The sequence below is a fragment of the Actinomadura miaoliensis genome (assembly GCF_039536785.1).
In the GTDB taxonomy this organism is placed as follows: domain Bacteria; phylum Actinomycetota; class Actinomycetes; order Streptosporangiales; family Streptosporangiaceae; genus Spirillospora; species Spirillospora miaoliensis.
This window is the reverse complement of sequence record NZ_BAAAZG010000055.1, coordinates 1-57,671: the sequence shown is the minus strand read 5'-3', so window position 1 is coordinate 57,671 and position 57,671 is coordinate 1. Positions and strand designations below refer to the sequence as shown.

The window sequence follows — 57,671 nt, the reverse complement described above, 5'->3', positions numbered from 1 at the left end:
CGCCCGAAACCGGTGCCGGTCGCTGTGGTCGTCCTCGATCAGCACGTCGGCGTTCTCGTCTGCCGCGCGCCACACGTCCAGGGCGGCCGCGGCCTGGCGGCCGAACCTGGCGTACCTGCCCGTCAACGACAGGCAGGCGCCGACGCGCAATCGGGCCATGGCCACCCCATGCCCGCCCGGGCCGTCGCGATTCGCCGGGGGCGGCTCAGCCGGTCCAGCGCTCGCCGGTCAGGCGTTCGTAGACCTCGACGTAGCGGGCGCGGGTCGCGTCGACGATCTCCTGGGGGATCTCCGGGCCGGGGGGCGTGCGGTCCCAGTCGAGCGTGCTGCTCCAGTCGCGGACGAACTGCTTGTCCAGGGAGTGCTGCGCGCGGCCGGGCCGCCACTCGTCGGCGGGCCAGAAGCGGGAGGAGTCGGGCGTGAGCACCTCGTCGGCGAGGACGAGGGTGCCGTCGGGGGCGCGGCCGAACTCCAGCTTGGTGTCGGCGATGACGATGCCGCGCCCGGCGGCCAGCTCCGCGCCGCGCCGGTAGACCTCCAGGGTGGTCTCCCGCAGCCGCGCGGCGGTGTCGGCGCCGATCTCCGCCACCACGTCGGCGTAGGTGATGAACTCGTCGTGCCCCTCGGTGGCCTTGGTGGTCGGGGTGAAGATCGGCTCGGGCAGCTTCGACGCCTCGACCAGGCCGGACGGCAGCGCCACCCCCGAGACGGTGCCGCTCTTCTCGTACTCCTTCAGGCCGAGGCCCGCCAGGTAGCCGCGGGCGATCCACTCCACGGGCAGCATGGTCAGGCGGCGGCAGCGGATCGCCCGGCCCCGCCACTCGTCCGGTACGTCCGTCGCCGAGATGACGTGGTTGGGGACGACGTCGGCGAGCCGCTCGAACCACCACAGCGACAGCCGGGTGAGGATCTTGCCCTTGTCGGGGATCGGGGTGGGCAGCACCACGTCGTAGACGCTCACCCGGTCGGAGGCGACCAGGATCAGGTCGTCGCCGTCGGCGTAGACGTCCCGGACCTTGCCGGAGTGGATCAGTTCCATGGTGTTCCTCAGCCCTCGCGTGTCCATCGGCCGGCCGGCGGCCACGACCGCAATGTACTCGCCGTGCCCGGCCGCCTCCCGTCCGGGGACCACCCTGCGGCTTACCGCGGCTTAACGCCCCGGCGGCCATGCTCGGGGCATGCGGGTGTTGGTCGTGGAGGACGAGCGGTTGCTGGCCGACACGATCGCCGAGGGGCTGCGGGAGCAGGCGCTGGCGGTCGACGTGGCCTATGACGGGGACGCCGCGCTGGAGCGCGCCTCCCACACCGCCTACGACGTGGTCGTGCTGGACCGGGATCTGCCCGTCGTGCACGGCGACGAGGTGTGCCGCATGCTGGTGGACCGGTCCTACGGGGGGCGGATCCTGATGCTGACCGCCGCCGGGGACGTCGGGCAGCGGGTGGACGGGCTGGCGCTCGGCGCCGACGACTACCTGCCCAAGCCGTTCGTGTTCGAGGAGCTGCTGGCGCGGGTGCGGGCGCTGTCGCGCCGGGCGGTGCGGCCCGTGCCGCCGGTGCTGGAGCGGGCGGGCATCCGGCTGGACCCGTACCGCCACGAGGTGACCCGGGACGGGCGGCCGCTGCGGCTCACCAAGAAGGAGTTCACGGTGCTGGAGGAGCTGCTGCGGGCGGAGGGCGGCGTGGTCAGCGCCGAGCGGCTGCTGGAACGGGCGTGGGACGAGAACATCGACCCGTTCAGCAACATCGTCCGCGTCACCATGGCGACGTTGCGCCGCAAGCTGGGCGATCCTCCGGTCATCCAGACCGTCACGGGATCGGGGTACCGGATATGAACCGGATGCGGCTCAGCGTCCGGGCCCGGCTGACGCTGGTGTACGGGGCGTTGTTCATGGTGACGGCCGGGACGCTGGTCGCCGTCACGTACTGGCTGACGGCGCGGGCCATCGACGCCCGGTTCACCACCGCGTCCGGCACCGGCTCGGCCACGCTGACGCAGATCCCCAAGTCCGCGCTGGGCGTGCGGGTGGAGGAGCTGATGGAGCTGCGGGCGGCGGCCGAGCGGCAGCTGGCCGAGCAGAAGCGCGAGGTGCTGGCGCAGCTGCTGCAGAGCTGCCTGCTCACGCTGCTGGTGGTGGGCGTGCTGGCCGTCGTGATCGGGTACATCGTGGCGGGCCGGATGCTGCGGCCGCTGCACACCGTGACGGCGACCGCGCGGCGGCTGTCGGAGAGCACCCTGCACGAGCGGATCGCGCTGGACGGTCCGCGCGACGAGATCAAGGACCTGGCCGATACGTTCGACCACATGCTGGACCGGCTGCACCGGGCCTTCGACGCCCAGCGCCGGTTCGTGGCCAACGCCTCGCACGAGCTGCGCACCCCGCTGACGATCAACCGGACGGTGCTTGAGGTGGCGCTGGCCAGCGCGAAGAACCCGCCGGAGACCAAGGCGCTGGCGGACGTGCTGCTGGGCAACACCGCGCGGCACGAACGGCTGATCGAGGGGTTGCTGCTGCTGGCGCGCAGCGAGCGCGAGCTGAACACCCGCACCGAGACGCCGCTGCCGGACGTGGCGCGCAGCGCCGTGGCGCAGCTCGACCGGCAGGCCGCCGACGGCGAGCTGACCGTGGAGGTGGACGCCCGCCCCGCGACGGTGCTGGGCGACCCGGTGCTGCTGGAGCGGTGCGCTGTCAACCTGGTGGAGAACGCGGTGAAGTACAACGTGCCCGGCGGGCGGGTGTGGGTGTCGACCGGGGAGGAGAACGGCGCGGCGGTGCTGCGGGTGGCCAACACGGGCCGGACGGTGCCGTCCTACGAGGTCGGGGCGATCTTCGAGCCGTTCCGGCGGCTGCGCGGCGACCGGGTGGGGTCCGCCGAGGGCGCGGGGCTGGGGCTGTCGATCGTCGCGGCGGTGGTGCGGGCGCACGGCGGGGTGATCGAGACGCTGCCGCGTCCCGACGGCGGGCTGGCCATCACGGTGCGGCTGCCCGCCGTGCCCGCGGCCGTCCCGGCGGGTCACTGACGCCGCGCGGCGGCACGCCGTCAGTGGTTACTGACGAGTAGGATGGGCATGGTTACCCGCGAGTAGCCGGGGCCGCTCCCGGCCCGGCGCCGTGATCATCCGAGGAGGACGACCGTGCCCCGTACCGCACGCGACGTCGTGTTCGTCGACGGCGTACGCACGCCGTTCGGCAAGGCGGGCCCCAAGGGCCTGTACGCCGAGACCCGCGCGGACGACCTGGTCGTCCGCGCCATCCGCGAGCTGATGCGCCGCAACCCGTCGCTGCCGCCCGAGCGGGTGGACGAGGTGGCGATCGCGGCGACCACCCAGATCGGCGACCAGGGCCTGACGATCGGCCGGTCCGCCGCCGTGCTGGCCGGGCTGCCCAAGAGCGTGCCCGGATACGCGATCGACCGCATGTGCGCGGGCGCGATGACCGCCGTCACCACGACCGGCGCCGGCATCGCGTTCGGCGCCTACGACGTGGCGATCGCGGGCGGCGTCGAGCACATGGGCCGCCACCCCATGGGCGAGGGCGTCGACCCCAACCCGCGGTTCCTGGCCGAGCGGCTGGTCGACCCGTCGGCGCTGGTCATGGGCTCGACGGCGGAGAACCTGCACGACCGGTTCCCCGAGATCACCAAGGAGCGGGCCGACGCGTACGCGGTGCGCAGCCAGGAGAAGGTCGCCGCCGCCTACGCCGCCGGGAAGATCCAGCCGGACCTGGTGCCGACCGCCGTCCGCTCGGCCGACAAGGGCTGGGGCCTGGCCACCGAGGACGAGCCGCCCCGCCCCGGCACCACCATGGAGGGGCTGGCCGCGCTGAAGACGCCCTTCCGGGTGGCGGGCCGGGTGACGGCGGGCAACGCCGCCGGGCTCAACGACGGCGCGACCGCCTGCCTGCTGGCCGCCGAGGACGCCGCGCGCGAGCTCGGCCTCACGCCGCGCATGCGGCTGGTGGACTACGCCTTCGCCGGGGTGGAGCCGGAGGTCATGGGCGTCGGCCCGGTCCCGGCCACCGAGAAGCTGCTCGCCCGCAACGCGCTGACCATGGACGACATCGGCCTCATCGAGATCAACGAGGCGTTCGCCGTGCAGGTGCTGGCGTTCCTGGACCACTTCAAGATCGCCGACGACGACCCGCGGGTGAACCCGTGGGGCGGCGCCATCGCCCTCGGCCACCCGCTGGCCTCCTCCGGCGTGCGGCTGATGAACCAGCTGTCGCGGCTGTTCGAGGAGCGCACCGACGTCCGCTACGGCCTGACCACGATGTGCGTCGGCATGGGCATGGGCGGCACCGTCCTGTGGGAGAACGCGAACTGGGAGGGCGCCAAGTGAGCGCGGACATCACCAACCTCTTCGAGGGCGAGGTGGTCACCCACGCCCGCGTCCGCGACGTGACGCTGCCGTACGGGGCGGGCACCCTGGCACTGATCACCCTGGACAACGGGCACGACCACACCAAGCCCAACACCTTCGGCCCGGCCGGGCTGACCGAGCTGAACGCCGCGATCGACCAGGTGGCCGGCCGCGACGACATCGTCGCCGTCGGCGTCACCGGCAAGCCGTTCATCTTCGCGGTCGGCGCCGACCTCAAGGGCGTGCCGCTGATCAGGACCCGCGAGGACGCCCTGGCCATCGGGAAGCTGGGCCACGACGTGTTCCGGCGCCTCGGCGAGCTGCGCGTGCCGACGTTCGCCTACGTCAACGGCGCGGCCATGGGCGGCGGCGTGGAGATCGCGCTGCACTGCACCTACCGCACGATCTCCTCCTCGGTCCCGGCGCTGTCGCTGCCGGAGGCGTTCCTCGGCCTGGTGCCGGGGTGGGGCGGCACGTACCTGCTGCCCAACCTGATCGGCGCCGAGAAGGCCCTCAAGGTCGTCATCGACCATCCGCTCGCGCAGAACCGGCAGCTCAAGGGCCCGCAGGCGTACGAGCTGGGCATCGCCGACGCGATGTTCGAGGCGGCCGACTTCCTGGAGGAGTCGCTGGCCTGGACCGCCCGCGTCCTCAACGGCGACATCACCGTCGAGCGCACGCCCGTCGACAAGGGCAAGGCGTGGGACGACGCCGTCGCCATGGCCCGCTGGAACGTCGACGGCAAGCTGCACGGCGCCGCGCCGTCCTACGTCCGCGCGCTCGACCTGGTGGCCGCCGCCAAGGACCGCACCCGCGACGAGGGCTTCGCCGCCGAGGACGAGGCGCTGGCCGACCTCATCATGAGCGACGAGCTGCGCGCCGGCCTGTACGCGTTCGACCTCACCCAGAAGCGCGCCAAGCGTCCCGCCGGGGCGCCCGACAAGAGCCTGGCGCGTCCCGTCACCAAGGTCGGCGTGGTCGGCGCGGGCCTGATGGCGAGCCAGCTGGCGCTGCTGTTCGCCCGCCGCCTGGAGGTCCCGGTCGTGCTGACCGACCTGGACCAGGAGCGGCTGGACAAGGGCGTCGGCCACGCCCATGGCGAGATCGACAAGCTGCTGGCCAAGGGCCGGGTGTCGGCCGACAAGGCGTCCCGGCTCAAGGCGCTGATCACCGGATCGCTGTCCAAGGACGCGTTCGCGGGCGCCGACTTCGTGATCGAGGCCGTCTTCGAGGAGATGTCGGTCAAGCAGAAGGTGTTCGCCGAGGTCGAGGCCGTGGTCTCGGACGAGTGCGTGCTGGCCACCAACACCTCCTCGCTGTCGGTGACCGAGATGGCGGCCAAGCTGCGGCGCCCCGAGCGGGTCGTGGGCTTCCACTTCTTCAACCCGGTCGCGGTGCTGCCGCTGCTGGAGATCGTCCGCGGGGAGAAGACCGACGACGCCGCGCTGGCCACCGCGTTCGCCGTCGGCAGGCAGCTGAAGAAGTCGTGCGTGCTGGTCAAGGACGCCCCGGCGTTCGTGGTCAACCGGATCCTGGTGCGGCTGCTCGCCGAGATCGTCAAGGCGGTCGACGAGGGGACGCCGATCGAGACGGCCGAGCGCGCCGCGGCCCCGCTGGGCCTGCCGATGCCGCCGTTCGTGCTGATGGGCCTGGTCGGACCGGCCATCGCGCTGCACGTCAACGAGACGCTGCACGCGGCGTTCCCGGACCGCTTCCCGCTGTCGGACAACCTGGCCAAGATGGTCGCGGCGGGCAAGACCGGCGTGTACCGGCCCGACTTCACCCTCGACCCCGAGGTGGTGGAGATCTTCTCCGGGGGCGACGCGCCGTCCACCGAGGAGCAGGTGCTGGCGCGGGCGCTGCGGGCCCTGGCCGAGGAGATCCGGATCATGCTGGACGAGGGCGTGGTCGCCGCGCCGCAGGACATCGACCTGTGCATGATCCTCGGCGCGGGCTGGCCGTTCCACCTGGGCGGCATTACCCCGTACCTGGACCGCACCGGCGTGTCGGAGGAGGTGACCGGCGCCCGCTTCCTGGAGCCGGGCGTCGCCTCCCTCCCCCGCTGACCGCGTCCACACGCGCGGGGAGGCGCCCCCAGGCCGGGGCGTCTCCCCGCGAGGCACGTCCTGCCCTGACCTGACCGACACGTGACCCTGGTCACTGTGTCTTTTCAGGCGAGGCATGGGCACAATGGCCCGCATGACTCCTGGTGCGCGCGTCGCCGTCGTCGGCTCGGGGCCCGCGGGCCTGTACGCCGCGGAAGCGCTGGTCAAGCAGGCCGACGGGGACGTCCAGGTGGACGTCTTCGACCGGCTGCCGACCCCGTACGGGCTGGTCCGCTACGGCGTCGCGCCCGACCACAAGTCCATCAAGTCGATCGCCCGCTACCTGCAGCGCGTGCTGGAGCACCCGGCCGTGCGGTTCTTCGGCTGCGTGGAGCTCGGCCGCGACCTGACCCGCGCCGACCTGCTGGAGTGCTACGACGCCGTCGTCTACTCCACCGGCGCCATGGTCGACCGGCACCTGGGCGTGCCCGGCGAGGACCTGCCCGGCAGCGTCGCCGCCACCGACTTCGTCAACTGGTACTGCGGCCATCCCGACGCCGCCGACCACGGCTTCGACCTGTCGGTCGAGGAGGTCGCGGTCATCGGCGTGGGCAACGTGGCCGTCGACGTGGTGCGGATCCTGGCCAAGACCGTCGACGAGCTGCGCGAGACCGACATCCCCGAGCACGTGCTGGAGGCGCTGGCCGCCAGCCGGGTCCGCCGCATCCACATGATCGGGCGGCGCGGGCCGGCGCAGGCCAAGTTCACCACCAAGGAGCTGCGCGAGCTGGGCGAGCTGCCGCACGCCGGGATCCACGTCAGCCCTGAGGACATGCGGCTCGACCCCGCCGATGCCGCGCTGGCCGAGTCCGACCGGCACGTGCGCGGCAACGTCGCGGTGCTGAACGGCTGGACGGGCGAACCGCCCGCCGACCGGCCGCGCCGCATCGATGTGCGGTTCTGGCGGGCGCCCCGCGAGATCGTCGGCACCGGCCGGGTCGAGGCGCTGCGGCTGGAGCGCACCCGGCTCGGCGACGACGGCCGCGTCACCGGGACCGGCGAGTACGAGACGCTGCCGGTCGGCATGGTGCTGCGCTCGGTCGGCTACCAGAGCGTCCCGCTGGACGGCGTGCCGTTCGACGAGCGCGCCTACGTGGTGCCGAACCAGGGCGGGCGCATCCTCGGCCCGGACGGCTCCCCGGTCCCCCGCGAGTACGTGGCGGGGTGGATCAAGCGCGGCCCGACCGGCGTGGTCGGCACCAACAAGTCCGACGCCGCCGAGACCGTCCGGCATCTGCTGGCCGACCTCGACGAGGGCCGCGAACCCCCGGTCCGCAAGATCGAGGAACTGCTCGCCGAGCGCGACCTGCCGGTGGTCACCTACGCCGACTGGCTCAACCTGGACGCCGCCGAGATCGCCCTGGCCCGGTCGCTGAACCGCGGCGAACGCGTCAAGCTGGCCCGGTGGGACGCCATGCGCGCCGCCTGCCGCCCGTCCTGAGCAGGCCCGGCCACCCACGCGACACGCGACACGGGACGACCGTGCCGGGCACGCGGCCGGCGTGGCCGTCCCGCCCCCGGCGAAACGCGCGGCGTCCTCGGCCGCCCGTGTGGGAACCGCGGCCGGATGTGGAAAACCGCGCACGAAACCCGTGACGGCGCCGTGACGCCGGCGCTACGGTGCGCCTGTGACCGGCGGTCCAGAACTGTACGGATTCCCCCCGCCCGCCACGCTGCCCGACCTGAGGTGGCTCGGCCCGGACTACGTCTCCGTGCTCGTGCACGACCTGATCCGGGGCCTCATGCGGCAGGACGCGGGGACACGCGTGATGGGCGTCCGCTGTGACGGCGGGCCCGAACTCAAGGCCGCGGTCGACCCCGCCGGGGTCATCCGCGCGCACGACGCCTGCTTCCCCCTCCAGGTGTTCCTGCAGGACGGCACGGGACGACCGTGGCGGCTGCGCGGGCGGTGGACCTATTGCGGCCGCGGCCTCGGCACCCCCGGCGCCTCCGTCACCCACTCCTGGCGGCTGCTGTCCGCCGACGGCGTCTGAGCCGGCGAGGCCGCGGATCGGCGGAGAACGGTCCGGCCGGCCGCGGGATCAGGGCAGGAGCCCGGTCGACACGCGGCCGGTCGACACGCGGGAATCCGTCGTGGTGGTGACGGATATCGTCCGGCCTTGGACGCCCGTCCGGCAGTTCACGGTGGTGTTCGTCCGGGGCCCGGGCCGGTCGGTCTCCAGCAGACTGCCGAGGTCGCGGCCGTAATGCCTCCAGTCGAAGTCCCGCCACCCCGGGTCCGCCCAGTCGCCGCCCCAGTCCCCGCCTGACGGGGCGTCGAGCGACAGCGGCGGGCCCGCGTTCCGCTCCGGGGCCGAGGCGGGGGCCAGGGTGGCCAGGAACGTGGCGGGGCCGGCGGGCGCCGGGCCGGAGTCCGCGCGGCGGGCCGGCGCCGGCCTGACGTCCATCTCGAAGGACGGGGTGGCGCCGTTCACGGTGCACGGCTGCGCCGTACCACCGGCGACGTCACCGGCGACCTGCAGGCCGCCGTCCGGCACCGCGTAGGCCGCCCGCCCTCGTCCGACCACCCCGGTGTTGACCAGCGAGATCCGTGCGCTCCGCCGGACCGTGATCGCCCTGGTGACGCGAGCGTTGCGGGTGCTCAGCCGCAGGTCGCGCAGCTCGATGCGCAGCTGGTCCACGGCCCCCGGCGCGGCCGTGCGCCTGAGCCCGGCGGCGGATCCGAGGCCGTCGAGCAGGCCGCCGAGGACGCCGGGAAGATCGATCGGCGGCTTCGCGAACGGCGCGCCCTGGGGGTGCTGCCTGGGCGAGGCCGCGCTGGACACCCCGCCGGCCCCCGCGCCGACGTGGAAGAACGAGGAGACCGGCGCCCCGCCCGTGTAGGCGATCATGGCGTTGCGTCCGTTGACCCTGGTGCTCCTGGTGATCGTCGGCAGCACGGACCCCCTGCCGTAGGGCCGGGTCAGCGTGTAGGTGCAGCCGGGAGACAGGGAGATGTGGCCGCCCGCGCGGATCGCGCGCACCAGCGCCGCCGTGTCCCCCTTCCCGCCGCGGCACCCGACCGGCGCCGCCGTGGCCGCCGCCGCGGGGGGCGCCGCGCCCGCGACAGCCAGTCCCGCCGCCAGGACGGGAACGGCCATCCGTACCGTGCCGGCCGACCGGCCGGCGCCTGTTGTCCGCATGCTCATGTCCAGCCCTCTCTGTCGCGTCGGGGCTCATGATCAGCCCAGTTGATTACTCACCGAACTTGATCAATTACAAACCGACCGACCGAAGATGCCGATCATGAAACGGACGTCATGGGACATGGACGTCATCGCGAACCCATGACGACAAAAAGCGGTTATTACCTACGCTCCGTGTTGCGGTGACTTCGTGGGGTAATTGGGGTGGTGAAGGTACGCAACGGATCGTCACCTGGCGGTCCAGCGGCGAATACCGAGCCGCGGCGCGGCGCACCCGCAACGCGGCGAAGGGGGAGAGTTCTCATGAACACGCTGCAACGCATCACCATCCTTGGCGTCGCGACCGCCGCTGCCGCGACGCTCGCGCCGTCCGCCGCCATGGCGGACGGCGGCGGCTTCGGCGGCGGCTTCGGCGGCGGCTTCGGCCACGGCCGTCACCACGACGGCCGCGGCACCATCTTCGTGAAGAAGAAGGAGATCGCGAGCGTCAAGGGGGTCGCCGTCAGCCGGGTCGTGGCCGGGTTCGGCCGCCGCCACCACCACCGCGGCTTCGGCGGCGGCGGCTTCGGCGGCGGCTTCGGCGGCGGCTTCGGCGGGGCCGGCTTCGGCCCGGGCTTCGGCGGCGGCTTCGGCGGCTTCGACGGCTTCAGGGGCCGCCGCGACCGCGAGGCCTTCTTCAAGAAGGAGAAGAAGTTCGCCGGCCCGAAGGGCGTCGCCAAGTTCAAGGAATTCGCCAGGGTCGACTGACGACTGGGAGTCATCGGCTGACAACCGCGCGTTGTCCCGGGGTTCACATCCCCGCAGTGGTCCCGTCCGCTCCCGCGCGGGCGGGGCCACTGCCTCGTTCAGGGCCCTCCCCGCCCATCCGCTAGATCGAAAGCGAGTCGTCCATGATGTCAATGCCGATCCGCATCGCCGTCACCACGGGCGCCGTTCTCGGTGCGCTCATGGGCGCGCCGGCCCTCGCGCACGCCGACGCGAAGTTCACGGTCGTCTCCCAGAAGGCCGACAGGCACGGGGCGTTCCTGCACATCCGCCTGTCGCTGGTCGACGAGGAACGGCGGCGCGTCGTCTTCAAGGACATCTTCCTGAAGGCCGGCCCGAAGGGAGTCGTCAAGCGAGAGATCATCAGCGCGGCCGACTGATGACCGCGTCCTCACCGCGCGTCCGGCGGGCACCGCCTCGGCACGTCTCCGGCCGGCGCTCATGCAGACACGCACCGGGACCGCGCTTCGCATGACGGAGCGCGGCCCCGGGCATGCGCATGCCCGGGGGCCGGATGCGACGGCCGCTGACGGCGTGGCGCCACGGGCACCGAGGCCCCGCGTGCGGGCGAGGAGGGCGAGCCCGGGGGCGGACTGAACCGGCGGGTCAGCCGCCCCGGGTGAGCCGGCCCGGCGAGGACGAGGCGTCCGTACCGCCTGGTGGCCGACGGGTCACTCGTGGGACGGGACGTCCGACGGCGCCGCCTCGGGTTCGGCCGCGGCCGTCAGTGCGGTGACCGCCTCGGTGATCTGCCGGGCCAGGTCCTGCGGGGTGAGCCCGATGTCGGCCAGGATCTCGCCGCGCGAGGCGTGGTCGAGGAACTCCTGCGGGATGCCGAAGGTGCGCACCGGCACGTCGTTGCCCGCGTCGCGCAGCAGCCGCGCCACCGCGTCGCCCACGGCCCCGGTGCGGCCGTTGTCCTCCACCACCGCCACCATGCGGTGCTGGGCGGCCAGGTCGACCAGCGCCTCGTCCAGCGGCTTGACCCAGCGCGGGTCGACGACGGTCACGCCGATGCCCTGCGCGGCCAGCCGTTCGGCGACGCCCACGCCGACCCCCGCCATCGACCCGGTGGCGACCACCAGCACGCGGGTGCCGTTGGCGACGTCGTTGCGGGCCAGCACGTCCATGCCGCCGACGGTGTCGACGGCCTCGATGTCGTCGGTCACCGAGCCCTTGGGGTAGCGGATCGCGGTCGGGCCGTCGTCGACCGCCACGCACTCGCGCAGCAGCTCGCGCAGGCGGGCGCCGTCGCGCGGCACCGCGATGCGCAGGCCCGGCACCAGCGACAGGATCGACAGGTCCCACATGCCGTTGTGGCTGGCGCCGTCGTCGCCGGTCACCCCGGCGCGGTCGAGCGCGAACGTCACCGGCAGCCTGTGCAGCGCCACGTCCATGAGGACCTGGTCGAACGCCCGGTTGAGGAACGTGGCGTACACGGCCACCACCGGGTGCAGCCCGCCCAGCGCCAGCCCGGCGGCCGAGGTGACCGCGTGCTGCTCGGCGATGCCCACGTCGTAGACGCGGTCGGGGTAGGCCTCGGCGAACGGCGCCAGCCCCACCGGGTGCAGCATGGCGGCGGTGATGCCGACCACGTCGGGACGCTCGGCCCCGATGGCCACCATCTCCTCGCCGAACACCTTCGTCCAGCCCGGGCCGCCCTTCTTGGCGACCGGTCGCCCGGTGGCGGGGTCGAACGCCCCGCCGCCGTGCATGCAGTCCTCTTCGTGGTTCTCGGCGGGCGCGTAGCCCTGGCCCTTGCGGGTGATGCAGTGCACGATCACGGGGGCGCCGAACCGGCGGGCGCGGCGCAGCGCGCGCTCGACCGCCTCGGTGTCGTGGCCGTCGATCGGACCGACGTACTTGATGCCCAGGTCCTCGAACATCGCCTGCGGCTGCAGGACGTCCTTGAGGCCCTTCTTGATGCCGTGCAGGGCCTCGTAGGCCACGCCGCCGACCACCGGCGCCCGCGGCACCGTCTTCTTGATCAGGTCGAGGGCGCTCTCGTAGCCCTGGGTGACCCGCAGCTCGGCCAGGTGGCTGGCCAGCCCGCCGATGGTCGGCGAGTAGGAGCGGCCGTTGTCGTTGACCACGATGATGACGGGCCGGTCCCGGCCCGCCGCGATGTTGTTCAGCGCCTCCCAGCACATCCCGCCGGTGAGGGCGCCGTCGCCGACCACCGCCACCACCGCGCGGTCGGTCTCGCCGCGCAGCCGGAACGCCTTGGCCAGCCCGTCGGCGTACGACAGGGCGGTGGAGGCGTGCGAATTCTCGATCAGGTCGTGCTCGGACTCGGCCTGGCTGGGGTATCCCGACAGCCCGCCGCGCCGCCGCAGCATGCTGAAGTCGTGCCGGCCGGTCAGCAGCTTATGGACGTAGGCCTGGTGGCCGGTGTCGAAGAGGATCTTGTCGTGCGGCGACTCGAAGACCCGGTGCAGCGCGATGGTCAGCTCCACCGCGCCCAGGTTGGGCCCGAGGTGACCGCCGGTCTTGGACACCGCCTCGACCAGGAACTCCCGGATCTCGCTCGCGAGCCGTGGCAGCTGCGCGGCGTCCAGTCGCCTGAGCTCCGCCGGACCTGTGATCGACTCCAGCAGGGTCACGCGCGTCAACTCCTCCATCGGGGGCCTCTCTGCCCCTGCTCGCCGGGCCCGTCCGAGTTTAGTGGTGCTTCGTCCGCGCCGCGCCGGGGGCACGCCGCCCCGCACGCCGCCGACACCGAATCTGCACCGAATCGTCACAGGTCATCCCGGTACGCGGCGGCGCGCCGGTGAGGGGGAACTCACTCCTGGTCACCTGCCCGGGGCGGTAGTAATGAGAGCATGGTGGAGGAAATCGTGCTGCTCGACGAGGCCGACGAGGTCGCCGGCCGGGCTCCCAAGACGGCGAGCCATCATCGCCACACCCCGTATCACCTCGCCTTCTCCTGCTTCCTGGTCGATCCGCGCGGGCGGGTGCTGATCACGCGGCGGGCGCTGGGCAAGCGGACCTTCCCGGGGGTGTGGACGGGCAGCTGCTGCGGGCATCCCGCGCCGGGCGAGGGGCTGCGCGAGGCGGTCCTGCGCCGCCTGGACACCGAGCTGGGGGCGTCGGCCGAGTCGGTCACGCCGGTGCTGCCCGCGTTCCGCTACCGGGCCACCGCGGCCGACGGCGTGGTGGAGAACGAGCGCTGCCCCGTGGTGCGCGCGGTGACGTCCGGACAGGTCACGCCAAACCCCGACGAGGTCGAGACGGCCGAGTGGTGGAGCTGGGACCGCTGTCTGGAGCTGGCCGAGCGGCCCGAGTCCTCCCCCTGGTACCGGCTGCAGCTGGCCGAGCTGGCCCTGCTCGGCGATCCCCTGGACTGGCCCGACGCCGGAACCGACGCGCTTCCTCCCGCCCTGCCCTGGTGACCGTCCGGCCGCGCCCGGCGCGCGGGTGCCCCGGCGCGCGGCCGATAACCGGGCGATCACTTTTCGGTCGTGACTGTTGACCCGTCCCACAATCCGAACGGACGCTTGGTCGTGGCGTAACCGAAGGGACGAACGATGCGTGGACGGTGGAAAGCGGTCGCCGCCGTGGTCCTCGGCGGAATGCTCGCGGTGTCCGGCTGCGGCGGGAACGACGAAGGCGGCGGAGACGCCTCCCAGGTGGAGGTCTTCTCCTGGTGGACCGGTCCCGGCGAGGCCGACGGGCTGCAGGCCATGAAGGCCGACTTCGAGAGGAAGAACCCGGGCACCAAGTTCGTCAACGCCGCCATCGCGGGCGGCTCGGGCACCCAGGCGCAGGCGGTGCTGGCCAGCCGGCTGCAGAACCGCAAGCCCCCGGACTCCTTCCAGGGCCACGCCGGCGCCGAGCTGCTCGACTACATCAAGGCCGGGCAGATCGAGCCGCTGGACTCCTTCTACGACGACAACAACCTCCGCGCCGCCTACCCGCAGCAGCTGCTCCAGCAGATCACCTACCAGGGCAAGATCTACTCGGTGCCGGTGAACATCCACCGCTCCAACGTGCTCTGGTACAACCCGCGGATCCTGAAGGACGCCGGGCTGTCGGGGCCGCCCAAGACGGTCGCCGAGTTCATCGCCGCGCTCAAGGCCGTCAAGGACAAGACGGGCAAGGTGCCGCTGTCGCTGGGCGCCCAGTGGACCGCCGACCACCTGCTGGAGAACGTACTGCTGGGCGACCTCGGCACCGACGCCTACAACGCCCTGTGGAAGCCGGGCGCCGACTGGAGCACCCCCGCGGTCACCAGGGCGCTGACCGACTTCGCCGAGATCCTCAAGTACACGACGGTCGAGGCGGCGTCCACCGACTGGCAGGGCGCCGCCAAGGCGGTCGTCGACGGCAAGGCCGCGTTCAACATCATGGGCGACTGGGCCTACGGCTACTTCGTCAACCCGGCGCCCAACGGCCTGGGCAAGAAGCTCGACACCGACTTCAAGTACGCCCCCGCGCCCGGCACCGACGGCACGTACATGTGGCTGTCGGACAGCTTCACGCTGCCGCGCGGCGCCCCGCACCGCGCCGGCGCGATCGCCTGGCTCAAGGAGGCGTCCAGCAAGGAGGGCCAGGACCTGTTCAACCCCAAGAAGGGGTCCATCCCGGCCCGCAAGGATGCCGACCGCAGCCTCTACAAGGGGTACCTGGAGTACGCGTTCAACGAGTGGACCAGGCCGGACATCAAGCTGGCCGGCTCGTTCTGGCACGGCGTGGCCGCCAACAAGAAGTGGCACACCGACATCGACACGGCCGTGGGCCTGTTCCTGCAGAGCAAGGACGTGGGCAAGCTGCAGGCCGCCCTGGTGAACGCGGCGAAGAACAGCGGCCAGTGACGGCGCGATGAGCGGTCGCGGGGCGCGTCCCCGCGACCGCTTCGCGCCCGTCCCTTGAGCGATGGGAGGACGCCCGCGTGGCGACGCTGAGGCTGGGGCGCAGCGGACGGTGGCTGCCGGGCCTGCTGCTGGTGTCCCCGTCGATCGTGGCGATCGGCGTGTTCGTGTACGGGCTCATCGCCTGGAACACGCGGGTGGCGGTGAGCGGAAGCCACGACGAGGTCACCCCGTACGGCTTCGACAAGGGCAGGAACTTCGTCGACCTGTGGAGCGATCCGAGCTGGCCTCCCGCCGTCCGGCACGCGCTGCTGTTCACGGTGGTGTTCGTCGGCGGGGCGCTGCTGCTCGGCGCGTTCCTGGCCTTCCTGATGGAGAAGGGGATCAGGGCCGAGGCGGGGTTCCGGGCCGTCTACCTGTTCCCCATGGCGATCTCGTTCATCGCCAGCGGGGTGGTGTGGCGGTGGCTGATGAACCCGGCGCCGCCCGAACGCGCCGTCGGCCTCAACCAGCTGTTCGACCGGATCGGGCTGGGCGCGCTGGCCAACGACTGGTGGCAGAACCCGTCGTGGGGCATGGCGGCCATGGCCGTCCCGGCGATCTGGCAGATGACCGGGTACGTCATGGCGCTGTACCTGGCCGGGTTCCGCGGGGTGCCCGACGACCTGCGGGAGGCGGCCCGGGTGGACGGCGCCTCCGAATGGCAGGTGTACCGGTACGTGGTGTTCCCGCAGCTGCGGCCGGTGACGCTGTCTGCGCTGATCATCCTGGGGCACATCTCGCTGAAGGTGTTCGACCTGATCATGGCGATCGCGGGCAAGCAGATCATCACCTACGTGCCGGCCATCGCCACGTACGTGGAGGTGTTCGACCGGCACGACCCGGCCAACGGCGCCACCATCGCCACGTACCTGCTGCTCGCGGTGGCGCTGCTGGTGATCCCCTATCTCGTGTGGTCGGTACGGGCGGAGCGTGACCGGTGAGCGCGCAGACGAGCGTCGGGAAGCGGATCGGCGCGGGCACCGGCGCGGGGCGGCGCGCCCCGGCCCGGCCGCGGGTGCTGCGGGGCGTGCGGTTCGCGGTCCTGCTCGCCTTCGTGGTGGTCTTCCTGATCCCCGTGTACGTGCTGGTGGTGACCAGCTTCAAGTCGCTGCAGGAGGCCGACCCGTCGACGGCGTGGAGCCTGCCGCGGGACTGGAGCGTGGACGGCTGGCGGGCGGCCTGGGAGGCGCTGCGGCCCGGCCTGGAGAACAGCGTCAAGATCGCGGTGAGCGGTTCGCTGATCTCGGCGGCGCTGGGCTCGCTGAACGGCTACGTGCTGTCGAAATGGCGTTTCCCCGGCGCGGACGCGGTGTTCACGCTGTTCCTCTTCGGGATGTTCATTCCGTACCAGGCGGTGATGATACCGCTGGCCGGAATGCTGACCGACCTGGAGCTGGCCGGCACCGTCCGGGGGCTGGTGCTGGCGCACGTGGTGTACGGCATTCCGATCTGCACGCTGATCTTCCGCAACTACTACGTCACCATTCCGGACGAGCTGATCGAGGCGGCCCGGGTGGACGGCGCGGGCATGCTGCGCACCTACTGGTCGATCGTGCTGCCGGTGTCGGCCCCGGCGTTCGCGGTGACGCTGATCTGGCAGTTCACCTCGATGTGGAACGACTTCCTGTTCGCGGTGTTCCTGGGCGCGCCGGACAGCTGGCCCGTGACCGTCATGCTGAACAACACCGCGGGCTCGGGCGCGGTGGCCGTCCAGTACAACCAGCAGATGGCCTCGGCGCTGCTGGCGTCGCTGCCGACCCTGCTGGTCTATCTGCTGCTCGGCCGGTTCTTCATGCGCGGCCTGATGGCGGGGGCGCTCAAGGGCTGACGTCCGGGGAGATCCGCTCGGGACTTCGCACCGCTTGACGCCACCTGGACGTTTCCTGAGAATCTCACCGTCCTGCTTGCCGGTCCGGCGCCGGTTGGCGAATCATGGTAGGAACCGATCATCACGCCGACCCCTGCCCGCGACCGCTCCCACTACGGCCCACACTCACCGTGACCCGAACGCATCTGACCTCGCCGCCATTCTTGCCTGGCGCTCCCGCGGCGACCCCACCGGCGGAGCCGGATACTCCGCTGCAAACCGGGCGTCCCGCTCTGGACGGCGTGGTGAAGATGGATACCAGCGAGCACGGGAGGTGACCGCGTGCAGGCGATAAGCGTCCAGCAACCCTGGGCCTTCGCGATCGCCCGGGGCGGCAAGACCGTCTCCAACCAGGAGATGCCGACCGCCTACCGCGGGCCGCTCCTCGTACACGCCTCCATGCGCGTCGACCTCGGCGCGTGCGACTCCCCGCTGATCCAGGCCGCCGGCTGGAACCCGCGCGACCCCCTGGCCACGCTCGGCGCCGTCATCGCCGTCGCCCGCCTGGACGACGTCTGCTCGGCGGCCGTGAACGGCGACCCCTGCGACTGCGGCCCCTGGGCCGACCCGTCGTCCCACCACTGGCGGCTGGCCGACATCCGGGCCCTCCCCCGCCCCATCGTCGCCCTCGGCCGCCCCGGCCTCTGGCAACCCCAGCCCACCCTGATCGCCGACGTCGAACTGATGACCGCCTCCTCTTCCACCCATCGCCCTTCCTGACCGCGATCAGACCGCTACGCTGTGTCGCGAAAGGCCGGGCGGGTAGCGTAGTCCTTGACGGGAACCGCACCACGGATGGGAGCAGGGCCGTGAGCATCGCACAGCAACGCGACGGTTTCGGTCCCTACACAGTCGACGATCTGCACGCCCGAGAGGACGAAGGCCGCGGCCTGGAACTCGAAGATGGGTGGCTGATCGCGCTGTCTCCACGCCCGAGACACAACCGGGCCTACAGAAGGCTCCACGAGATCGTGGAGGCCGCCATCCAGGAGGCGGGTGCGTCCGTCTACGCGGACAGGGGCGGCGACTGGGAGATCAAGACCCCGGCGGGCATCCGCAAGCCGGACGTCTTCGCGGCCCCGGCCGACGTCGTGGACGCCTGTGAGGACAAGGACGAATACGCCCTTCCGGGTGAGGAACTACTTCTCGTCGCCGAGGTGATCTCGCCCGGCAGTGGCAGCGAACGGACGGACCGGGTTCGCAAGCTCAAGGAGTACGCGTCGGTCGGCATCCCCCAGTACTGGATCGCCGAGTACAGTCCGACCCCCATGGTCCAAGTGTTCGTCCTGGACGAAGAAACCGGCGCCTATCGACTGGATCGGACGGCGAAGGCCGGCGAGACGCTGGAGGTCGTCGTCGAAGCCGACAAACCGTTCACGGTGCGATTCGACCCGTCCATCCTGCGACGCGTCCCCTAAGGCGTGGCCTGTAACTGCCGGATCTGCACGCTCGCGACGACGGTCGCGCGGCTCGCCGCCACCGGACGGGTCTCTCCCGGTTCCCTGTTCTCGCCCCCATCACGTCAACGGCCTGGGCCGCAGCACCGACACGGCGGGTCTGCCGCCTGAGGGGTGCGCCGAACGCCAGGGTTCACCCCCGTGGTGCGGGTGCGCGTGGCGCAGGCCCGCCGGTGCGGTCATCCGGCCGGAGAGGGCCGCATGGGGCTAACCCGTCTCGGCGGCGTGGCGCAGGCGGGTGAGTTCGGCGGCGATCCTGTCGAGGGGCCAGCCGGCGTTGAGGCCGCTGGGGTTGGGCAGGACCCACACGCGGGCGGGGCCGATCGTGTCGTCCTGGGGTCCGATCTGGGCGCGGGGCCTGCCGAACGCGGTGCGGTAGGCGGTGACGCCCTGGACGGCCAGGTAGGCGGGACGGTGGCGTTCCACCAGGGCGACGAGACGGCGGCCGCCCTCGCGCAGTTCCTCGTCGGTCAGCTCGTCGGCGCGGGCGGTGGTGCGGGACGCCAGGTTGGTGATGCCCAGGCCGTAGGAGGGCAGCAGGTGCTGCTCGGAGGGGGCGAGCAGCCGGTCGGTGAAGCCGGAGCGGTGCAGCGCGGGCCAGAAGCGGTTGCCGGGGCGGGCGAAGTGGTGGCCGGTGGCCCCCGAGTACAGGCCGGGGTTGATGCCGCAGAAGAGCACGCGCAGGGGCGTGCCGTCGGCGGGCAGCACGTCGGGGATCACGCGGTCGCGGGCCGCTTCCAGGTCGGCCTTGGTGGGACGTCGCGTCGTCACGTCAGATCACACTACGCACGATCAGCGACAGGGCGGACACGCCCACCACGACGGTGATGGCGTTGCGCATGCGCCCGCCGTCCAGGTAGCGGCGCAGCGGGCCCGCCACGGCGAACCCGGTGAGCACGAACGGGGTCAGCGCCAGCCCGGCGACGACCTGCTCGTGCGGCAGCTGTCCCGCGGCGGCCAGGGTGACCAGCGACAGGATGGCGCCGACGGTGAAGAAGACGGCCAGGGTGGCGCGCACGCGCGGGCCGCTCTCACGCTGGTAGAGCAGCGCGATCGGGGGTCCGCCGATGGCCGAGGCGGTGCCGGTGGCGCCCGCCAGCAGCCCGGCGGTGGTGAGGGTGGCGGGGTTGCGGGGGACGGTCCCCGACCAGGCGGACGCGGCGAGCGCGGCCAGCACCACCGCGCCGATCACCGCGCCGAGCGCGTCGACGGGCACGGCCGCGACCACCCACACGCCGAGCGGGGTCCCGGCCAGCCGTCCGCCGAACGCCCACCCCAGGCCCCGCAGGTCGGCGTGGCGCACCTCGCGCGTCAGCGTCGCCACCGGCAGCACGACCGCGGCGACCAGGATCGCGCCGGGCATCAGCGAGGGGAACAGCAGTGTCACGATGGGGGTGGCGACCAGTCCCACGCCGAGCCCGACGCTGCTCTGCACGATCGCGCCGAGCAGCGCGGCCAGCCCGCCGACCAGCAGGAAGTCAAGATCAGGCATGATGTCTGGAACGTTACATTCCCACCCGTCCAGTGGGTTTTCGCGGGCACGGCGAACGGACGGGCCGTCCCCCCGGCTGCCGGGGGGACGGCCCGTTCGCGCGCGTGACGGCTTACTTGCGCAGCAGGTTGCGCAGCACGTACTGCATGATGCCGCCGTTGCGGTAGTAGTCGGCCTCGCCCGGGGTGTCGAGTCGGACGATCGCGGTGAACTCCTTGCCGTCGGCCTTCACCGTGACCTCGCGCGGGGTCTCGCCCTCGTTGAGCTTCTCGATCCCGACGATGTCGAACGTCTCGGTGCCGGTCAGGCCGAGGGAGGCGGCCGACTCGCCCTCCTTGAACTGCAGCGGCAGGACGCCCATGCCGATGAGGTTCGAGCGGTGGATGCGCTCGTAGGACTCGGCGATCACGGCGCGCACGCCCAGCAGCGCGGTGCCCTTGGCGGCCCAGTCGCGCGAGGAGCCCGAGCCGTACTCCTTGCCCGCGAGCACCACCAGCGGGATGCCGCGGGAGGCGTAGTTCTGCGCGGCGTCGTAGATGAACGCCTGCGGCGCGCCGTCCTGGGTGAAGTCGCGGGTGTAGCCGCCCTCCACGTCGTCCAGCAGCTGGTTGCGCAGCCGGATGTTGGCGAACGTGCCGCGGATCATCACCTCGTGGTTGCCGCGCCGCGAGCCGTAGGAGTTGAAGTCGCGGACCTCGACGCCGTTCTCCCGCAGGTACTGCGCGGCGGGCGTGCCGACCTTGATCGCCCCGGCCGGGGAGATGTGGTCGGTGGTGACCGAGTCGCCGAGCTTGGCCAGCACGCGGGCGCCGTGGATGTCGGTGACCGGGTCGGGCTCCATGCGCATGCCCTCGAAGTAGGGGGCCTTGCGCACGTAGGTGGAGTTCTGGTCCCACTCGAAGGTGTCGCCGGTGGGGATGGGCAGCTCGCGCCACCGGTCGTCGCCCTTGAAGACGTCGGCGTAGTCGCGCAGGAACATCTCCTGGCCGATGGAGCCCTCGACGATCTCCTTGATCTCCTCCAGCGACGGCCAGATGTCGCGCAGGTAGACCGGGCCGTCGGCGCCGTCGGCGATCGGGTCGTTGAGGATGTCGATGTCCATCGTGCCCGCGAGCGCGTAGGCGACCACCAGCGGCGGCGAGGCCAGGTAGTTCATCTTCACGTCGGGGTTGATGCGGCCCTCGAAGTTGCGGTTGCCCGACAGCACCGACACCACGGCCAGGTCGGCGTCGTTGACCGCCTTGGAGATCTCCTCCTGCAGCGGGCCGGAGTTGCCGATGCAGGTGGTGCAGCCGTACCCGACCAGGTTGTAGCCGATCTTGTCCAGGTACGGGGCGAGGCCCGAGCGCTCCAGGTAGCCGGTGACGACCTGCGAGCCGGGGGCCAGCGACGTCTTCACCCACGGCTTGCGGGTCAGGCCCTTCTCCACCGCCTTCTTGGCCAGCAGCCCCGCCCCGACCATGACGTACGGGTTGGAGGTGTTGGTGCAGGAGGTGATGGCCGCGATGACGACGGCGCCGTGGTCGAGCTCGAACTTGGTGCCGTCGGCCAGGGTGACCGGCACCGGGTTGTGCGGACGCGGCGCGCCGTCCTCACCGTGCGGACGCGGCTTGTCGCCGTTGGCGCCGTGGGAGATCGCCGGGGAGTCCGACGCGGGGAACGACTCGGCGGAGGACTGGTCGGTCGGGCCCTGGATGCTGCCGCCGCCGGAGACGTAGTTGCGCACGTCGCGCCGCCAGGTCTGCTTGGCCTCGGCGACGGAGATGCGGTCCTGCGGGCGCTTGGGGCCGGCGATGGACGGCACGACGGTGCCGAGGTCCAGTTCGAGGTGCTCGGAGAAGTCGGGCTGGGCGGCCGGGTCCAGCCACATGCCCTGCTCCTTGGCGTACGCCTCGGCCAGCGCGACCTGCTCCTCGGTGCGGCCGGTCAGCCGCAGGTAGTCCAGGGTCTGCCCGTCGATCGGGAAGATGGCGCAGGTGGAGCCGAACTCGGGGCTCATGTTGCCGATGGTGGCGCGGTCGGCGACCGGCAGGGCGGCCACGCCCTCGCCGTAGAACTCGACGAACTTGCCGACGACGCCGTGCTCGCGCAGCATCTCGGTGATGGTCAGCACCAGGTCGGTGGCGGTCGTCCCGGGACGCATCTGCCCGGTGAGCTTGAAGCCGACCACCCGCGGGATGAGCATGGAGATCGGCTGGCCGAGCATGGCGGCCTCGGCCTCGATGCCGCCGACGCCCCAGCCGAGCACGCCGATGCCGTTCTCCATGGTGGTGTGCGAGTCGGTGCCGACGCAGGTGTCGGGGTAGGCCACGCCGTCGCGGTCGAACACCACGCGGGCCAGGTGCTCGATGTTGACCTGGTGGACGATGCCGGTGCCCGGCGGGACCACCTTGAACTCGTCGAACGCGGTCTGGCCCCAGCGCAGGAACTGGTACCGCTCCCGGTTGCGCTCGTACTCGCGCTGGACGTTGCGCTCGAAGGCGTCCGGCGAGCCGAAGTAGTCGACGATGACGGAGTGGTCGATCACCATCTCGGCCGGGGCCAGCGGGTTGATCCGGGACGGGTCGCCGCCGAGGTCGCGCACGGCCTCGCGCATGGTGGCCAGGTCGACCACGCAGGGCACGCCGGTGAAGTCCTGCATGATCACGCGGGCCGGGGTGAACTGGATCTCCCGGCTCGGCTGCGCGGCCGGGTCCCAGCCGGCCAGCGCGCGGATGTGGTCGGCGGTGACGTTGGCGCCGTCCTCGGTGCGCAGCAGGTTCTCCAGCAGCACCTTGAGGCTGTACGGGAGCCGGGCCGAGCCCTCGACGGCGTCCAGCCGGTAGATCTCATACGACTTGTCGCCAACCCGCAGCGTACTGCGGCTGCCGAAGCTGTTCGCGGACACGGACTCCTCCTCCGTCACCGCCGCGCGTCCGGTCCGGGACGCGACTGCGCGGCGTCGTCAATGCTCTTCAATCGTTCCTGCGGGCTCCCGGCCGGGGCCGGGGACGCGTGCCGATCCGGGTGTCGGACCGGCAGGGTCCCGGTTCGCGGTCCGGGGCGGCGGGGCGCACGGTCCCTCCCAGAATCCTGCCCTAGGGGCGGATCTGACCGAGACCCGGGGCCGCCTAACTTCCGCGGCTTTTTCTCTCGACGTCAAGCCATCTCCTAATTTATCTCGACATCGAGCTACTTGCATCACGTTGCGGAATCCGAGACCGGGAACCCGCTGGCCGTTCCGTACGTCTTCGATATATCGTTGTCGTATCGCGAGAGGTCAACGAACGATCTCGGAAGGCGGTGCAGAACATGGGTGCCAGATACGAGTCCGAGTGGCCGTGGGCGGCGTTCGCGGCGGCCAGGATCGGCGCCACGGCGGCCCGCGCGGCCGCGCACGCCGCGTCGCACGCCGCGTCGCATGGCAGGGGCCCCGGCTGCGGGCCGTCGGCGCGCGGGGAGTTCCCGGGCTTCGGCGGGTTCTTCGGCCCCGGAGGCGGGCCGTGGGGGCCGCCCGGTCCGGGGGGCCGCGGTCCGTGGGGACGCGGCGGCCCTTGGGGACGCGGCGGGCCGTGGGCCAAGGGCAAGGCGCGCAAGGGCAACGTGCGCGCGGCGATCCTGGCGTTGCTGGCCGAGGAGCCGCGCAACGGCTACCAGATCATCCAGGAGATCGACGAGCGCAGCGGCGGCGCCTGGCGGCCCAGCCCCGGGGCCGTGTACCCGGCGCTGCAGCAGCTGGCCGACGAGGGCCTGATCCGCGCCGAGGAGGGCGCGGGCCGCCGCGTCCACCACCTCACCGACGAGGGCCGCGCCTACGTCGACGAGCACGCCGACGAGCTGCGCGAGCCGTGGGCGGCGATGACGCCCGACTTCGGCGAGGGCGTCCCGGAGGTGTTCAAGCAGGCCGCGCAGACCGGTGCGGCGCTGATGCAGATCGTCCACTCGGGGTCGCCCGACCAGGTCGCCCGGGCGCGCGACGTCCTGGCGCGGGCGCGGCGCGACCTCTACCGGATCCTGGCCGAGGACGGCGAGGACGTTCCCGACGACCGTGAGGAGTGAGGGTTCCGTGCCCCGTCCCGACCCCGACCGGCTGCGCATCGGCGACATCGAACGCGACGCGGTCGCCGTGGCCCTGCACGACCACTTCGCGGCCGGGCGGCTGACCCGCGAGGAGCTCGACGAACGGCTGGACGCGACGCTGGCCGCCAGGACGCGTGGCGACCTCGGTGCCATCGTCGACGACCTGCCCGAGCCCAACGGGCTGCCCCGGCCGCCCGCACCGCGCCCGGCCCCCGCGACCGCGTGGGGGCCGGGCTGGGGCCCGGGCTGGGGGCCGCATCCGGCGCACGCCCACCGCCGCCACCCGGCACACGGCCACCGGCACCACTTCCCGGCCTTCCCCCTGCTGCTGGCCGTCTTCCTGGTGACGACGTTCACCGTGGGCGCGGGAGCGGGCCTGCTGGCGGTGCTGCAACTGGCCCTGCTGGTGTGGGTGATCCGCGCCGTGGTCCTCACCGTGCGGTGGCGCCGCGTCCACCGCCCCGGCAAGAACCTCTGACCCACCCCTGACCTCCGGTGGCCACGCGGGGGGCGTAGACCCCGGGACGGAAATCATGAAACCGTCTCGGCTATGCCCCCCTCCTCCGGCCCCGAGCGGTTCCTTCGGCCGGTCTCGCCGGTGGTCCCGCCCGACGAGGCGGCGTTACGCGCGACGGTCGAACGGCTCGCCGCCGTCGAGCGTCCGCCGTGCTCCCCGGGTGAGCGGGAGGTCGCGCACCTGATCGCCGACCGGCTGCGGGCGCTGGGGGCGGTGGCGCGGGTGGAGGAGGTCCCCGCGTACGGCTCGTACGCCTGGCCCGTGGGAGCGCTGGCCGGTCTGGCGGCGCTGGCGGGTGTCGCGGGAGGGTGGTCGCGCGCGCTCGGGACGCTCGGCGGCGCGGTGGCGGCGGCCGGGCTCGTCGACGAGATCGACTACGGCCGCCATGTCGCCCGCAGGGTGCTGAGCCGACGCCGCACGGCGTGCAACGTGGTCGCCGAACTGGGCCCGCGCTCGGCCCCGCGGACGCTCGTCGTCATGGCCCACCACGACGCCGCCCCGTCGGGGACGGTGTTCGGCCAGACGGTGGTGCGCCCGGTGGCGCGCCGCGTCCCCCGGCCGCCGGTCAACCTGCCCCTGTGGTGGCCGGTCGTCGCCGGGCCCGCGCTGGTCGCGCTGGGCAGCGCCGCTGGGATGCCCGGGGCCCGCCGTACGGGCGCCGCCCTGGCGGCGCTCACCGCCGCCGCCATGGCCGACATCAGCGCGCGCCGCGCCGTGCCGGGGGCCAACGACGGCCTGAGCGGGGTGGCGGTTCTGGTCGCGCTGGCCGAGTCGCTGTCGCGGCGGCCCCTGCCCGGGGTGCGGGTCGTCCTGCTGTCCACCGGGGCGGCCGAGTCGCTGCACGAGGGCATGCGCGGATTCGCGCGGGCGCACTTCGACGGCCTGGCGCATGGCGCGACCTGGTTCCTGAACGCGGCCGCGGTCGGCTCGGGACGGCTGGTGCTGCTCGACGCCGAGGGGCCGCTGCGCGCCGCCCCATACGACGCCGCGTTCGGCGACCTGGTGGCCCGCTGCGCCGTCGAACAGGGCATCCCCCTCGGCCGCGGCGTGCGCTCGCACACCAGCACCGACGCCGTCGTCCCGCAACGGCACGGTTTCCCCGCCGTGTCCCTGTCGTCAGTGGACGAGGACGGGCTCGTCCCCCACTACCACCTGCCGACCGACGTTCCCGAACACGTCGACTACGGCTGCGTGGCCGACGCCGCCCGCCTCACCGAGTCCGTGGCCCGCGCCCTGGCCCTCCACTGACGCGCACGCGCGCGGCGTGCCCGCCGTGAACGACCGTGCCGCGGCCGTGGCGACCGCCCACGACCGCGGCATCCTCGATGGAACGCCGCACGCGGCCCGGTCAGGGACGCAGGGCGGCCGCCTTGGCGGCGAGCTCCTCGATGCGGTCCCAGTCGCCCGCGCGGACGGCGTCGGCCGGGGTGAGCCACGTGCCGCCGACGCAGCCGACGTTGGGCAGCGCCAGGTAACGGGACGCGTTGTCGGTGGTGACGCCGCCCGTCGGGCAGAACCGCACCTGCGGCAACGGCCCGCCGAGCGCCTTGAGGTAGGCGGCGCCGCCCGCGGCCTCGGCCGGGAAGAACTTCATCGCGGTGATGCCGTGCTCCAGCAGCGCCATCGCCTCCGAGGCGCTGGACACGCCGGGCAGCACCGCCAGCCCGGTCGCGGCCATCGCCTCGCGCAGCCGGTCGGTGCAGCCGGGGCTGACCAGGAAGCGCGCCCCCGCCTCGGCGGCGCGCACGGCGTCCTCGGGCCGCACGATGGTGCCCGCGCCGACGACGGCGTCCGGCACCTCGGCGGCGATCCGCTCGATCGCGGCGAGCGCGGCGGCGGTGCGCAGCGTCACCTCGATGACCGGCAGCCCGCCCGCGACCAGCGCCCGCGCCAGCGGGACGGCGGCGTCGGGATCGTCCAGCACCACCACCGGCACGACGGGGGCCAGGTCGAACAGTTCCTCGGTTCTCATACGGTCTCCAGGGTAGGGGCGGCCGCGCCCTGGACCGGGTGCGTCCGGGCCAGGTGGGCGGCGGCGCCGAGCAGGGCCGGGTAGGGGTGGACGACCAGCGCGGTCGGGATCGCGCGCAGGTAGCCCTCGACCGGCGGCTTGGCCTCGAAGCGGGCGCGGAAGTCGCTGGCCTCCAGCGCGTCCGTGATCCGGGGCAGGATGCCGCCGCCCAGGTAGACGCCGCCGCGCGCGCCCAGCGTGAGCGCCACGTTCCCGGCGAACGACCCGAGCAGCGCGCAGAACACGGCCACCGCGTCCGCGCACAGCGGGTCGTCGAGCCCGGCGACGATCTGCGCGGCGGTCAGCGGTTCGGCGGGCGTGCCGCGCACGGCGCCCAGCAGCCGGTGCAGGCGTGCCAGGCCGTCGCCCGACAGCAGCAGCTCGGCGCTGGCGACGCCGCATTCGTCCCGCAGCAGCCGCGCCACCTCGATCTCCTCGTCGGTGGCGGCGGGCGCGTCGACGTGCCCGCCCTCCCCCGGCGTGGGGATCCACTGGCCGCCCGGCACGGGGACGAGCCCGGCCACGCCCATGCCCGTGCCGGGGCCGAGCACCGCCAGCGGGGCGGTGCCGTCCGGCGCGGGCGCCGTGTCGCCGCCGACGGGGCGCATGTCGTCCGGGCCGAGCGAGGGCAGCGACGCCGCCAGCGCGGCGAAGTCGTTGACGACCTCGACCACGGGCAGGCCGAGGCGTTCGCGGACGTCCGCGACCTCGCCCGGCCTCCAGTCGGCGTTGGTGAGGTGGTAGCGGCCGCCGCCGACGGGGCCGGCCACCGCCAGGCACGCGGCGGCGGGCCGGACGGTCTCGTCGGCCAGGTACGCGGCCGCGGCCTCGCCCAGGCCGGTGAAGTCGCGGGTGGGCAGGACGCGCACCCGGGTCGGCGCGGCGTCCGGTGTCTCGACCAGCGCGAACCGGGCGTTGGTGCCGCCGACGTCGCCGACCAGCCACGGGCCGGCGGCCTCCGCGGTCACACGACCACCCCGGCGCCGCGCTCGGCCGGGCCGACGGCCAGGCGGAAGGCGTCGAACAGCTCGCGGCCGGTGCCCGACCACTCGCCCTGGGCGGGGGCGCCCCCGTGCGGCTCCCGCGCGGCGAGCTCCTCGTCGGGCACCAGCGCTTCCAGCAGGCCCTTGTCGGCGTCGAGGCGGACGACGTCGCCGTCGCGCAGCCGGGCCAGCGGGCCGTCCGCCGCGGCCTCCGGGGACAGGTGGATCGCGGCGGGCACCGTCCCGGACGCCCCCGACATCCGGCCGTCGGTGACGAGCGCGACGCGGTGGCCGCGGTCCTGCAGCACCGACAGCGGCGGGGTGAGACGGTGCAGCTCGGGCATGCCGTTGGCGCGCGGACCCTGGTGGCGGACGACCACGACGACGTCGCGGTCCAGCTCCCCGGCGGCGAACGCGCGCTGCAGCTCCTCCTGCGAGCCGAACACCCGCGCGGGCGCCTCGATCGCGCGGTGCTCCGGCCGGACCGCCGACACCTTGATGACGGCGCGGCCCAGGTTGCCGCGGACGGTGCGCAGCCCGCCCTGCTGGTCGAACGGCTCGTCCACCGGGCGCAGGACGCCGGTGTCGCCGGAGGTCTCCGGGGCGGGCTCCCAGGTCAGGCCGTCGGGGGTCAGCTTCGGCGCCTCGCGGTAGGCGGCCAGGGTGCCGCCGCCGACGGTGCGGGCGTCCTCGTGCAGGAGCCCGGCGTCCAGCAGCTCGCCGATGAGGAAGGCGGTGCCGCCCGCGGCGTGGAAGTGGTTCACGTCGGCGGTGCCGTTGGGGTACAGGCGGGTGAGCAGCGGCGTGACGGCCGACAGCTCGTCGAAGTCGTCCCAGGTCAGCTCGATCCCGGCGGCCGCGGCCATCGCCACCAGGTGCAGCGTGTGGTTGGTGGACCCGCCGGTGGCCAGCAGCGCCACGACGCCGTTGACGAACGCGCGCTCGTCCAGCATCTCCCCGATCGGGGTGTAGGCGTCGTCGCCGTTCAGCGCCGTCAGTTCCAGGACGCGGCGGGCGGCGGCGTCGGTGAGGGCGTCGCGCAGGTCGGTGCCGGGCGGGACGAAGCTGGCGCCCGGCAGGTGCAGGCCCATCGCCTCCATGAGCAGCTGGTTGGAGTTGGCGGTGCCGTAGAACGTGCAGGTGCCGGGCGCGTGGTAGGACCCGGCCTCGGCCTCCAGCAGCTCGTCGCGGCCGATCTCGCCCGCCGCGTACCGCTTGCGCACCTTGGCCTTCTCGGCGTTGGGCAGCCCCGACGGCATCGGCCCGGCCGGGACCAGGATCACCGGCAGGTGCCCGAACGACAGCGCCCCGATGACCAGCCCGGGGACGATCTTGTCGCAGACGCCGAGCAGCAGCGCCCCGTCGAACATGTCGTGCGACAGCGCGACGGCGGTGGCCATGGCGACCACGTCGCGGCTGAACAGCGACAGCTCCATCCCGGCGCGGCCCTGGGTGATGCCGTCGCACATGGCGGGCACGCCCCCGGCGAACTGGGCGGTGCCGCCCGCCGCCGCGACCGCGGCCTTGATCCGGTCGGGGTAGTCCTTGAGCGGCTGGTGCGCCGACAGCATGTCGTTGTAGGCGGACACGATCGCGATGTTGGGGGTGACGTCGCCGCGCAGCCGCAGCTTGTCCAGCGGGCCGCAGGCGGCGAACCCGTGCGCCAGGTTCGCGCAGCCGAGCGCGGTACGGGCCGGGCCGGCGGCCTTGGCCTCGGCGACGCGGCGCAGGTACGCGGCGCGGCGTCCGGCGCTGCGTTCGGCGACACGCCAGGTGACGCGCGCCACGACGGGATGCGGCGTGGTGCTCATAGAACGCTCCAGAACCGGGGGGACGATCGCTTCACAACCTATCGCGGTAAGGAAAACCGAGACAACGGACTTAGGCATTTTCGATGACAAAAGTTCCCTGGTTGTGCCATGTGGACATCCGCAAGACACCCGTGCTTCACTGACGGAATGCGCAGAAGCCCGTCCACCAGCGGCGAGGTGCTCCGGCTCGTCCGGGAGGAGGGCGTGTCCACCCGCGCCGAACTGGGACGGCTCACCGGCCTGTCCCGTCCCGCCGTGGCGGCGCGGGTCAACGAGCTGATCGCGCACGGGCTGCTGGTCGAGCGGGCCGACGGCGCGTCCACCGGGGGGCGCCCTCCGGCGCGGCTGGAGTTCAACGCCGCCGGCGGGGCCGTGCTGGTCGCCAACCTCGGCCGGTCCCGGGGCCAGGCGGCCGTGTGCGACCTGGCCGGCGCGCTCATCGTGCAGGCCGACGTGGACCTGCCCGCCGACCTGTCCCCCGGCGCGGTGCTGCCCCGCCTGCTGGACCGCTGGAGCGAGCTGCTGGGCAAGGCGGGCCAGTCCCCCGCGACGGTGCGCGGCGCGGGCCTGGCCGTCCCCGACCCGGTCGGCCTGACCCCCGAGGCGTGGGACGGCGTCGAGGTCGGCCCGCTGGTCGCCGAACGGTTCGACGTGCCCGTCCTGCTCGACAACGACGTCAACGCCGCCGCCCTCGGCGAGCACCGCACCCGCTTCGCCGACCTGGCCGACCTGCTGTTCGTCAAGGTCTCCACCGGCATCGGCGGCGGGCTGATCATGGGCGGCCGGATCCAGCGCGGCGCGCTCGGCGCGGCCGGTGAGATCGGGCACGTGCCCGTCCCGGGCGCCGAGGAGTCCCCCTGCCGCTGCGGCAACCTGGGCTGCCTGGAGGCCATCGCGGGCGGCGCGGCCCTGCTGGCCCGCTCCGGCGCCCGCGACCTGGCCGAGCTGTCCGAACGCGCCCGCGCGGGCGACCCCGCCGTCGTCGGCCTGGTCCGCGACGCGGGCCGCCGGCTCGGCGAGGTGATCGCCACCGCGGTGAACCTGCTCAACCCGGCCGTGGTCGTCCTCGGCGGCGACCTCACGGGCGCCTACGAGCCGCTCATCGCGGGCGTCCGCGAGGTCGTCTACCGGCGCGCCACGGCCCTGGCCACGGGCCGGCTGCGCATCGAGCCCAGCCGCCTGGGCGACACCGCGGGCCTCATCGGCTGCGCCGTCATGACCCTCGACCACCTCCTCGCCCCCGAGACCGTCGACGCCGCCCTCACCACCGCCCCGTCCTGACCGGGCCGGAAGACCCCCGCCGGCCCCCTCATCCCGGCACCCGCGACGGCACCTGCGCGAAGAGGGAGACGCGGCGGCATGTCCCCCGTGTTCCCCGCGAATCGTTACCGGCGGCAGCCCCGCCGGAATCCGTCGTCGTACCCGTTGGTCCAGCCGCGCGTGTAGCAGTCGCGGGTGTGCCTGAAATAGCGCTTGTGCCGCATGCGGCAGTCCCTGTGGCCGTCCCGGTAACCCTGCCGGAACCCGTTGCGATATCCCCGCTGATAGCGCCTGAATTCACGCCCGCGACAACGCTGGGCGTGGACCGCCGTCGCCGTCGCGGCGCCGCCGATCGACGCCGATTTCGCGCACGCGGCGGCGGCCGACGATTGCTGGGACACCCCCGCGGGCCCGATGGCCAGAGCGGCGAAGAGCACCGGCGTGAACACCATCAGTCGTCGCTTCCCGAACATGGTCCGCACCCCCTTCGGATGGCCTGAACGAGGATTAACCTTCCACCCGAAACAAAACACATGCGGACAAACACCATCAAAAGACTACAAACTTCCCTTCAATGAAGATCAGCACCAACATCCAGAAATTCCCGTCCAAGGATTTCCATGGTGTGACCGGCCGGAGCATTAGGGCTCGTCCATGAAGGCAGCGGTTCATACCAGGTACGGCCCGCCCGACGTGGTACGGATCGCCGAAGTGGACGAACCCTCGGCCGGGGACAGGGACGTTCTGGTCAGGGTGCATGCGACGACGGTGAACCGGACGGACTGCGCCTACCGGGCGGCCAAGCCCTTCTTCGTGCGGATGGCCACCGGCCTCACCCGGCCACGCCGCACGATCCTCGGAACCGAGTTCGCGGGAGTGGTGGAGGCGGCCGGCGACGGCGTCACGTCGTTCGCCGTGGGCGAGCGGGTGTTCGGGTACAACCGTCACACCACCCGACTGACCCGCCCCCACTGGACCACGAGGCACGACGCCCCGGTGGCGGCCGGACCCGGAGGCTGCACGCGTGGAACCGGACACGCCATCGAGTGGTACGCAGGCGAGGACGCCTCGTCCCCGGACGGCCGTGGTCTTCGGCGACTCCGCAATCGCCCTCGCCGAGCCGCGGGTCGACACCGAGCACAGGCCCGTCTACGCGATCTCCGCGTACCTGATCGACCCCGCCGCAGACCCCGTCCTCCGGCGTCCGACCGCCGGGACCGGCATTCGCCTCGCCGAGGCCCGGGCGCCCACCCGCGTATGACGAGATCGCAGCCGATCAGGCGGCGGGCCCCTGGAAAGGGGCCCGCATCCATTCCCCTGCGGAGTGCGACGTGCCCGGCTCGATCACGCCGGTCGTTGTGGGGTGAGGGATTCTCTCGCCCCACGGCGCTCGGCGCGCCGTTCAGGGCCGCGCCCCTCAGGACGACTCGTCCGACGCCTCCTGGACCTTCGCCTGGATGACGGGAAGGCCCTGCTGCGCTGGGGACGCCTGATCGTGCGCCGAAGCGGCCGAGGCCTCCAGTTCGCGCTGCCGGTTCAGCTGGTATTCCCGTTCGGTCTGGCTGCGATACCAGGCGGCCATGCTCGCGAATCCGGGAATGCGCGACATCTGCTCGGCGTCATAGAGCAGGCTCGCCATGGACACCGCCACCCACGGCACCCCAGGGCCGCGCAGCATGACCGGTTCGGTGTCCGCGTAGCTCAGCACCATGGTGAACGTGTCGGGGGTGGGGACGAACTCCACCAGTCCCCCGTGCCAGAACATCAGCCACCCGGTCCGCACCGCGATCATGATCCGCTGGTCGGTGAGGACGGTGCGGGCGATCTGGTGCTCGCGCCACTGCGGGGCCGCGGCCGACTCGGCACGTTTGCGGGCGATGACGTTGCCCGCCATCGTCCCCAGCATGAGCGCCGGCGAGCCGATCGCCACCACCGACTGGTGCTGGACGGCCGTGCCGTAGAACCTGGAGTACTCCAGCGGCAGATCGGCGTAGGCGCGTTCGCCCCGCCGCAGGACGACTCCCCCCGCGTGCAGAGGATTGAGCTCGCCCCCGGACATCAGATGCCGGAACAGGTTCCCGCCCGCCGTCAGGCCGTCCTGATGCTCCTGAGGTCCCCAAGCCATCGCCGCCCGTGACTCCCCTCTATTGTCTTGTCCTTCTCACCACCGGGCCGCGGCCGCACGGCCGCCCGGCCCCTGTCACGCAGCGTATGACGAGCGCCACGGTCGATCAGTTCGCCGACTTTCGATCACAACCGACCACGAAGGTTCAGCGCGTGAGGCGGCACGAACGCGCGCGGGTACGGGTGGCCCTCAGCCATGCGCTCGGCCATGCCTTCGGGGAGGTTCATTCCAGTCCTCTGCGCCGTACGGAGATCAGGAACTCCTCCACGCGGGCGCGGTCGGGCTCGGCGGGGAGCGGGCTGGTGGCCAGGGCCTTGTCCATGTCGGCGGTCAGTTCGGCCCGGCGAACGGTGATGTCGTCCCACGGCACCTCGCCGCGGCGGACGGCGAGCAGCAGCTCGCGGTGGTCGCCGACGTCGACGAGCGGCTCGCCGTGCCGGACGAGATGCCGCCCGCTGATCATCAGGCGGAGCATGTGCATCACGTGCTTCCACTGCGGCTCGCCTCGGTTGCGCAGGTCGCCCTCCAGCTTGCGGAACTGGCTCTCGGCGTAGCGCAGGAACGTGCGGTGCGCCCGCAGGGAGAGGAACGCGGCCCGCAGGGCGAGCAGCTCCTCGCCGACGGGGGTGATCCGTTCCACCAGCGGCGACCACAGGCACTCCAGGACGGTCGGGTTGGCGTCCAGCGCCAGGCCGCAGAACCGCTCGACCTCCCAGGAGAACTGCTCGGGCAAGGGGCCGTCGACGTGCGTGGGCGGTTTTTCGAAACGCCAGAACAGCGGAGTCGGCGCCACGAACACCCCGCGCCGGTCCACGTCGCTGCCGTCGACCGCCAGACCGTACGCACGCGACCCCACGACCACCGAGAGGATCGTGTGATCGCGCACCAGCCGCACACCGAGATCGTCCACAGGACGAGCCTGGTCGATGGCGGGAGGCGATGCCAAACCGATATCGGCCTACGCCGGTCACGGGCTTCCCTGGGGGCGCGGCGGCGTGGTCGGGTGACGGCATGCGCTTCGGTACCTGGGCGGGTCTCGTGCTCGCCGTGGGGGTCCTCGCGGGATGCAGCGGCGAGTCGGACTCCCCTCCCGTCGCTTCGTCCCGCGTCGCGTCGCCTCCGGTGGCCTCCTCGCCCGTAGGGGCGACGGCCGCCCCCGAGGCACCGGAGGCGAGCACCTTCAGGGGGTGCCTGCAGCGGCGGGGCATCCGGCTGCCCGAGGACGAGCACAAGAGCGGCGACGAGGAGCGGATGCGCACGGCCATCGAGGCGTGCGCGTCGCTGCTCACGCCGGGAGAGGCCGTCCGGATTCCGGTGGTGAAGGGGAGCGCGTTCCAGACATGCCTGGAACGCCACGGGGTGAAGCTGCCCGCTCCCGGCCAGTGGCTGAGCATCGACCGCGGTGAGGACCGCGTCATGGACGCGGCCCTCAAGCGGTGCTGACCTCAGAGCTTGGCATTCACGTGGATGGCCAGGGCGGTCATCCTGGGGACGTTGGCGGTGAAGGTGCCGTCGGACGCGACCGTGACGACGTGCGAGGGGGCGCAGGTCTTCGACACGGGGTCGTAGCCGCCGCCGATGACGTTGCAGTACCGGCCGGGGGCCAGGCGGGTGCGGTAGGTGCGGTTCCAGTCGGTGGACTCGTCGCGGTTGATGACGACGTAGCCGCGGTCGCCGCGGCTGAAAGCGATCTTGTTGCCGGGGCCGCCCTCGGTGTAGTCGGTGTACCAGTCCTGCTCGGGCGCGTTGTCCGCCTTGTTGACCGGGGTGTTCCCCACCGCGTTGCGGAAGCCGACCATGTCGGCCATCTCCGGGAGGCGGTGCTCGCAGATCCATTCGGTGCCGTCGCAGGTGACGTCCTTGGTGGTGCCGCCTCCGTCGGTGGGCGGGCTGGTGTCGCGCTGGGTGAACCCGAAGCTGGACATCACCAGGGGCGTGCCGTAGTCCCAGCCGAGCATGAACACGTTGGCCAGCCGGTACGCGGCGCCGTTCTTGTAGGTGAGGATGCGGCGGCCGGACAGGGCGTCGCGCTGGCTGTCGTGGTTGTCGACCATGACGATCGCCTTGTCGCTCGGCTCCATGCCGTCGCCCCAGTTGACGGGGAAGGCGTGCAGCTGGTGCAGCCGGTTGCTCGGGTCGGTGGTCGTCCAGAACTTCGCCGAGAGGAAGTTCATGGCCTGGACCTCCTTGAGGTCGCCGTTGGCCCGGTACTCCGACGGCCTGATCGGCTCGCCGGCGCCGTAGAGGACCTCCTGGTAGACGTACGGGTCGCGGGTGCCGGTGCCGGGGAAGGCGGGGTCGGCGGCGATCTGCCTGCGCATCTCGCCGAGGACGGCGGCGATGTCGGCGGCCGGGATGTGCTTGGCCGCGTCGATGCGGAAGCCGTCCACGCCGAGGGAGGCCAGGTCCTTGAGGTATCCGCCGAGGGTGGGGCGGACGTATCCGGCGTCCTCGGTCTTCAGGTCGGCCAGGCTCGCCAGTTCGCAGTTCTGCACCTCCCAGCGGTCCTGGTAGTCGCCGATGTCGCGGCGGCAGGTGTGGAAGTCGGCGTCGGAGAACGTGCCGGGGTAGGTGTACTTGCCGGTGAAGCGACTTCCGGCGCTGCCGGTGCCGCTGGAGGAGCCGGTGGTGTGGTTGATGACGGCGTCCGCGTACACCTTGACGCCGCTGGCGTGGCAGCGGGCGATCATGTCGCGGAACGCGTTGACGTCGCCGCGGCGGGTGGTGAGCTTGGCGAAGTCGCCCTTGGGGTAGCTGACCGGCTGGTAGTCCTGCCACCACGGGTAGCCGCCCTGCCCGGCGTTCGGCAGGACGACGTGCTCCTGCGGCGGTGAGATCTGCACGGCGCCGAAGCCCTTGGGGCCGAGGACGTTCTCGCATTCCTCGGCCACGTCGCTCCACTTCCACTGGAAGAGCTGGACGATGACCTTCCTGTCGCCGGGCGGTGCCGCGGCGGCGGGCGAGGGGGCGGTCAGGGCGGGGACGAACGCCGTGGTCAGGGTGAGTGCGGCGAGCAGGGTCGAGCGGGGTGGTCGCATCACGTGCCTCCTGGGAGTGGATGGGGCGGGGTCCCCCCGATGAGGCTCTGGTCAGGATTCGACGAAGACGGCTGTGGTGCGGGCGGGGACGTGCAGGGTGCCGGTGTCGGGGTCGAAGGAGGACCGGCGGACGACGGGGTCGGCGGACGCGGCCTGGACGGGGTGCAGGGTGACGGCGGCGTCCTTGAGCGGGGGCACGGTCTGCGCCCGGGGCTCGGGGGTGGCGTTGAAGACGACGGTGATCGACTTCCAGCGCGGGTCGAGGCCGCGGCCGTCCAGCCGCATGGTGATGACGCCGGGCGTCTCGCCGGGGCCGCTGAGCGGGAAGGACAGCCGCCGCTGCACGTCCGCGGCCGTGGGCAGGGAGAACAGCGGCGAGGACTCCTTGACGCGCAGCAGCTCGCCGGTTCGGGTGCGGGCGGCGTCGATGTCGGCGCACGACGGCCGCAGGGCCGGGTCGGCGAGGAGCGGGCGGGCGTACGGCCACTTGTCCCGGTTGTCGGCGGCCGGGGGCAGCCCGGCGCCGAAGCCGTTGCCGTCGCGGCAGTCCCACAGGAGGCGGTTGAACCAGTCGCCGGAGTCGTAGGAGTTGCGGTCGAGGGACTTGGAGCGCAGCCGTTCCGTCCCGGCGTGCACGAACGGGACGCCCTGGCTCAGCAGCGCCGTCGACAACGACACCACGTGCATGCGCACGCGGTCGGCCATCGGCGTGGACGGCGGCAGCTTGTAGGCGAGCGCGTCGTACAGCGTCTCGTTGTCGTGCGCGTCCACGTAGGTGACGGCCTCGTGCGGGGCGGCCGTGTAGCCGGTGGGCGCGCCGTTGTAGTCGACCTGCGCGCCGGTGACCGTGCGCCCGTCGGAGGCGGTGAACCGGTAGTCGCGCAGGTTGCCGGTGAGCCCGACCTTGATCTGGTCGGCGGAGCGCAGCAGGCGGGCGCGCTGCTCGGCGTCCGTGCCGTTGGCCGGTGCGCCGTTGGGCGCCGTCCACAGGCCGGACCCGAAGCCCTGCACGCGCGGGTCGGGGTCGAACGGGCCGCCGCCGCGCACGGCGTCGCGGAGCCGGTCGTTGAACGTGCCGATGCCGGTGCCCGCCAGGTTGGCCTGCGTGGCCTGCTCGAAGCGGGCGCCGCCGGCGACCTCGCCGAAGTCCCAGCCCTCCCCGTACAGGATGATCGAGCGGCCGTCCACGCCGTCGCGTTCGGGGGTGAGGCGGTCGAGCGCCTGCCGGACGCGCAGCATGCCCGCCTTGGGGTGGTGGCCCATCAGGTCGAACCGGAACCCGTCGACCTTGTACTGCCGGGCCCAGGTGACGACCGAGTCGACGACGAGCTTGTCCATCATCGTGTGCTCGGGCGCGGTGCCGGCGCAGCACGTGGAGGTGGCGACGGTGCCGTCCTCCAGCAGCCGGTGGTAGTAGCCGGGGACGATCCGGTCGAGGACGGATCGGGGGTCCTGCCCGGACGCGAAGGTGTGGTTGTAGACGACGTCCATCACCACGCGCAGGCCGGAGCGGTTGAGCCCGGCGACCATCTCGCGGAACTCTCTGGTCCGGGCGGGGCCGTCGGGGTCGGAGGCGTAGGAGCCCTCGGGGGCCGTGTAGTGCATCGGGTCGTAGCCCCAGTTGAACGCGTCGGAGTCGCGGACGGCCGCCACGCATTTCTGCTGCCCGTCGGAGTCGGCGGGCAGCGCCGCCAGGTCGCAGGCCGGGGCGCGCTGGTCGGCGCGGCGTTCCGGGACGGTGGCGAAGTCGAACACCGGCAGAAGGTGGACGTGGGACACCCCGTCGCCGGCCAGGCCGCGCAGCGCCCGCATGCCCGCCGAGTCCCGCACCGTGAACGCGCCGTAGGTGCCGCGCAGCCGCTCGGGGACGGTGCGGTCGGAGGCGGAGAAGTCGCGGACGTGCAGCTCGTAGACGGACGGGCGGCGCGGCGGCGCGGGCTTGCGCAGCGCGTCCCATCCGGCGGGGGCGAGCGACGGGTCGTCCAGGTCGATCAGCAGGCTGCGTTGGGAGTCGGCGGTCAGGCCGAGGCTGTAGGGGTCGGTGACCACGTTGGTGACGACGCGTCCGGCGGACGGCGCGAACACCGTCACCCGGAAGGCGTACCGGCGCCCCTTCCACGAGGGCGTCCCGGTCACCGACCACACGCCGGTGGCGTCGTCGCGGCGCATCGCGACCGTCCGGCCGCCGAGGTCGAGCGCGACGTGCCGCGCGGTCGGCGCCCACACCGACAGCGTCGGCACGCCGTCCCGCCACACCGGCCCGAGCCCGGCGCGGGACGCCGCCCGCCCGTACACGTCGTCGAGCACGCCCGGGATCTGGACGCCGGTGGCGTTCAGCAGCCGGCCGTCGCCGTCGCGTTCGACCGCCACGACCTGCCCGCGCAGCACCGCGCCGATGTCGCGGACGGCCACGCGGAACGCCTCGTACGACGCCAGGTGCGGCCATTTGGCCCGTTGCGCCTCGGTCAGCCCGCCCGGGACGGGCTTGAGCGGAACGACATGACGGTCGCCGGCCAGCTCGCCGTCCTCGACCCGGAGATCACCGGACGGCGAGTACACCAGCTCGTGCCGGTGCCCGTCCCCCGGCTGCCACGCCAGCGTGCCGCGATCGATCCAGTGGGCCCGCGCACGCGACAGATCGACGTCCGCGGCGACCGGTCCGGGCACGGCCACCACTCCCCCTGCCAGCATCAGCGCGGCCACGACCCACCGCGCCGTTCGCCGGAACCTCTGCCCGATTCGCACGGCGCATCACCGCCCGGCGACGGTGGCGCGGGTCTGGGCGGAGGCGGTGCGGCCGGCGGAGTCGCGGACGACGGCCTTGTAGGCGACGGGTGTTCCGGCGGGGACGCCGGTGAGGTCGTGGAAGACGCGGAAGGGCCGGGCGTCGTCGGTGCCCAGCACCCGCCACGGCCCCTTGCCGACCTTGGCGGCGAAGGTCACCTGGTCGAAGCCGTCACCGGGGACGGTCGCGGCGATCTCCGCGCGGCCGCCGAGCGTTCCGGGGAGCCGCAGGGAGATCGAGGGGCGGGCGGCGGGCGCGGCCAGGCGGCCGGCGGCCCGGTAGACGACGGCCGAGCGGGCCGGGACGGTGACGGTCAGCCGCTTGTCGGCGCCGCTGCTCACCCGGGCGCCGGGTGCCGGGTAGAGGGGGGTGAACGCCATGCCCGCCGAGTACGTCGGGACGGCGACCCGCTGCGGCGCGGCGCCGTTGTTCAGCGCGACGACGTATTCGACCTGGTCGCGGGCGTCGATGCGGGAGAAGGCGTACACGCCGCCCTGCGCGAGCCGTTCGATCTGGGCGCCGTCGCGCAGCGCCGGGTGCCGGGCGGTGAGGTCGGCGAGCGTCCGGATGCCCCGGTAGAGCGGGTGGCCGGTGACGAAGTTGTCCCGGGCGTGGGTGGCGTCGGTGCCGATCAGGTCGTCGGTCAGGTACTGGCCGGCCCTGGCGGCGAACATCGGGGCGCGGGCGGCGCGGTCGCCGCCCTGGCCGGTGAAGCCCTGCTCGTCGCCGTAGTAGACGACCGGCTGGCCGCGCGTCAGGTACATCAGCTCGTGCGCGAGGAGGTCCCGCCGCAGCAGCTCGGCGTCCGACGCGCCCGGGTTGTCCTGCTTGAGGAAGTACCCGATGCGGCCCATGTCGTGGTTGCCGAGGAAGGTCGGCAGCGAGTAGGCGTTGGAGTCGGCGTCGGTGTAGACGTCGTCGGCGCGGTAGAGGCGGCCGAGGACCTCGGCCCCGGCGCCCTGCGAGGCGTAGGCGCGGGCGGCGGACTGGAAGGGGAAGTCCAGCACCGCGTCCATGCGGCCGGTGGTGGAGTAGCGGGAGATGAACGACGGGTCGTCGCTGTAGGCCTCGCCGAACATGAAGAAGTCCTTGGTGCCGGCGCGGCGGGCGTGGGCGCGCACCTCGGGCGCGAAGCGCTGCCAGAACTCCATGTTGACGTGCTTGGCGGTGTCGATGCGGAAGCCGTCGATCCCGGCATCGCGCACCCACGTCCGGTAGATGTCGATCATGCCGCGGACGACCTCGGGACGCTCGGTCCACAGGTCGTCCAGGCCGACGAAGTCGCCGTACTCGTTGCTCTCGCCCTCCCAGGTCGAGTCGCCGCGGTTGTGGTACATGCGCACGTCGTTGAGCCAGGACGGGTTCTTGGTGACGCCCTTGATCGGCACCGGCGTGTACGGGAACGAGCCGGGCCCGATCTCGGGGAAGGGCCGGTCGCCGCGGGCGTAGTCGCGGTCGTCGAAGGGGCGTCCGGCGGCGTCGCGGTAGGGGTGCTCGGCCTTGGCGCGGTAGGCGTACTGCTTCTCGGCGTAGTCGATGCCGTCGGCGGTGTGGTTGGTGATGATGTCGAAGAAGACCTTCATCCCGCGCTTGTGCGCCTCCCGCACCAGCCGCTTCATGTCGGCGTTGGTGCCCAGGTGCGGGTCGATGCGGGTGAAGTCGGTGATCCAGTAGCCGTGGTAGCCCGCCGAGGCGTTCGCGCCCTCCCCCTGCACGGGCCGGTTCTGGAACGCGGGGGTGATCCAGACGGCGGTGGTGCCGAGGCCCTTGACGTAGTCGAGCCTGGAGATCAGGCCGGTGAGGTCGCCGCCGTGGTAGAAGCCGATGTCGGTGGGGTCGTAGCCGGTGGCGAGGCGGTCGCCGGACAGCCCGCCGGTGTCGTTGCGGCGGTCGCCGTTGGCGAACCGGTCGGTCATGGCGAAGTAGAAGCGTTCGCGGCTGAGCGCGGGCCGTACCGAGGTGCGGGCGAGCAGCCGGTCGGCGGGCGCGCCGGGCGCCGCGACGGCGGCCGGGGCGAGGGCGGGGACGAGCGAGGACGCGACGACGGCGGCGGTGACCGCGGCCGTGCCCCGCCGGACGGCGGAACGACGTCGGGGAGAGCGGACCACGCGGGCCTCCCAGGCGGGTGAAGCGTGTCGGGGTGGTTGCCGGGAAGTTACAAAGCCCGGCGGTTCCTTGCAAGAGTCCCGCAAGAAGTTGCAGCAAGCGGCCACCGGCCACGAACGCCCGCCCGGATGGGGACGCGACATCAGAGCGCAGAGGCGACCCCGCATCCGATCCACCACCGAATAGGGCACCTCCTTGCAGAAAATTTCTGCAAGCTCTTTACCGTTATGCAAGTCGTTGCTAGCGTCCGGCAGCGACCGACCCACGTCCCGGCGCCCCGCCGGCGGACGGGACGGCAGCACGGCGGGCCGCCCGTGCGGCCCCTGACCGAGGAGGTCCCATGCGGCGCACACCCCTGATCGGCATGCTCGCCGGAGTCGCGCTGACCCTGGCCGCGTGCGGCGGCGACGGCGACGGGAACGGCGGCGGGAACGCCGGGGGCGGGCTCACCGGGCGCGGCCCCATCACGATCGCGACCGGCAAGGACCGCTCCGGCAACATGCAGAAGATGATCGACGCGTGGAACGCCGCGCACCCGCAGGAGAAGGTCCGCGTCATCGAGCTGCCCGACGAGCCCAACGACCAGCGGCAGCAGATGATCCAGAACGCCACCACCAGGTCCGACGCGTACACCGTGCTCAACCTGGACGTCGTGTGGACCGCCGAGTTCGCCGCCAACCGCTGGCTGGTCGAGCTGCCCGAGGACAAGCTCGACCTCAAGGCGCTGCTCCCCGCCACGGTGCCCACCGGGCAGTACCGCGGCCGCCTGTACGCGATGCCGCTGAACTCCGACGCCGGGCTGCTGTACTACCGCACCGACCTGCTGAAGAAGGCGGGCGTGGCCGGGCCGCCGAAGACGTGGGCCGAGATGTGGGCGGCGTGCGACAAGGTCAGGGCGCTGCCGGAGGGCAGGAACGTCGACTGCTTCCTCACCGAGGTCGGCAAGACCGAGGGGCTGACCGTGTCCACCGCCGAGGCCGTGGCCAGCGCCGGCGGCACGATCGTCGACGCCTCCGGCAAGCCGGCCGTCACCTCCCCCCAGGCCAGGGCGGGGGTGGAGTTCCTGGTCGGCGCCATGAAGGACGGGCGCATGCCGCGCGCCGCCCTCACCCTGGACGGCGAGGGCGGCCGCCGTCACTTCCAGGCGGGCAAGCTGCTGTTCCACCGCCAGTGGCCGTACCAGTACGAGCTGGCCAACGCCGACGACGGGTCGTCCAAGGTCGCCGGGAAGTTCGCCGTCGCCCCCATCCCCGGACAGAACGGGCCCGGCACGGCCAACCTGGGCGGCCACAACTACGCGATCTCGGCGTTCGCCAAGAACAAGGCCACCGCGCTCGACTTCATCCGGTACATGGCCGACGCGAAGCAGCAGAAGGCCGACTCCCTGGCCACCGGCAAGGCCCCGACGGTCGCCGCGCTCTACGACGACCCCGAGATGGTCAAGAAGTTCCCGTTCCTGCCGACGCTGAAGACCGCGATCGAGACGGCCAAGCCGCGTCCGGCGGCGGTCCGGTACGGGGACGTCACCGCCGCGATCCAGGGCGCGGTGTACGACGCGCTCGGCGGCAGGGCGACCAGCGACAAGGCCCTGGCCGACCTGCAGACCAGGCTCGCCCAGCTCGCCACGTCGTAGCCGCCGCGCCGGACACAGGAAGAGACCCACATGGCCACCGCACTCGACCAGACCAGGGCCGCGCCGCCCGCCGCCCGCCGCGAGCGCCGCCGCCGGGGCGGCCGCGACGGGTCGCGGCGCCTGGCCGCGCTGCTGCTGTCGCCGACGCTGCTGGTGCTGGCGCTCGTCGTCGGCTACCCCGTGCTCGCCGGCTTCCGCGAGTCGCTGTTCGCCCGCGGGCAGGGCCTGGACGCCGACGGGTTCGTCGTGGAGGGCGACCGGTTCGTCGGCCTGGACAACTACACCGCGATCTTCTCCGGGTACCGCGCCGAGGTGTTCTGGAACGCCTTCGGCAACACCACGTTCTTCACCGTCACCACCGTGACGCTGGAGACGCTGCTCGGCGTGTGCATGGCGCTGATCATGCACTGGGCGTTCCGGGGGCGCGGCCTCGTGCGCGCCAGCGTGCTGGTGCCCTGGGCGATCCCCACGGCGATCTCCGGCCTGCTGTGGCGGTGGATCTTCCAGGCGGACGGGGCGTTCAACGCGGTCCTCGGCCGCCAGGTGCTGTGGACCGCGGACGGGTGGCCGTCCCGGCTGGCCGTCGTCATCGCCGAGGTGTGGAAGACCTCCCCGTTCATCGGGCTGCTGGTGCTGGCCGGGCTGCAGCTGATCCCCCGTGACGTGTACGAGGCGGCCCGGGTGGACGGCGCGGGCGCCCTCCAGCAGTTCTGGCGGATCACGCTGCCGCTGGTGCGGCCGGCGCTGCTGGTGGCGGTGCTGTTCCGGATGCTGGACGTGCTGCGGATGTTCGACCTGCCCGCCGTGCTGATCGGGGTCAACAAGCGGTCGGTGGAGACGCTGACGATGCTGTCGTGGTTCGAGGCGAGCAACCTGCGCTACGGGTCGGCCGCCGCGTACGCCACCATCCTGTTCGCCTACATCGCGCTGATCGCGTACCTGTTCGTCAAGCTGCTGGGCGCCGACATCATCGGCGAGGCCCGCCAGGGCCGCGGGAAGGGGAAGGCATGATCGCGGCGAGGGTGCGCGGGCTGGCGCCGTACGCGGGCGTCGCGGCGGTGGTGGCGTTCTGCCTGGCGCCGTTCTACTGGATGGTGATCTCGGCGTTCCGGCGGCCGCAGGACCAGTTCGACAACGCGATCGTCCCCACCCGCTGGTCTGTGGAGAATTTCACAGCGGTGTTCTCCGGAGGCAACGGATTCGGCCGTGCGCTGGTCAACAGCCTGGTCGTGGCCGGGATCACCACCGTGCTCACGCTGGTGGTCGGCGTGTTCACCGCATATGCTCTGGCCCGGCTCACGTTCCCGTTCAAGAACGCGGTGCTGGGCCTGATCGTGGCCACCACCATGTTCCCGGGCATCTCCCAGCTCGTCCCGCTGCTGAAACTGTTCACCGACATCGGATGGATCAACACCTACCAGGCGATGGTCGTGCCGAGCCTCGGGTTCGCGCTGCCGTTGACGGTGTGGCTGCTGACCGCGTTCTTCCGGCAGCTGCCGTTCGAGCTGGAGCAGGCCGCCATGGTGGACGGCTGCACCCGGGGGCAGGCGTTCCGCCGGGTCATCGTGCCGCTGGCCGCGCCGGGGGTGTTCACCACCGCGATCGTCACCTTCATCGCGGCGTGGAACGAGTTCATCATCGCGCTGTCGGTGGTGAACGAGAAGCGGATGCAGACCGCCACGGTGGCGATCTCCAAGTTCACCGGCGTGTCCGGGTTCGACCAGCCGTTCGGCACGCAGATGGCGGCCGGGGTGGTCGTGACCGTGCCGCTGGTGGTCGTGGTGCTGGTCTTCCAGCGGCGGATCGTCGCCGGGCTCACCGCCGGCGGCATCAAGTGAGGGCCGCGCGCGAGACCTCCCCCGCGCCCGAACCAGCACCGACAACGCACGCACACCGATAAGGATGTTGATGACGCAGCACATCGTCGAAGCCGCGCCCGCCGCCCGTCCCGCGGGCTCCGCCACCGCCTGGTGGCGCGACGCGGTCATCTACCAGGTGTACGTCCGCAGCTTCGCCGACGGCGACGGGGACGGCATCGGGGACCTGCCCGGAATCCGCGCCCGGCTGCCCTACCTGGCCGGGCTCGGCGTGGACGCGCTGTGGATCACCCCGTTCTACACCTCCCCGATGGCCGACTTCGGCTACGACGTGGCCGACCACCGCGACGTCGACCCGATCTTCGGCACCCTCGACGACGCGCGGGCGCTGGTCGGCGAGGCCCACGAGCTGGGGCTGCGGGTCATCGTGGACGTGGTGCCGAACCACACCTCCGACCGGCACGTGTGGTTCCAGGAGGCCCTGGAGGCCCCGGCGGGCAGCGCCGCCCGCGCCCGGTACATCTTCCGCGACGGGCGCGGCGACGACGGCGCCCTGCCGCCCAACGACTGGGAGTCGGTGTTCGGCGGCCCGGCCTGGACGCGCGTCCCGGACGGCCAGTGGTACCTGCACCTGTTCGCGCCCGAGCAGCCCGACCTGAACTGGGAGAACCCCGAGGTCCGCGCCGACTTCGCGGACGTGCTGCGGTTCTGGCTGGACATCGGCGTGGACGGGTTCCGCGTGGACGTGGCGCACGGCATGGTCAAGGCGCCCGGCCTGCCCGACGTGGGCCACACCGGTCAGGTGACCATGCTCGGCCGGCAGGTGCTGCCGTACTTCGACCAGGACGGCGTGCACGAGATCCACCGCTCCTGGCGGCGCCTGCTGGACTCCTACGACGGCGAGCGCATCGCGGTCGCCGAGGCGTGGGCGCCGACGCAGGAGCGGCTGGCCATGTACGTGCGGCCCGACGAGCTGCACCAGGCGTTCAACTTCCACTACCTGACGGCCGACTGGGACGCCGGCGTCAAGCGCGAGATCATCGATGAGTCGCTGCGCACCAACGGCATGGTCGGCGCCCCGGCCACGTGGGTGCTGTCCAACCACGACGTCAAGCGGCACGTCACCCGCTACGGCGACGGCGAGGTCGGGCTGCGCCGGGCGCGCGCGGCGGCGCTGCTGATGCTGGCGCTGCCCGGCTCGGCCTACATCTACCAGGGCGAGGAGCTGGGCCTGAACGAGGTGCTCGACCTGCCCGAGCAGTACCTGCAGGACCCGCAGCGCGCCCGCGACCCCGAGTCGGGGCGCGACGGCTGCCGGGTGCCGCTGCCGTGGTCCGGCGACGAGCCGCCGTTCGGGTTCGGCGCGGGCGGCAGCTGGCTGCCCATCCCGCCCGCGTGGAAGGACCTGACCGTCGAGCGGCAGTCCGCCGACCCCGACTCGATGCTGGCGCTGTACCGCACGGCCCTGCGGATCCGCCGCGAGCACCCGGCGCTCGGCGACGGGGAGCTGCGCTGGCTGGTCGGTCAGCCCGGCGCGCTGGTGTTCTCCCGCGACCCCGCCGACCCGGACGCGCCCCGCCTGACCTGCGCGGTGAACATGGGGAGCCGCACCGTGCGGATCCCCGCGTACGGGCGGGTGCTGCTGGCCAGCGGGCCGATCCGCCCGGACGGCGACTGCGTCGTCCTGCCGCCGGACACCGCCGTGTGGTGCGAGGTCACCCCGGCGACAGGGGGCAACGGCGCCCGGGGCAGGTAAGTTGTGGCCATGACGATGCGCCTGGCCGACATCGCCGCCCACGCGGGCGTGAGCGAGGCGACCGTGAGCCGCGTGCTCAACGGCCGGGCGGGCGTGGCCCCGGCCACCCGGCAGGCGGTGCTCACCGCGCTGGACGTGCTCGGCTACGAGCGGCCGCCGCGGCTGCGCCAGCAGCGCACCGGCCTGATCGGGTTGATCGTGCCGGAGCTGACCAACCCCATCTTCCCGGCGTTCGCCCAGGTCATCGAGAACGCCCTGGCGCTGTCGGGGTACACGGCGGTGCTGTGCGCGATGACCCCGGGCGGCATCCGCGAGGACGACTACACCGAACTGCTGCTGGAACGCGGCGTGTCGGGGATCATCTTCGTCAACGGCGAGCACGCCGACTCGCGCTCCGACCGCACCCGCTACCTGCGGCTGATCGAGCGCGGCCTGCCGATCGTGCTGGTCAACGGGTACCGCGAGGACGTCGAGGCGCCGTTCATCTCCAACGACGACGTGGCGTCGCTGGAGATGGCGGTGGCGCACCTGGCCTCGCTCGGGCACCGGCGCATCGGCCTGGCGGTCGGGCAGGACCGGTTCGTCCCCTCGATCCGCAAGACCGAGGGGTTCCGCCGCGGCATGGCCGAGCACCTGGGCGTCACCGACGTGGGCGACCTGATCGTCAACACGCTGTTCACGGTGGAGGGCGGGCAGGCCGCCGCGCAGCGCCTGCTGGACCTCGGCTGCACCGCCATCTGCTGCGGCAGCGACATCATCGCGATCGGCGCGATCCGCGGGGCGCGCGGCCGGGGCCTGCGGGTGCCCGAGGACGTGTCGGTGGTGGGGTTCGACGACTCGCCGCTCACCCCGTACCTGGACCCGCCGCTGACCACCATCCGCCAGCCCGTCCGCGAGATGGGGCTGGCGGTGGTGAGCACCCTGCTGGAGGAGATCGGCGGCAGCCGGGTCCCGCGCACCGAGCTGCTGTACCGGCCGGAGCTGGTCGTGCGCCGTTCCACCGCGCCCGCGCCGGCGCGCCTGCCGGTGGTGGCCGACGCCTCCGCCGGGCCGCGCGACTGACCGCCGGAACGTGAGGGGGGAGGGGCGCGGCCCATGCCCCGCGCCCCTCCCCCATCCCCCGGGGAGGCCGGGCTCAGCGCAGGGGAGGTGCCGCCCGCTGAGCCAACCCGAGGGCGTACTCCGGCCACCACTGTCCGGCGGCCGGGTCGACCGATCCGTACTCGGGGTCGGCGGGGCCGGGCGTGCCGCGGGTGCACTGCCCGTCGGACTCGCCGGGCCGCTTCACCCACAGGAAGGCGTCGACCAGCTCGTTGCCGGTGCGGGTCGAGGGACGCGCGCCCAGGCCGCGGCCGGGCGGGTTGCACCACTCCTGCGGGTCGGTGTACTTGCCGGGCGGGGCGATCCACGGCCCCTGCCCGTTGCGGCTGGTGTCGATCACGAAGTGGGTGAGCCGGCGCGGGTCGGCGGGCTCGGCGGCCAGGTCGTCCGGCGTGCAGGACGCCGCGCCCGTGCGCTGCCGGAACCGGATGCACTTGGCCACGTCGGTGCCGTAGGACACCAGCTCGGCGTCGGCGCGGTAGTTGGAGACGTTGAGGAAGAACCCGTCGGCCTTGGCGACGCCGCCCCGCAGCAGGCGGCTGACGATGCCGAGCTGGGCGCGCGGCTCCCCGTACCCGGCGTCGTAGTCGTTGATCGACTGCCAGGCCGAGTGCCCGGCGTCGATGTAGACGCCGGTGCGCGGCAGCCGGGTGAGGGTGTCCACCGCGAAGCCGATCTCGCGGAACCGCTGCTCGACCAGGGCCATGTCCTCGGGCTGTCCGGTAGACCCGCCGCCGCCCTCGTTGCACCACGGCTCGCTGGACAGCAGCGCCAGGCCGTCCGGCTCGACGATCACCACGGCCTCGCCGCCGCCGACGCCCTCGGCGAACGCCTTGATCCACGCGCGGTACGCCTGCTCGCTCGGGGCCCCGCCCGCCGAGTACTGGGAGCAGTCGCGGCCCGGCACGTAGTAGGCGACCAGCACCGGCACCGACTTCTGCCGCGCGGCGTCGCGCATCGTGGCGCGGACGGCCTTGCGCACCTCGTCCGGCGTGCCGTCGGTGAACCACACCGCCTGGGAGACGCGCGACAGCGCGCGCATGTGCGCCGCGTCCTGGGTCCGGCCCTCGCGCGCCCAGACCTTCGCCTGCCGTCCGGCGTTGGTGTCCGGCTCGACGTAGAAGCGGGCGGGGCCGTCCAGCGGGTTGCCGGGACGGGCGGCATGGCCGGCGGTGCGCGTCCCGGCGGCGGGCGCGGCGACCGCGGCCGTCGTGACGTCCCGCGCAGGCGACCCCGTGGCCTGCGCGGACGCGGCCGTGCCCGTCACCACCGTGCCCGTGACCGCGGCGAGCGCCACCGCGACGGGGCCGATGCGTGCTCTCATGCGTGCTCCTCAAGTCTCCTCGGCTTGGGAGCGCTCCCATAGCATGAGGTTCGCGGGCCGCGCGCCGCCTGTCAACCTCCGGCCACCCGCGCGCGCACGCCCGCGCGGCCCCTGCCAGGGGTTACTTACGCAAAGTGATGGGAGCGCTCCCACACGTCGCGGACCAGCACCTTCGCCGCAACGTAACGGTTGTGTTGCGGACCATTGACAGTGACGTGAAGCACAGTCTTTCCTTCGTGGGAGCGCTCCCACACCCGACACGAACGAGAGGGGTCCCCCATGAGGGCCACCACGCGCCGCGTACCCGGCGGCAGGGGACTGAGAACGGGCCTGGCCGCCGTGCTCGCCGGGATCCTCGCCGCCACCTCCGCCTGCGGAGGCGGGGACGACGACAACGGCTCGTCCGGCGGCACGGTCGAGCTCACCGTCGACGTCTTCGGCGAGTTCGGCTACGAGGGGCTGTACAAGCAGTACGAGGCGTCCCACCCCAACGTCAAGATCCGGCAGCGCAAGGTCGCCGAGCTCGACCAGTACAAGCCGCGCCTGCAGCAGTGGATGGCCACCGGCAGCGGCGCGGGCGACGTGGTCGCGCTGGAGGAGGGCATCCTCCCCACCTACATGCAGCAGGCCAACCGCTTCGTCAACCTGTTCGACCACGGCGGCGCGTCGCTGGAGAAGAACTTCCTGGCCTGGAAGTGGAAGATGGGCATCACCGCCGACGGCAAGCAGCTGGTCGGCCTCGGCACCGACATCGGCCCCATGGGCATGTGCTACCGCAAGGATCTGTTCAAGCAGGCCGGGCTGCCCACGGACCGCGACGAGGTGTCCAACCTGTGGCCGGACTGGAACGGCTTCCTGGAGGCGGGCAAGAAGTTCCAGTCGAAGATGCCCAAGACCAAGTGGCTGGACGGCCCGACCGCGATCTGGCGCACCACCGTGTCCCAGGAGGGCGGCAAGACCGTCGGCTACACCTACTTCGACAACAGCGACAAGCTGGTGTTCGACAGCAACGCGGCGGTCAGGACGGCGTTCGACACCACGATGCGCTTCCAGACCGAGAACCTGACCGCCAACATGCGGATCTTCACGCCCGAGTGGCAGACCGCCCTCAAGCGCGACACCTTCGCCACGCTGCCCTGTCCCGCCTGGATGCTCGGCGGCATCGAGGAGTTCTCCGGCGACTTCGGCAAGGGCAAGTGGGACGTGGCCAAGGTGCCCGGCGGCGCCGGCGTGTGGGGCGGCTCCTGGCTGGCGGTGCCCAAGCAGTCCAAGCACCAGAAGGAGGCCGCCGAGCTGGCCAAGTTCCTGACCAGCCCGCAGGGCCAGCTCGCCGCGTTCAAGGACAAGAACACCTTCCCGTCCTCGCCGCAGGCCCAGCAGGACCCGGCCGTGACCGGCAAGACCAACCCCTACTTCGGGGACGCGCCGATCGGCAAGATCTTCAGCGAGATGTCGGGCGCGGTCAAGCCGCTGCACCTCGGCCCGAAGAACGAGGACGTGCGTGAGGACGTCGAGGACGTGTTCCTCGGCGTCGGCCAGGGCCAGATCAAGGCGTCCGACGCCTGGACCCGCGCCGTCGACGCCGCCACCAAGGCGGCCCGGTAACGCCCGCGCCTCCCGGAGGCCGTGCCGGCCCGGAGACCCCGGACCACGCCCGGCCTCCCGGGAGCGCGCCGGCCCCGGGGACCGCGGCGGCGGTGCCGCTGACAACCGCCCCAGGCACCGCCGCCGCCTCCCCCGGCCCCGCCCGGCGTCCGCCCCCGCGGGGAGGCGGGCGCCACACCGACGCGTCGAAGGCGCGCCGCACCATCCGAACTCTTCCGACGCCCAGAAAGGACATTTCATGAGCGTCGACGTGCGCCCGGCGAGCTCCGGGCGCAACCGGGCGGGCCGCGCGCAGCGGTCCGCCCCGCCCGGCGCGCCCCGCCGCGGCTGGCGGACCCGTCTCGCGCGGCTCGACATGCGGGCCTCGCCCTACCTGTTCATCTCGCCGTTCTACGTCGTCTTCCTGATCTTCGGGGCGTTCCCGCTGGTCTTCACCGTCTGGGTGTCCCTGCACGACTGGGAGCTGGCCTCGGGCGTGCGGGAGTTCGTCGGGCTGCGGAACTACGGCGACCTGCTCGCCGACGAGGCGTTCTGGCACTCGGTCGTCAACACGCTCGGGATCTTCGCCCTGTCCACCGTGCCGCAGCTGCTGCTGGCGCTGTGGGTGGCCAACCTGCTGAACCGGCGGCTGCGCGCCAGCACCTTCTACCGCATCGGCATGGTCGCCCCGATGGTGACCTCGACCGCGGCGGTGGCGATCGTGTTCGCCCAGCTGTTCGCCCGCGACTACGGGATGGTCAACTGGGTGCTCGGGCAGGTCGGCGTCGACCCGATCGACTGGCAGGCGTCCCGCGGCTGGTCCTGGGTGGCGATCTCGGCGATGGTCGACTGGCGGTGGACGGGCTACAACGCGCTGATCTACCTGGCCGCCATGCAGGCCATCCCCAAGGACCTGTACGAGGCGGCGGCCATCGACGGCGCCTCCCGGCTGCGCCAGTTCTGGCAGATCACCGTGCCGATGCTGCGGCCCACGATCATCTTCACCGTCATCATCTCCACGATCGGCGGCCTGCAGCTGTTCACCGAGCCGGTGCTGTTCGGCAGCGGCCGGATGGACGGCGGTCCGGTGCACCAGTACCAGACCGTCGCCATGTACATGTTCGACAACGCGTTCCGTAGCGACGCCTACGGCTACGGCGCGGCGATCGCCTGGATGCTCTTCCTGATGATCATCGTCTTCTCGCTGTTCAACTTCCTGTTCGTCCGGCGCGCGGGAGGCTCGCGATGACCGCCGTCCTGTCCCGACCGCGCCGCCCCGGCGGCCGGAGGCGCCGCCCCGGGCGGATGCGGGGGCTGTGGGACGCCAGCCCGCTGACCTACATCACGCTGGTCGCCGCGCTGGCGCTGTCGATCTTCCCGATCTACTGGATGATCATCGTCGCGACCCGTGGCAACGAGGTGGTCGGCGCCGTGCCGCCGCCGATGACGCCGGGCGGCAACTTCGGCGACAACGTGGGCCGCCTGTTCGACAACCCCGACGCCTACTTCGCCAAGGGCCTGGTCAACTCGGCGATCGTGTCGTCGGTGGTCACGATCTCCACGGTGTTCTTCGCCTCGCTGGCCGGGTTCGCCTTCGCCAAGCTGCGCTTCCGCGGCAAGAACGCGCTGCTGCTGGTGATCATCGCGACCATGATGATCCCGGTGCAGATGGGCATCATCCCGCTCTACATGATCATGGTGGAGCTGGGCTGGCAGAACCGGCTGCAGGCGGTCATCGTGCCGTTCCTGGTCACCGGGTTCGGCGTGTTCATGATGCGCCAGTACGCCGACCAGGCCGTGCCCGACGAGCTGATCGAGGCCGCCCGGGTCGACGGGTGCACCACCTTCGGCCTCTACTGGCGCGTCGTGCTGCCCGCGCTGCGGCCCGCGGCGGGCGTGCTGGGCCTGTTCACGTTCATGCAGACCTGGAACGAGTTCATGTGGCCGCTGGCGGTGCTCAACCCCGAGAACCCGACCGTCCAGCTGTCCATCAACAACCTGGCGAACGCCTACTTCAAGGACTACACGCTCATGTTCGCCGGGACGACGCTGGCCATCCTTCCGCTTCTCATCGTCTTCATCCTGTTCGGCCGCCAGATCATCGGCGGAATCATGGAAGGTGCGATCAAGGCGTGACCTCCGTACAGCACAGCTCCGAGCCCGCACCCGTCGTCGCGTTCCCCGCGGGGTTCCGCTGGGGCGCCGCCACCGCCGCGTACCAGATCGAGGGCGCCGCCGCCGAGGACGGCCGCGGGCCGTCCATCTGGGACACCTTCTGCCGCACGCCCGGCAAGGTGCTCGGCGGCGACACCGGCGACGTGGCCGTCGACCACTACCACCGGTTCCGCGAGGACGTGGCGCTCATGGCCGACCTGGGCCTGACCGCCTACCGGTTCTCGGTGTCCTGGCCGCGCGTGCAGCCGTCCGGCGCCGGGCCGCTCAACCCCGCGGGCCTGGACTTCTACCGGCGCCTGGTGGACGCCCTGCTGGAGGCGGGCGTCGAGCCGTGGCCGACCCTCTACCACTGGGACCTGCCGCAGCCGCTGGAGGACGCAGGCGGCTGGCCCGAGCGCGACACCGCGCACCGGTTCGCCGACTACGCCGGGGAGGTGCACGCGGCGCTCGGCGACCGGGTGTCGCAGTGGATGACGATCAACGAGCCGTGGTGCGCGGCGTTCCTGGGGTACGCCTCGGGAGAGCATGCGCCCGGTCGAAGGGAGCCGGCCGCCGCGCTGCGCGCCGCGCACCACCTGATGCTCGGGCACGGGCTGGCGGTCGAGGCGATGCGCGCGCGCCGCCCGCAGAACCGGTTCGGCGCCGCCGTCAACCTGTACGCCATCTCCCCGGCGAGCCAGTCCGAGGCCGACCAGGACGCGGCGCGCCGCATCGACGGGATGCAGAACCGCTTCTTCCTGGACCCGCTGCTGCGCGGCTCCTACCCGGCCGACGTGCTGGCCGACCTGGAGGGGCACGACTTCGAGGCGTGCGTCCGGGACGGCGACCTGGCGGTGATCAACCAGCGGCTCGACCAGCTCGGCGTCAACTACTACTCCCGGTTCACGGTGGCGGGCACGCCGGGCGACGCCACGCAGGCGGTGTCGTCGCCGTTCTCCAGCCACTCCCCCTGGGTGGGCAGCGAGTTCGTGCGGTTCGTCGACGGCGGCCGTCCGGTCACCGGCATGGGCTGGGAGATCGACGAGGGCGGCCTGCACGAGCTGCTGGTGCGGCTGCACCGCGAGTACCCGGAGGTCGCGCTGTACGTCACCGAGAACGGCGCGGGCTACGACGAGACCCCCAACGGCGACCTGCCCCTCAACGACGCCGACCGCATCGCCTACCTGGAGGCGCACCTGCGCGCCTGCCACGACGCCATCGCCGACGGCGTGCCCCTGCGGGGCTATTTCACCTGGTCGCTTCTGGATAATTTCGAATGGGCATGGGGGTACTCCAAGCGCTTCGGGCTGGTGCACGTCGACTACGCCACCCAGCGCAGGGTGCCCAAGGAGAGCGCACGCTGGTACTCGGGGGTGATCCGGCAGGGCGGACTGCCGGACCACCGCTGACGGCGTCGCACGCGACGAAGGGGCCGGAACAGATGCGGGAGACCAGGGTGCCCGGACGGGCATCGGACACCGGGTTCGGCCGGGCGCCCGGACGGGAGCCCGGACGGGGACTCGGACGCAGGCTCGGCGAGAGGCTCGGCGAGGCCGCGGAGACGACGGGACGCTCATGGCGATGAGACGCCCGTCGGACCGGCCCACGCTGGAGGAGGTCGCCGCGCGGGCCGGGGTCGGGCGGGGCACCGTGTCACGGGTCATCAACGGCTCGCCGCGGGTGAGCCGCCGGGCCCGCGAGGCGGTGCTGCGCGCGATCGACGAGCTGGGGTACGTGCCGAACCGGGCCGCCCGCACCCTGGTGACGCGGCGGACCGACACGGTGGCGCTGGTGGTGGCCGAGTCCGAGCTGCGGGTGTTCGACGAGCCGTTCTTCGCCGGGATCACCCGCGGCATCAGCTCGGAGCTGAACGCCGTCGGGCTGCAGTTGCTGCTGGCGCTGGCGCAGTCCCCCGACGAGTACGCCCGGCTGGAGCAGTACCTGACCGGGCAGCACGTCGACGGGGTGCTGCTGACCTCGCTGCACGCCGACGACCCGCTGCCGGCCAAGCTGGAGGCCAACGGGGTGCCGACCGTGCTGGGCGGGCGCCCCCCGGGCCTGTCCCCGGTCAGCTACGTCGACGTCGACAACCGCGACGGCGCCCGCCGCGCCGTGCAGTACCTGCTGGACCAGGGACGGCGGCGCATCGCCACCGTCGCCGGCCCGCAGGACATGGGCGTGGGCATCGACCGGCTGGCCGGGTACCGGGAGGCGCTGGCCGAGGCGGGCCTGCCCGAGCTGGTGGTGTACGGCGACTTCAGTGAGGCCAGCGGGGTCGCCGCCGCCGAGGAGCTGCTGGAGATCGCCCCGGACCTGGACGCGCTGTTCGCCGCCGACGACCCGATGGCGCTGGGCGCCATGCGGGTGCTGAAGAAGCGCGGGCGCCGCATCCCCGAGGACGTGGCGGTGATCGGCTTCGAGGACTCGGCCAGCGCCCCGGTGGCCGATCCCCCGCTGACCACCGTCCACCAGTCGGTCGAGGAGATGGGCCGCAGCATGGCGCGGCTGCTGGTGTCGCGCATCCGGGGCGAGACCGTGGCCGAGCCGGTGGTGATCCTGCAGACCCACCTGGTGCTGCGCGAGTCGGCCTGAGTGTGCCGCGCGCCCGCAGGGGCGCGCGGCCACCTGCGTGAACCCGCGAGTCGTACTGGACAAAGTGGCGTGCGTCACGGTGTACTTGCGGTTGACCTCGGTCCGTGCGGCGGGCGCCGTATCGCATGCGCCACGCGAGGGCGCCGCCGGTGAGGGGGCACGGCCGGACCCACCCCAGGAGGGCGCGGTGCGCCGCGCCCATGACCCCCGACCCTAGGTGCAGCGATGGCCGCAGTCTCCCTCGAATCGGTGAGCAAGGTCTATCCGGGCGGGGTGCGCGCGGTGCGCGACCTGCGCCTGCATGTCCGCGACGGGGAGCTGCTGGTGCTGCTCGGTCCGTCCGGCTGCGGCAAGTCGACGATCCTGCGCATCATCGCCGGTCTCGAGGAGCCCAGCAGCGGCGAGCTGTGGCTGGACGACCAGCCGGCCACCGACCTGCCGCCGCGCGAGCGCAACGTGGCGATGGTGTTCCAGAACGGCGCGCTCTACCCGCACCGCAGCATCCACGGCAACCTGGCGTTCCCGCTGGAGCTGGCGGGCGAGGACCCGGCCGAGATCCGGGCCAAGGTCGTCGAGCTGTCGCGCGCCCTGCAGATCGACCAGGCGCTGGACCGGCTGCCCGGCAGCCTGTCGGGCGGGCAGCGGCAGCGGGTGGCGATGGGCCGGGCGATCATCCGCGAGCCGTCGGTGTTCCTGATGGACGAGCCGCTGTCCAACCTGGACGCGGCGCTGCGCACCGACCTGCGGCTGGAGATCGGCGCGCTGGTGCGCGGCCTCGGCGTGACCACCGTGTACGTCACCCACGACCAGGTGGAGGCGCTGACGCTGGCCGACCGGATCGCGGTGCTGCGCGACGGGCGCCTGGAGGACCTCGGCACCCCCACCCAGGTGTACGAGGACCCGGCCACCGCGTTCACCGCCGCGTTCCTGGGCGCCCCGCAGATCAACCTGCTCACCGGAACCGTCTACGCGCAACTGGGCGAGGGCAGCGTCACCGTCGACCTGGGCGGCCAGGAGGTGCGGCTGCCCTGGACGGATCCGCGCGTGGAGCACCTGGCGCACCACCACGGCCTGCCGGTCATCGTGGGGGTGCGCGCCGACGCGCTGCGCCCCGTGGACGAGCCGGACGAGGGCGCCGAGCTGTCGGGGCGGCTGCGCGCGCTGGAGTACCACGGGCACGAGTGGCTGGCGCACGTGGAGACGGACGTGCCGGTGATCGACCGCGACGTGCTCGGCGCGGAGCGGCGGGAGGAGGACGCGGCGCCGCGCGCCGAGTCGGCGGTGCTGGACCGGGTCCGTTCGATGCTGCGGCGGGGGCAGCGCCGCGCCGAGCCCGAGCCGGCGACCGACCACGTGGGCGCGCACCGCCGGTCGGACCTGGTGGTGCGGCTGAGGTCCGGGCACGGGCAGAAAATCGGCGCGCCGGTGCGGCTGGCGCTCGACGTGTCGCGGGCGCTGTTCTTCGGCCAGGACGGTCACCGCATCGATCCCGTCCAGCGCTGAGGCCGGGCGGGGCCGCCCGGAGGCGGCACGGATCCGGGGGCGAGGGTGCGCGGACGTGGAAGGGCGCCGCGGGCCGCTGCGGAGAGGGGTCACCGTCGCGAACGGGCCGCGGCGCCCGGTTCGGGGGCCGCCGGTTCTTCTAGGCGGTCGTGCAGGAACTGCCGTTGAGGGTGAACGCGGTGGGCGAGGGCGCCTCACCGCCGTGGGTGCCGTTGAATCCGATGGACGTGGCTGCGCCGGGCGCGAGCGCGCCGTTCCAGGAGGCGTTCTTGGCGGTGACGGTCGCCCCGGACTGCGACCACTGGGCGCTCCAGCCCTGGCTCACGCGCTGCCCGGCGGGCAGGTCGAACGTCAGGGTCCAGCCGTTGATCGCGGTGTTGCCGGTGTTGGTGATGGTGACGGCCGCGGTGAAGCCGGTGTTCCACTTGGCGGTGACCGCGTAGGCGACCTTGCAGGAGGCCGTCGGCGGGTCGGGGTCGCCGCCGCCGGGCGTGCCGCCCAGGGCCACGCGCAGCGCGTCGTAGGCGGGCTTGGGCCGCAGGTTCTCGTCCCAGGGCAGCGCGGCGCCCTCTCCGGGGAACACGCCGGGGATCCAGGAGTACTTGTCGGTGTAGTCCCAGATGGTGACGCCGACGCAGCGGGACACGGCCAGGCACGCCTTGGTCACGTCGGAGTACCAGGTGGCCTGGGTGGCGAGCTTGGTGCTGTCGGCGGGCAGCTGCATGCGGATGTCCAGCTCGGTGATGGCCACGTCCAGGCCGAGGTCGGCGAAGCGCTGCAGGTTCTCCTGCATGCGGGACGGGAAGCCGTACTGCAGCGCCAGGTGCCCCTGGAAGCCGACGCCGTCGATGGGCACGCCCTGCTCCTTGAGCGACTTGACGAGCCGGTACATGCCGTCGCTCTTGGCGCCGAATCCGTCGATGTTGTAGTCGTTGATGTAGAGCTTGGCGCCGGGGTCGGCGGCGCGGGCGGCGCGGAAGGCGTCGGCGATGTAGCTCTCCCCCAGCGTGCGGTAGAAGACGCTGTCGCGGAAGGTGCCGTCCTCGTTCAGCGCCTCGTTCACCACGTCCCAGTGCACGACCTCGCCCTTGTAGTGGGACGCGACGGTGGTGACGTGGTTCTGCAGGATCGAGCGCAGCTCGGCGGCGGAGAAGTTGCCGTTGGACACCCAGCCCGGCAGCTGGCTGTGCCAGACGAGCGTGTGCCCGCGCACCTGCTGCCCGTTGCGCTGGGCGAGGTCCACGATGGCGTCTCCGCCGCTGAAGTTGAACTGCCCCCGCTGTGGTTCGGTGGCGTCCCACTTCATCGAGTTGCCGGGGGTGACGGAGTTGAACTCGCTGCTGAGGATGGACACGTACGGGGCGTCGCTCAGCTCGGGATTGTCGGTGGCCGACCCGAAGTAGCGGTTCTTGGCGGCGGCCAGCTCGCTGAGCGTGGGCTCGCCGCCGGACGCCGCGGCGTTCGTGGCGG

The 57,671-nt window shown here is 72.6% G+C and carries 49 protein-coding genes and 1 pseudogene (1 of these 50 running past the window's edge); 32 read left to right on the top strand and 18 right to left on the bottom strand.

What is annotated here, in order from left to right:
* Together ABD811_RS34590 and ABD811_RS34585 are read right to left on the bottom strand one after the other, a co-directional pair.
* Positions 1–159: the start of an ABC transporter substrate-binding protein gene (locus tag ABD811_RS34590; protein WP_344956188.1), read on the bottom strand. It extends 843 nt beyond the left edge of the window; the window shows 159 of its 1,002 coding nt (coding positions 1–159); it begins with the start codon at positions 157–159; its stop codon lies beyond the left edge, outside the window.
* A 46-nt stretch (positions 160–205) separates the two neighbouring features.
* Positions 206–1,039, bottom strand: coding sequence for a phosphoribosylaminoimidazolesuccinocarboxamide synthase (locus ABD811_RS34585; RefSeq protein WP_344956186.1), 834 nt, complete (start codon positions 1,037–1,039; stop codon positions 206–208).
* A gap of 139 nt (positions 1,040–1,178) precedes the next feature.
* On the opposite strand from ABD811_RS34585, the gene ABD811_RS34580 reads away from it, so the two are divergent.
* The 6 genes from ABD811_RS34580 to ABD811_RS34555 all read left to right on the top strand — a co-directional run bounded on the left by ABD811_RS34580 (position 1,179) and on the right by ABD811_RS34555 (position 8,456).
* Positions 1,179–1,832 carry a response regulator transcription factor gene (locus ABD811_RS34580; protein ID WP_344956184.1) on the top strand — a complete coding sequence of 218 codons (654 nt, stop codon included), beginning with the start codon at positions 1,179–1,181 and terminating at the stop codon, positions 1,830–1,832.
* Positions 1,829–3,019 (top strand): sensor histidine kinase, encoded by a 1,191-nt coding sequence (locus tag ABD811_RS34575; protein WP_344956182.1) that lies wholly within the window; start codon positions 1,829–1,831, stop codon positions 3,017–3,019. The genes ABD811_RS34580 and ABD811_RS34575 overlap by 4 nt, the downstream gene beginning before the upstream one ends.
* Positions 3,020–3,133: 114 nt before the next feature.
* Complete coding sequence (locus tag ABD811_RS34570) at positions 3,134–4,336, top strand: thiolase family protein (protein WP_344956180.1); 1,203 nt, start codon at positions 3,134–3,136, stop codon at positions 4,334–4,336.
* Positions 4,333–6,423: a 3-hydroxyacyl-CoA dehydrogenase NAD-binding domain-containing protein gene (locus tag ABD811_RS34565; RefSeq protein WP_344956178.1), complete on the top strand. Its 2,091-nt coding sequence runs from the start codon at positions 4,333–4,335 to the stop codon at positions 6,421–6,423. The genes ABD811_RS34570 and ABD811_RS34565 overlap by 4 nt, the downstream gene beginning before the upstream one ends.
* Positions 6,424–6,556: 133 nt before the next feature.
* Complete coding sequence (locus ABD811_RS34560; protein WP_344956176.1) at positions 6,557–7,903, top strand: FAD-dependent oxidoreductase; 1,347 nt, start codon at positions 6,557–6,559, stop codon at positions 7,901–7,903.
* 187 nt (positions 7,904–8,090) lie between these two features.
* Positions 8,091–8,456 carry a hypothetical protein gene (locus tag ABD811_RS34555; RefSeq protein ID WP_344956174.1) on the top strand — a complete coding sequence of 122 codons (366 nt, stop codon included), beginning with the start codon at positions 8,091–8,093 and terminating at the stop codon, positions 8,454–8,456.
* Positions 8,457–8,504: 48 nt separating this feature from the next.
* On the opposite strand, the gene ABD811_RS34550 is transcribed toward ABD811_RS34555, so the two are convergent.
* Positions 8,505–9,563 (bottom strand): hypothetical protein, encoded by a 1,059-nt coding sequence (locus ABD811_RS34550; protein ID WP_344956172.1) that lies wholly within the window; start codon positions 9,561–9,563, stop codon positions 8,505–8,507.
* A 252-nt stretch (positions 9,564–9,815) separates the two neighbouring features.
* On the opposite strand from ABD811_RS34550, the gene ABD811_RS34545 reads away from it, so the two are divergent.
* Both ABD811_RS34545 and ABD811_RS34540 read left to right on the top strand, forming a co-directional pair.
* Positions 9,816–10,355, top strand: coding sequence for a hypothetical protein (locus ABD811_RS34545; protein WP_344956170.1), 540 nt, complete (start codon positions 9,816–9,818; stop codon positions 10,353–10,355).
* A gap of 143 nt (positions 10,356–10,498) precedes the next feature.
* The gene (locus ABD811_RS34540; protein ID WP_344956168.1) at positions 10,499–10,753 is read left to right on the top strand and encodes a hypothetical protein; all 255 of its coding nucleotides are present in this window, start codon (positions 10,499–10,501) and stop codon (positions 10,751–10,753) included.
* 291 nt (positions 10,754–11,044) lie between these two features.
* Here ABD811_RS34540 and dxs read toward each other — a convergent pair whose 3' ends face one another.
* Positions 11,045–12,976: a 1-deoxy-D-xylulose-5-phosphate synthase gene (gene dxs, locus ABD811_RS34535; RefSeq protein WP_344956458.1), complete on the bottom strand. Its 1,932-nt coding sequence runs from the start codon at positions 12,974–12,976 to the stop codon at positions 11,045–11,047.
* A gap of 219 nt (positions 12,977–13,195) precedes the next feature.
* Between dxs and idi the strand changes: the two genes are divergently transcribed.
* The 6 genes from idi (at position 13,196) to ABD811_RS34505 (ending at position 18,511) form a co-directional block, all read left to right on the top strand.
* Positions 13,196–13,765 (top strand): isopentenyl-diphosphate Delta-isomerase, encoded by a 570-nt coding sequence (gene idi, locus ABD811_RS34530; protein WP_344956165.1) that lies wholly within the window; start codon positions 13,196–13,198, stop codon positions 13,763–13,765.
* 135 nt (positions 13,766–13,900) lie between these two features.
* The gene (locus ABD811_RS34525) at positions 13,901–15,187 is read left to right on the top strand and encodes an ABC transporter substrate-binding protein (RefSeq protein ID WP_344956163.1); all 1,287 of its coding nucleotides are present in this window, start codon (positions 13,901–13,903) and stop codon (positions 15,185–15,187) included.
* 77 nt (positions 15,188–15,264) lie between these two features.
* Positions 15,265–16,167 carry a carbohydrate ABC transporter permease gene (locus ABD811_RS34520; protein ID WP_344956161.1) on the top strand — a complete coding sequence of 301 codons (903 nt, stop codon included), beginning with the start codon at positions 15,265–15,267 and terminating at the stop codon, positions 16,165–16,167.
* Positions 16,164–17,054 carry a carbohydrate ABC transporter permease gene (locus ABD811_RS34515; RefSeq protein WP_425549491.1) on the top strand — a complete coding sequence of 297 codons (891 nt, stop codon included), beginning with the start codon at positions 16,164–16,166 and terminating at the stop codon, positions 17,052–17,054. The genes ABD811_RS34520 and ABD811_RS34515 overlap by 4 nt, the downstream gene beginning before the upstream one ends.
* A 321-nt stretch (positions 17,055–17,375) precedes the next feature.
* Complete coding sequence (locus ABD811_RS34510) at positions 17,376–17,813, top strand: ASCH domain-containing protein (protein WP_344956159.1); 438 nt, start codon at positions 17,376–17,378, stop codon at positions 17,811–17,813.
* An 89-nt stretch (positions 17,814–17,902) separates the two neighbouring features.
* Complete coding sequence (locus ABD811_RS34505; RefSeq protein ID WP_344956158.1) at positions 17,903–18,511, top strand: Uma2 family endonuclease; 609 nt, start codon at positions 17,903–17,905, stop codon at positions 18,509–18,511.
* A gap of 246 nt (positions 18,512–18,757) precedes the next feature.
* Here the strand turns inward: ABD811_RS34505 and mug are convergent, their stop codons facing one another.
* The 3 genes from mug to ABD811_RS34490 form a co-directional block, all read right to left on the bottom strand.
* A complete protein-coding gene (gene mug, locus ABD811_RS34500) occupies positions 18,758–19,321 on the bottom strand; it encodes a G/U mismatch-specific DNA glycosylase (protein WP_344956157.1) in 564 nt (187 codons plus the stop codon).
* Between the two features lies 1 nt (position 19,322).
* On the bottom strand, positions 19,323–20,042 hold the full coding sequence (locus ABD811_RS34495) for a sulfite exporter TauE/SafE family protein (RefSeq protein WP_344956156.1): 720 nt from the start codon (positions 20,040–20,042) through the stop codon (positions 19,323–19,325).
* 112 nt (positions 20,043–20,154) lie between these two features.
* A complete protein-coding gene (locus ABD811_RS34490) occupies positions 20,155–22,929 on the bottom strand; it encodes an aconitate hydratase (protein WP_344956155.1) in 2,775 nt (924 codons plus the stop codon).
* Positions 22,930–23,333: 404 nt separating this feature from the next.
* Here ABD811_RS34490 and ABD811_RS34485 point away from each other — a divergent pair, with 404 nt between their 5' ends.
* The 3 genes from ABD811_RS34485 to ABD811_RS34475 all read left to right on the top strand — a co-directional run bounded on the left by ABD811_RS34485 (position 23,334) and on the right by ABD811_RS34475 (position 25,866).
* Positions 23,334–24,080, top strand: a complete 747-nt coding sequence (locus tag ABD811_RS34485) for a PadR family transcriptional regulator (RefSeq protein WP_344956154.1) — start codon at positions 23,334–23,336, stop codon at positions 24,078–24,080.
* Between the two features lie 7 nt (positions 24,081–24,087).
* Positions 24,088–24,579 carry a DUF1707 SHOCT-like domain-containing protein gene (locus ABD811_RS34480; protein WP_344956152.1) on the top strand — a complete coding sequence of 164 codons (492 nt, stop codon included), beginning with the start codon at positions 24,088–24,090 and terminating at the stop codon, positions 24,577–24,579.
* A gap of 72 nt (positions 24,580–24,651) precedes the next feature.
* Entirely contained in the window at positions 24,652–25,866 is a 1,215-nt protein-coding gene (locus ABD811_RS34475) for a M28 family peptidase (protein ID WP_344956150.1), read from the top strand.
* Positions 25,867–25,966: 100 nt separating this feature from the next.
* On the opposite strand, the gene eda is transcribed toward ABD811_RS34475, so the two are convergent.
* Genes eda through edd form a run of 3 tightly spaced genes read right to left on the bottom strand, consistent with a single transcriptional unit; the run spans position 25,967 to position 29,423 of the window.
* A complete protein-coding gene (gene eda / locus ABD811_RS34470; RefSeq protein WP_344956148.1) occupies positions 25,967–26,590 on the bottom strand; it encodes a bifunctional 4-hydroxy-2-oxoglutarate aldolase/2-dehydro-3-deoxy-phosphogluconate aldolase in 624 nt (207 codons plus the stop codon).
* Complete coding sequence (gene glk, locus ABD811_RS34465) at positions 26,587–27,597, bottom strand: glucokinase (RefSeq protein ID WP_344956146.1); 1,011 nt, start codon at positions 27,595–27,597, stop codon at positions 26,587–26,589. Before glk ends, eda begins: the two co-directional genes overlap by 4 nt.
* The gene (gene edd, locus ABD811_RS34460; RefSeq protein WP_344956144.1) at positions 27,594–29,423 is read right to left on the bottom strand and encodes a phosphogluconate dehydratase; all 1,830 of its coding nucleotides are present in this window, start codon (positions 29,421–29,423) and stop codon (positions 27,594–27,596) included. Before edd ends, glk begins: the two co-directional genes overlap by 4 nt.
* Positions 29,424–29,570: 147 nt before the next feature.
* Here edd and ABD811_RS34455 point away from each other — a divergent pair, with 147 nt between their 5' ends.
* On the top strand, positions 29,571–30,704 hold the full coding sequence (locus tag ABD811_RS34455; protein ID WP_344956142.1) for an ROK family transcriptional regulator: 1,134 nt from the start codon (positions 29,571–29,573) through the stop codon (positions 30,702–30,704).
* A gap of 104 nt (positions 30,705–30,808) precedes the next feature.
* Here the strand turns inward: ABD811_RS34455 and ABD811_RS34450 are convergent, their stop codons facing one another.
* The gene (locus ABD811_RS34450; RefSeq protein ID WP_344956140.1) at positions 30,809–31,156 is read right to left on the bottom strand and encodes a hypothetical protein; all 348 of its coding nucleotides are present in this window, start codon (positions 31,154–31,156) and stop codon (positions 30,809–30,811) included.
* A 181-nt stretch (positions 31,157–31,337) separates the two neighbouring features.
* Between ABD811_RS34450 and ABD811_RS44070 the strand changes: the two are divergent.
* A pseudogene (locus tag ABD811_RS44070) lies at positions 31,338–31,604 on the top strand (alcohol dehydrogenase catalytic domain-containing protein); the annotation flags it as partial.
* Positions 31,605–31,767: 163 nt separating this feature from the next.
* A complete protein-coding gene (locus ABD811_RS34445) occupies positions 31,768–31,944 on the top strand; it encodes a hypothetical protein (protein WP_344956138.1) in 177 nt (58 codons plus the stop codon).
* A gap of 156 nt (positions 31,945–32,100) precedes the next feature.
* Here ABD811_RS34445 and ABD811_RS34440 read toward each other — a convergent pair whose 3' ends face one another.
* Both ABD811_RS34440 and ABD811_RS34435 read right to left on the bottom strand, forming a co-directional pair.
* Positions 32,101–32,808 carry a hypothetical protein gene (locus tag ABD811_RS34440; protein WP_344956136.1) on the bottom strand — a complete coding sequence of 236 codons (708 nt, stop codon included), beginning with the start codon at positions 32,806–32,808 and terminating at the stop codon, positions 32,101–32,103.
* Positions 32,809–33,031: 223 nt separating this feature from the next.
* A complete protein-coding gene (locus tag ABD811_RS34435) occupies positions 33,032–33,718 on the bottom strand; it encodes a nucleotidyltransferase domain-containing protein (RefSeq protein ID WP_344956135.1) in 687 nt (228 codons plus the stop codon).
* A 101-nt stretch (positions 33,719–33,819) separates the two neighbouring features.
* Here ABD811_RS34435 and ABD811_RS34430 point away from each other — a divergent pair, with 101 nt between their 5' ends.
* Positions 33,820–34,251 carry a hypothetical protein gene (locus tag ABD811_RS34430; protein ID WP_344956133.1) on the top strand — a complete coding sequence of 144 codons (432 nt, stop codon included), beginning with the start codon at positions 33,820–33,822 and terminating at the stop codon, positions 34,249–34,251.
* Between the two features lie 2 nt (positions 34,252–34,253).
* Here the strand turns inward: ABD811_RS34430 and ABD811_RS34425 are convergent, their stop codons facing one another.
* From ABD811_RS34425 to ABD811_RS34415, 3 genes are read right to left on the bottom strand one after another with little or no spacing between them, the layout of a single operon-like run.
* Entirely contained in the window at positions 34,254–35,846 is a 1,593-nt protein-coding gene (locus ABD811_RS34425; RefSeq protein ID WP_344956131.1) for an alpha-amylase, read from the bottom strand.
* A gap of 51 nt (positions 35,847–35,897) precedes the next feature.
* Positions 35,898–38,591, bottom strand: coding sequence for a pullulanase-type alpha-1,6-glucosidase (gene pulA / locus ABD811_RS34420; RefSeq protein ID WP_344956129.1), 2,694 nt, complete (start codon positions 38,589–38,591; stop codon positions 35,898–35,900).
* A 6-nt stretch (positions 38,592–38,597) separates the two neighbouring features.
* Positions 38,598–40,739, bottom strand: coding sequence for an alpha-amylase family glycosyl hydrolase (locus ABD811_RS34415; protein WP_344956127.1), 2,142 nt, complete (start codon positions 40,737–40,739; stop codon positions 38,598–38,600).
* A gap of 338 nt (positions 40,740–41,077) precedes the next feature.
* On the opposite strand from ABD811_RS34415, the gene ABD811_RS34410 reads away from it, so the two are divergent.
* From ABD811_RS34410 to ABD811_RS34390, 5 genes are all read left to right on the top strand, one after another.
* Positions 41,078–42,370 carry an ABC transporter substrate-binding protein gene (locus ABD811_RS34410; protein ID WP_344956125.1) on the top strand — a complete coding sequence of 431 codons (1,293 nt, stop codon included), beginning with the start codon at positions 41,078–41,080 and terminating at the stop codon, positions 42,368–42,370.
* A 30-nt stretch (positions 42,371–42,400) separates the two neighbouring features.
* Positions 42,401–43,381, top strand: a complete 981-nt coding sequence (locus ABD811_RS34405) for a carbohydrate ABC transporter permease (protein ID WP_344956123.1) — start codon at positions 42,401–42,403, stop codon at positions 43,379–43,381.
* Positions 43,378–44,208 (top strand): carbohydrate ABC transporter permease, encoded by an 831-nt coding sequence (locus ABD811_RS34400; protein WP_344956121.1) that lies wholly within the window; start codon positions 43,378–43,380, stop codon positions 44,206–44,208. The genes ABD811_RS34405 and ABD811_RS34400 overlap by 4 nt, the downstream gene beginning before the upstream one ends.
* 70 nt (positions 44,209–44,278) lie before the next feature.
* On the top strand, positions 44,279–45,943 hold the full coding sequence (locus tag ABD811_RS34395) for a glycoside hydrolase family 13 protein (protein WP_344956119.1): 1,665 nt from the start codon (positions 44,279–44,281) through the stop codon (positions 45,941–45,943).
* A gap of 9 nt (positions 45,944–45,952) precedes the next feature.
* Entirely contained in the window at positions 45,953–47,005 is a 1,053-nt protein-coding gene (locus ABD811_RS34390) for a LacI family DNA-binding transcriptional regulator (RefSeq protein ID WP_344956117.1), read from the top strand.
* 73 nt (positions 47,006–47,078) lie between these two features.
* Here ABD811_RS34390 and ABD811_RS34385 read toward each other — a convergent pair whose 3' ends face one another.
* Positions 47,079–48,368 (bottom strand): glycoside hydrolase family 6 protein, encoded by a 1,290-nt coding sequence (locus tag ABD811_RS34385; RefSeq protein WP_344956115.1) that lies wholly within the window; start codon positions 48,366–48,368, stop codon positions 47,079–47,081.
* A 279-nt stretch (positions 48,369–48,647) separates the two neighbouring features.
* Between ABD811_RS34385 and ABD811_RS34380 the strand changes: the two genes are divergently transcribed.
* From ABD811_RS34380 to ABD811_RS34355, 6 genes are all read left to right on the top strand, one after another.
* Positions 48,648–49,973, top strand: a complete 1,326-nt coding sequence (locus ABD811_RS34380; protein WP_344956113.1) for an ABC transporter substrate-binding protein — start codon at positions 48,648–48,650, stop codon at positions 49,971–49,973.
* 238 nt (positions 49,974–50,211) lie between these two features.
* Positions 50,212–51,201: a carbohydrate ABC transporter permease gene (locus ABD811_RS34375; RefSeq protein WP_344956111.1), complete on the top strand. Its 990-nt coding sequence runs from the start codon at positions 50,212–50,214 to the stop codon at positions 51,199–51,201.
* Positions 51,198–52,088 (top strand): carbohydrate ABC transporter permease, encoded by an 891-nt coding sequence (locus tag ABD811_RS34370; RefSeq protein ID WP_344956109.1) that lies wholly within the window; start codon positions 51,198–51,200, stop codon positions 52,086–52,088. The genes ABD811_RS34375 and ABD811_RS34370 overlap by 4 nt, the downstream gene beginning before the upstream one ends.
* Positions 52,085–53,515, top strand: a complete 1,431-nt coding sequence (locus tag ABD811_RS34365; protein ID WP_344956107.1) for a GH1 family beta-glucosidase — start codon at positions 52,085–52,087, stop codon at positions 53,513–53,515. The genes ABD811_RS34370 and ABD811_RS34365 overlap by 4 nt, the downstream gene beginning before the upstream one ends.
* A 172-nt stretch (positions 53,516–53,687) precedes the next feature.
* Positions 53,688–54,698, top strand: coding sequence for a LacI family DNA-binding transcriptional regulator (locus ABD811_RS34360; protein WP_425549490.1), 1,011 nt, complete (start codon positions 53,688–53,690; stop codon positions 54,696–54,698).
* A 225-nt stretch (positions 54,699–54,923) separates the two neighbouring features.
* Positions 54,924–56,201 (top strand): ABC transporter ATP-binding protein, encoded by a 1,278-nt coding sequence (locus ABD811_RS34355; RefSeq protein WP_344956103.1) that lies wholly within the window; start codon positions 54,924–54,926, stop codon positions 56,199–56,201.
* Positions 56,202–56,340: 139 nt separating this feature from the next.
* On the opposite strand, the gene ABD811_RS34350 is transcribed toward ABD811_RS34355, so the two are convergent.
* The coding region (locus tag ABD811_RS34350) for a glycoside hydrolase family 10 protein (protein WP_344956101.1) at positions 56,341–57,671 on the bottom strand (1,331 nt) is incomplete at its 5' end.

Coding starts and splice junctions, on each gene's coding strand:
- ABD811_RS34575 (WP_344956182.1), top strand. CDS start 1,829: ATGAACCGGATGCGGCTCAGCGTCCGGGCCCGGCTGACGCTGGTGTAC.
- idi (WP_344956165.1), top strand. CDS start 13,196: ATGGTGGAGGAAATCGTGCTGCTCGACGAGGCCGACGAGGTCGCCGGC.
- ABD811_RS34560 (WP_344956176.1), top strand. CDS start 6,557: ATGACTCCTGGTGCGCGCGTCGCCGTCGTCGGCTCGGGGCCCGCGGGC.
- ABD811_RS34540 (WP_344956168.1), top strand. CDS start 10,499: ATGATGTCAATGCCGATCCGCATCGCCGTCACCACGGGCGCCGTTCTC.
- ABD811_RS34425 (WP_344956131.1), bottom strand. CDS start 35,846: ATGCGACCACCCCGCTCGACCCTGCTCGCCGCACTCACCCTGACCACG.
- ABD811_RS34485 (WP_344956154.1), top strand. CDS start 23,334: ATGGGTGCCAGATACGAGTCCGAGTGGCCGTGGGCGGCGTTCGCGGCG.
- ABD811_RS34355 (WP_344956103.1), top strand. CDS start 54,924: ATGGCCGCAGTCTCCCTCGAATCGGTGAGCAAGGTCTATCCGGGCGGG.
- ABD811_RS34455 (WP_344956142.1), top strand. CDS start 29,571: ATGCGCAGAAGCCCGTCCACCAGCGGCGAGGTGCTCCGGCTCGTCCGG.
- eda (WP_344956148.1), bottom strand. CDS start 26,590: ATGAGAACCGAGGAACTGTTCGACCTGGCCCCCGTCGTGCCGGTGGTG.
- ABD811_RS34380 (WP_344956113.1), top strand. CDS start 48,648: ATGAGGGCCACCACGCGCCGCGTACCCGGCGGCAGGGGACTGAGAACG.
- ABD811_RS34370 (WP_344956109.1), top strand. CDS start 51,198: ATGACCGCCGTCCTGTCCCGACCGCGCCGCCCCGGCGGCCGGAGGCGC.
- edd (WP_344956144.1), bottom strand. CDS start 29,423: ATGAGCACCACGCCGCATCCCGTCGTGGCGCGCGTCACCTGGCGTGTC.
- ABD811_RS34360 (WP_425549490.1), top strand. CDS start 53,688: ATGAGACGCCCGTCGGACCGGCCCACGCTGGAGGAGGTCGCCGCGCGG.
- ABD811_RS34475 (WP_344956150.1), top strand. CDS start 24,652: ATGCCCCCCTCCTCCGGCCCCGAGCGGTTCCTTCGGCCGGTCTCGCCG.
- ABD811_RS34395 (WP_344956119.1), top strand. CDS start 44,279: ATGACGCAGCACATCGTCGAAGCCGCGCCCGCCGCCCGTCCCGCGGGC.
- ABD811_RS34550 (WP_344956172.1), bottom strand. CDS start 9,563: ATGGCCGTTCCCGTCCTGGCGGCGGGACTGGCTGTCGCGGGCGCGGCG.
- ABD811_RS34580 (WP_344956184.1), top strand. CDS start 1,179: ATGCGGGTGTTGGTCGTGGAGGACGAGCGGTTGCTGGCCGACACGATC.
- ABD811_RS34410 (WP_344956125.1), top strand. CDS start 41,078: ATGCGGCGCACACCCCTGATCGGCATGCTCGCCGGAGTCGCGCTGACC.
- ABD811_RS34525 (WP_344956163.1), top strand. CDS start 13,901: ATGCGTGGACGGTGGAAAGCGGTCGCCGCCGTGGTCCTCGGCGGAATG.
- ABD811_RS34430 (WP_344956133.1), top strand. CDS start 33,820: ATGCGCTTCGGTACCTGGGCGGGTCTCGTGCTCGCCGTGGGGGTCCTC.
- ABD811_RS34450 (WP_344956140.1), bottom strand. CDS start 31,156: ATGTTCGGGAAGCGACGACTGATGGTGTTCACGCCGGTGCTCTTCGCC.
- ABD811_RS34495 (WP_344956156.1), bottom strand. CDS start 20,042: ATGCCTGATCTTGACTTCCTGCTGGTCGGCGGGCTGGCCGCGCTGCTC.
- ABD811_RS34585 (WP_344956186.1), bottom strand. CDS start 1,039: ATGGAACTGATCCACTCCGGCAAGGTCCGGGACGTCTACGCCGACGGC.
- ABD811_RS34385 (WP_344956115.1), bottom strand. CDS start 48,368: ATGAGAGCACGCATCGGCCCCGTCGCGGTGGCGCTCGCCGCGGTCACG.
- ABD811_RS34400 (WP_344956121.1), top strand. CDS start 43,378: ATGATCGCGGCGAGGGTGCGCGGGCTGGCGCCGTACGCGGGCGTCGCG.
- ABD811_RS34405 (WP_344956123.1), top strand. CDS start 42,401: ATGGCCACCGCACTCGACCAGACCAGGGCCGCGCCGCCCGCCGCCCGC.
- ABD811_RS34375 (WP_344956111.1), top strand. CDS start 50,212: ATGAGCGTCGACGTGCGCCCGGCGAGCTCCGGGCGCAACCGGGCGGGC.
- ABD811_RS34440 (WP_344956136.1), bottom strand. CDS start 32,808: ATGGCTTGGGGACCTCAGGAGCATCAGGACGGCCTGACGGCGGGCGGG.
- ABD811_RS34390 (WP_344956117.1), top strand. CDS start 45,953: ATGACGATGCGCCTGGCCGACATCGCCGCCCACGCGGGCGTGAGCGAG.